53 protein-coding genes (1 of these 53 running past the window's edge) are annotated in these 54,778 nt (G+C 69.6%); 41 read left to right on the top strand and 12 right to left on the bottom strand.

Annotated elements, in window-relative coordinates:
• Positions 1–122: 122 nt before the first annotated feature.
• Both KRR26_RS27235 and KRR26_RS27230 read right to left on the bottom strand, forming a co-directional pair.
• Entirely contained in the window at positions 123–1,235 is a 1,113-nt protein-coding gene (locus KRR26_RS27235) for a hypothetical protein (protein ID WP_120202632.1), read from the bottom strand.
• Positions 1,232–2,161, bottom strand: coding sequence for a VanW family protein (locus tag KRR26_RS27230; protein ID WP_199723672.1), 930 nt, complete (start codon positions 2,159–2,161; stop codon positions 1,232–1,234). Before KRR26_RS27230 ends, KRR26_RS27235 begins: the two co-directional genes overlap by 4 nt.
• Before the next feature lie 502 nt (positions 2,162–2,663).
• Here KRR26_RS27230 and KRR26_RS27225 point away from each other — a divergent pair.
• From KRR26_RS27225 to KRR26_RS27215, 3 genes are read left to right on the top strand one after another with little or no spacing between them, the layout of a single operon-like run.
• The gene (locus tag KRR26_RS27225; RefSeq protein WP_120202631.1) at positions 2,664–3,029 is read left to right on the top strand and encodes a PilZ domain-containing protein; all 366 of its coding nucleotides are present in this window, start codon (positions 2,664–2,666) and stop codon (positions 3,027–3,029) included.
• A 19-nt stretch (positions 3,030–3,048) separates the two neighbouring features.
• Positions 3,049–3,453: a cytidine deaminase gene (locus tag KRR26_RS27220; protein ID WP_120202629.1), complete on the top strand. Its 405-nt coding sequence runs from the start codon at positions 3,049–3,051 to the stop codon at positions 3,451–3,453.
• 25 nt (positions 3,454–3,478) lie between these two features.
• On the top strand, positions 3,479–4,810 hold the full coding sequence (locus tag KRR26_RS27215; protein WP_120202626.1) for a 5'-deoxyadenosine deaminase: 1,332 nt from the start codon (positions 3,479–3,481) through the stop codon (positions 4,808–4,810).
• On the opposite strand, the gene KRR26_RS27210 is transcribed toward KRR26_RS27215, so the two are convergent.
• Positions 4,785–6,182, bottom strand: coding sequence for a sensor histidine kinase (locus tag KRR26_RS27210; protein ID WP_236069231.1), 1,398 nt, complete (start codon positions 6,180–6,182; stop codon positions 4,785–4,787). The two genes, KRR26_RS27215 and KRR26_RS27210, sit on opposite strands and share 26 nt — an antisense overlap.
• Positions 6,183–6,434: 252 nt before the next feature.
• Here KRR26_RS27210 and KRR26_RS27205 point away from each other — a divergent pair, with 252 nt between their 5' ends.
• The 9 genes from KRR26_RS27205 (at position 6,435) to KRR26_RS27165 (ending at position 18,294) form a co-directional block, all read left to right on the top strand.
• Positions 6,435–7,172, top strand: coding sequence for a PspA/IM30 family protein (locus KRR26_RS27205; RefSeq protein WP_120202624.1), 738 nt, complete (start codon positions 6,435–6,437; stop codon positions 7,170–7,172).
• A 33-nt stretch (positions 7,173–7,205) separates the two neighbouring features.
• Positions 7,206–8,393: an ABC transporter substrate-binding protein gene (locus KRR26_RS27200; RefSeq protein ID WP_120202622.1), complete on the top strand. Its 1,188-nt coding sequence runs from the start codon at positions 7,206–7,208 to the stop codon at positions 8,391–8,393.
• Between the two features lie 32 nt (positions 8,394–8,425).
• Positions 8,426–9,232 carry a hypothetical protein gene (locus tag KRR26_RS27195; protein ID WP_120202620.1) on the top strand — a complete coding sequence of 269 codons (807 nt, stop codon included), beginning with the start codon at positions 8,426–8,428 and terminating at the stop codon, positions 9,230–9,232.
• A 174-nt stretch (positions 9,233–9,406) separates the two neighbouring features.
• Positions 9,407–11,056, top strand: a complete 1,650-nt coding sequence (locus tag KRR26_RS27190) for a hypothetical protein (RefSeq protein ID WP_217081220.1) — start codon at positions 9,407–9,409, stop codon at positions 11,054–11,056.
• Positions 11,053–11,757: an ABC transporter ATP-binding protein gene (locus KRR26_RS27185; RefSeq protein WP_217081219.1), complete on the top strand. Its 705-nt coding sequence runs from the start codon at positions 11,053–11,055 to the stop codon at positions 11,755–11,757. Before KRR26_RS27190 ends, KRR26_RS27185 begins: the two co-directional genes overlap by 4 nt.
• Positions 11,754–13,034, top strand: a complete 1,281-nt coding sequence (locus tag KRR26_RS27180; RefSeq protein WP_120202614.1) for an ABC transporter permease — start codon at positions 11,754–11,756, stop codon at positions 13,032–13,034. The genes KRR26_RS27185 and KRR26_RS27180 overlap by 4 nt, the downstream gene beginning before the upstream one ends.
• Positions 13,031–13,822, top strand: coding sequence for a hypothetical protein (locus tag KRR26_RS27175; RefSeq protein WP_120202612.1), 792 nt, complete (start codon positions 13,031–13,033; stop codon positions 13,820–13,822). Before KRR26_RS27180 ends, KRR26_RS27175 begins: the two co-directional genes overlap by 4 nt.
• A 110-nt stretch (positions 13,823–13,932) precedes the next feature.
• Positions 13,933–16,449 carry a serine/threonine protein kinase gene (locus tag KRR26_RS27170; RefSeq protein WP_217081218.1) on the top strand — a complete coding sequence of 839 codons (2,517 nt, stop codon included), beginning with the start codon at positions 13,933–13,935 and terminating at the stop codon, positions 16,447–16,449.
• 87 nt (positions 16,450–16,536) lie between these two features.
• The gene (locus KRR26_RS27165; RefSeq protein WP_120203313.1) at positions 16,537–18,294 is read left to right on the top strand and encodes an ATP-binding protein; all 1,758 of its coding nucleotides are present in this window, start codon (positions 16,537–16,539) and stop codon (positions 18,292–18,294) included.
• Between the two features lie 5 nt (positions 18,295–18,299).
• Here the strand turns inward: KRR26_RS27165 and KRR26_RS37020 are convergent, their stop codons facing one another.
• From KRR26_RS37020 to KRR26_RS27145, 4 genes are all read right to left on the bottom strand, one after another.
• Positions 18,300–18,977 carry a L,D-transpeptidase family protein gene (locus tag KRR26_RS37020; RefSeq protein WP_328707222.1) on the bottom strand — a complete coding sequence of 226 codons (678 nt, stop codon included), beginning with the start codon at positions 18,975–18,977 and terminating at the stop codon, positions 18,300–18,302.
• Positions 18,978–19,497: 520 nt separating this feature from the next.
• Positions 19,498–21,426: a LysM peptidoglycan-binding domain-containing protein gene (locus tag KRR26_RS27155; RefSeq protein ID WP_120202609.1), complete on the bottom strand. Its 1,929-nt coding sequence runs from the start codon at positions 21,424–21,426 to the stop codon at positions 19,498–19,500.
• A gap of 122 nt (positions 21,427–21,548) precedes the next feature.
• Entirely contained in the window at positions 21,549–23,108 is a 1,560-nt protein-coding gene (locus KRR26_RS27150) for a multiheme c-type cytochrome (RefSeq protein ID WP_217081216.1), read from the bottom strand.
• On the bottom strand, positions 23,108–23,491 hold the full coding sequence (locus tag KRR26_RS27145) for a response regulator (RefSeq protein WP_120202605.1): 384 nt from the start codon (positions 23,489–23,491) through the stop codon (positions 23,108–23,110). Before KRR26_RS27145 ends, KRR26_RS27150 begins: the two co-directional genes overlap by 1 nt.
• A 139-nt stretch (positions 23,492–23,630) precedes the next feature.
• On the opposite strand from KRR26_RS27145, the gene KRR26_RS27140 reads away from it, so the two are divergent.
• The 9 genes from KRR26_RS27140 (at position 23,631) to KRR26_RS27100 (ending at position 33,066) form a co-directional block, all read left to right on the top strand.
• Positions 23,631–25,259 (top strand): mechanosensitive ion channel family protein, encoded by a 1,629-nt coding sequence (locus tag KRR26_RS27140; RefSeq protein ID WP_120202603.1) that lies wholly within the window; start codon positions 23,631–23,633, stop codon positions 25,257–25,259.
• A gap of 115 nt (positions 25,260–25,374) precedes the next feature.
• Positions 25,375–25,938 carry a hypothetical protein gene (locus KRR26_RS27135; RefSeq protein WP_120202601.1) on the top strand — a complete coding sequence of 188 codons (564 nt, stop codon included), beginning with the start codon at positions 25,375–25,377 and terminating at the stop codon, positions 25,936–25,938.
• Between the two features lie 4 nt (positions 25,939–25,942).
• Positions 25,943–26,773, top strand: coding sequence for a hypothetical protein (locus KRR26_RS27130; RefSeq protein ID WP_217081215.1), 831 nt, complete (start codon positions 25,943–25,945; stop codon positions 26,771–26,773).
• 13 nt (positions 26,774–26,786) lie between these two features.
• A complete protein-coding gene (gene lpoB / locus KRR26_RS27125) occupies positions 26,787–27,398 on the top strand; it encodes a penicillin-binding protein activator LpoB (RefSeq protein WP_120202598.1) in 612 nt (203 codons plus the stop codon).
• 17 nt (positions 27,399–27,415) lie between these two features.
• Positions 27,416–28,669 (top strand): COG3014 family protein, encoded by a 1,254-nt coding sequence (locus tag KRR26_RS27120; protein WP_217081214.1) that lies wholly within the window; start codon positions 27,416–27,418, stop codon positions 28,667–28,669.
• Positions 28,670–28,700: 31 nt separating this feature from the next.
• Positions 28,701–29,459 (top strand): ZIP family metal transporter, encoded by a 759-nt coding sequence (locus tag KRR26_RS27115; RefSeq protein WP_217081213.1) that lies wholly within the window; start codon positions 28,701–28,703, stop codon positions 29,457–29,459.
• A 132-nt stretch (positions 29,460–29,591) separates the two neighbouring features.
• Positions 29,592–30,029 (top strand): CBS domain-containing protein, encoded by a 438-nt coding sequence (locus KRR26_RS27110; RefSeq protein ID WP_233576654.1) that lies wholly within the window; start codon positions 29,592–29,594, stop codon positions 30,027–30,029.
• A gap of 103 nt (positions 30,030–30,132) precedes the next feature.
• The gene (locus KRR26_RS27105; protein ID WP_120203308.1) at positions 30,133–30,960 is read left to right on the top strand and encodes a methyltransferase domain-containing protein; all 828 of its coding nucleotides are present in this window, start codon (positions 30,133–30,135) and stop codon (positions 30,958–30,960) included.
• Between the two features lie 378 nt (positions 30,961–31,338).
• Positions 31,339–33,066: a sigma-54-dependent transcriptional regulator gene (locus KRR26_RS27100; RefSeq protein WP_120202592.1), complete on the top strand. Its 1,728-nt coding sequence runs from the start codon at positions 31,339–31,341 to the stop codon at positions 33,064–33,066.
• Between the two features lie 13 nt (positions 33,067–33,079).
• Here the strand turns inward: KRR26_RS27100 and KRR26_RS27095 are convergent, their stop codons facing one another.
• The 4 genes from KRR26_RS27095 to KRR26_RS27080 all read right to left on the bottom strand — a co-directional run bounded on the left by KRR26_RS27095 (position 33,080) and on the right by KRR26_RS27080 (position 36,769).
• Positions 33,080–33,574, bottom strand: coding sequence for a GDYXXLXY domain-containing protein (locus KRR26_RS27095; protein ID WP_217081212.1), 495 nt, complete (start codon positions 33,572–33,574; stop codon positions 33,080–33,082).
• Positions 33,574–34,692 (bottom strand): DUF4401 domain-containing protein, encoded by a 1,119-nt coding sequence (locus KRR26_RS27090; RefSeq protein ID WP_217081211.1) that lies wholly within the window; start codon positions 34,690–34,692, stop codon positions 33,574–33,576. Before KRR26_RS27090 ends, KRR26_RS27095 begins: the two co-directional genes overlap by 1 nt.
• Position 34,693: 1 nt before the next feature.
• Entirely contained in the window at positions 34,694–35,707 is a 1,014-nt protein-coding gene (locus KRR26_RS27085) for a DUF2157 domain-containing protein (protein WP_120202587.1), read from the bottom strand.
• 90 nt (positions 35,708–35,797) lie between these two features.
• Positions 35,798–36,769 carry an alpha/beta fold hydrolase gene (locus tag KRR26_RS27080; protein ID WP_217081210.1) on the bottom strand — a complete coding sequence of 324 codons (972 nt, stop codon included), beginning with the start codon at positions 36,767–36,769 and terminating at the stop codon, positions 35,798–35,800.
• A 114-nt stretch (positions 36,770–36,883) separates the two neighbouring features.
• On the opposite strand from KRR26_RS27080, the gene KRR26_RS27075 reads away from it, so the two are divergent.
• The 9 genes from KRR26_RS27075 to KRR26_RS27035 all read left to right on the top strand — a co-directional run bounded on the left by KRR26_RS27075 (position 36,884) and on the right by KRR26_RS27035 (position 46,009).
• Positions 36,884–37,873, top strand: a complete 990-nt coding sequence (locus KRR26_RS27075; RefSeq protein WP_120202584.1) for an AAA family ATPase — start codon at positions 36,884–36,886, stop codon at positions 37,871–37,873.
• Between the two features lie 38 nt (positions 37,874–37,911).
• Entirely contained in the window at positions 37,912–38,793 is an 882-nt protein-coding gene (locus tag KRR26_RS27070; protein WP_120202582.1) for a DUF58 domain-containing protein, read from the top strand.
• A complete protein-coding gene (locus tag KRR26_RS27065; protein ID WP_120202580.1) occupies positions 38,790–39,773 on the top strand; it encodes a BatD family protein in 984 nt (327 codons plus the stop codon). The genes KRR26_RS27070 and KRR26_RS27065 overlap by 4 nt, the downstream gene beginning before the upstream one ends.
• Positions 39,748–40,758: a vWA domain-containing protein gene (locus KRR26_RS27060; RefSeq protein ID WP_120202578.1), complete on the top strand. Its 1,011-nt coding sequence runs from the start codon at positions 39,748–39,750 to the stop codon at positions 40,756–40,758. Before KRR26_RS27065 ends, KRR26_RS27060 begins: the two co-directional genes overlap by 26 nt.
• Positions 40,755–41,810 (top strand): VWA domain-containing protein, encoded by a 1,056-nt coding sequence (locus tag KRR26_RS27055; RefSeq protein WP_217081209.1) that lies wholly within the window; start codon positions 40,755–40,757, stop codon positions 41,808–41,810. Before KRR26_RS27060 ends, KRR26_RS27055 begins: the two co-directional genes overlap by 4 nt.
• A gap of 11 nt (positions 41,811–41,821) precedes the next feature.
• Positions 41,822–42,772, top strand: a complete 951-nt coding sequence (locus tag KRR26_RS27050) for a tetratricopeptide repeat protein (protein ID WP_120202574.1) — start codon at positions 41,822–41,824, stop codon at positions 42,770–42,772.
• A complete protein-coding gene (locus KRR26_RS27045; RefSeq protein WP_120202572.1) occupies positions 42,756–44,621 on the top strand; it encodes a BatD family protein in 1,866 nt (621 codons plus the stop codon). The genes KRR26_RS27050 and KRR26_RS27045 overlap by 17 nt, the downstream gene beginning before the upstream one ends.
• Positions 44,618–45,343, top strand: a complete 726-nt coding sequence (locus tag KRR26_RS27040) for an SH3 domain-containing protein (protein WP_217081208.1) — start codon at positions 44,618–44,620, stop codon at positions 45,341–45,343. Before KRR26_RS27045 ends, KRR26_RS27040 begins: the two co-directional genes overlap by 4 nt.
• 264 nt (positions 45,344–45,607) lie before the next feature.
• On the top strand, positions 45,608–46,009 hold the full coding sequence (locus KRR26_RS27035; protein ID WP_120202568.1) for a response regulator: 402 nt from the start codon (positions 45,608–45,610) through the stop codon (positions 46,007–46,009).
• Between the two features lie 15 nt (positions 46,010–46,024).
• Here KRR26_RS27035 and KRR26_RS27030 read toward each other — a convergent pair whose 3' ends face one another.
• The gene (locus KRR26_RS27030; protein ID WP_120202566.1) at positions 46,025–46,348 is read right to left on the bottom strand and encodes a PilZ domain-containing protein; all 324 of its coding nucleotides are present in this window, start codon (positions 46,346–46,348) and stop codon (positions 46,025–46,027) included.
• 230 nt (positions 46,349–46,578) lie between these two features.
• Between KRR26_RS27030 and KRR26_RS27025 the strand changes: the two genes are divergently transcribed.
• The 11 genes from KRR26_RS27025 to KRR26_RS26975 all read left to right on the top strand — a co-directional run.
• Entirely contained in the window at positions 46,579–47,040 is a 462-nt protein-coding gene (locus KRR26_RS27025; protein WP_120202564.1) for a hypothetical protein, read from the top strand.
• 184 nt (positions 47,041–47,224) lie between these two features.
• On the top strand, positions 47,225–47,524 hold the full coding sequence (locus KRR26_RS37705) for a type III secretion apparatus protein (protein WP_321202745.1): 300 nt from the start codon (positions 47,225–47,227) through the stop codon (positions 47,522–47,524).
• Positions 47,525–47,536: 12 nt separating this feature from the next.
• On the top strand, positions 47,537–48,328 hold the full coding sequence (locus KRR26_RS27015; RefSeq protein WP_217081206.1) for a flagellar M-ring protein FliF: 792 nt from the start codon (positions 47,537–47,539) through the stop codon (positions 48,326–48,328).
• 136 nt (positions 48,329–48,464) lie between these two features.
• Positions 48,465–48,809, top strand: coding sequence for a hypothetical protein (locus KRR26_RS27010; RefSeq protein WP_328707221.1), 345 nt, complete (start codon positions 48,465–48,467; stop codon positions 48,807–48,809).
• Between the two features lie 186 nt (positions 48,810–48,995).
• Positions 48,996–50,081 (top strand): FliM/FliN family flagellar motor switch protein, encoded by a 1,086-nt coding sequence (locus KRR26_RS27005; RefSeq protein WP_236069229.1) that lies wholly within the window; start codon positions 48,996–48,998, stop codon positions 50,079–50,081.
• A 20-nt stretch (positions 50,082–50,101) separates the two neighbouring features.
• Positions 50,102–50,506, top strand: coding sequence for a hypothetical protein (locus KRR26_RS27000; RefSeq protein ID WP_217081203.1), 405 nt, complete (start codon positions 50,102–50,104; stop codon positions 50,504–50,506).
• The gene (gene sctR, locus KRR26_RS26995; protein WP_217081202.1) at positions 50,506–51,231 is read left to right on the top strand and encodes a type III secretion system export apparatus subunit SctR; all 726 of its coding nucleotides are present in this window, start codon (positions 50,506–50,508) and stop codon (positions 51,229–51,231) included. Before KRR26_RS27000 ends, sctR begins: the two co-directional genes overlap by 1 nt.
• Before the next feature lies 1 nt (position 51,232).
• The gene (locus KRR26_RS26990; protein ID WP_120202552.1) at positions 51,233–51,502 is read left to right on the top strand and encodes a flagellar biosynthetic protein FliQ; all 270 of its coding nucleotides are present in this window, start codon (positions 51,233–51,235) and stop codon (positions 51,500–51,502) included.
• An 8-nt stretch (positions 51,503–51,510) separates the two neighbouring features.
• Positions 51,511–52,293, top strand: coding sequence for an EscT/YscT/HrcT family type III secretion system export apparatus protein (locus tag KRR26_RS26985; RefSeq protein WP_217081201.1), 783 nt, complete (start codon positions 51,511–51,513; stop codon positions 52,291–52,293).
• The gene (locus KRR26_RS26980; RefSeq protein WP_217081200.1) at positions 52,290–53,339 is read left to right on the top strand and encodes an EscU/YscU/HrcU family type III secretion system export apparatus switch protein; all 1,050 of its coding nucleotides are present in this window, start codon (positions 52,290–52,292) and stop codon (positions 53,337–53,339) included. The genes KRR26_RS26985 and KRR26_RS26980 overlap by 4 nt, the downstream gene beginning before the upstream one ends.
• A protein-coding gene (locus KRR26_RS26975) for a flagellar biosynthesis protein FlhA (RefSeq protein ID WP_217081199.1) crosses the window boundary here: on the top strand, positions 53,336–54,778 show its 5' portion. 636 nt of this gene lie beyond the right edge of the window; the window shows 1,443 of its 2,079 coding nt (coding positions 1–1,443); it begins with the start codon at positions 53,336–53,338; its stop codon lies beyond the right edge, outside the window. Before KRR26_RS26980 ends, KRR26_RS26975 begins: the two co-directional genes overlap by 4 nt.

The following is a 54,778-nucleotide window of genomic DNA, read 5'->3' as shown; positions in this document are numbered from 1 at the left end:
CTTCCACGACCTCAAGCGATGCCGCGCCGTCGCCACCCGCTACGACAAGACGGCGACCTGCTACCTCGCCGTCCTCCACGTCGCGGCCATGGCTCTGTGGCTGCATTAATCAGGGACAGCCCCTAGCGCGGGTTCCGGTGCGGACCGCCCTGGGCGAGCGCGCCTCGGCGTGGGGGCGTGAGCGCATCCAGCTCCGCCACCAGCGCCGGGACGTTGCCTCGGGGCACGGTGCGGCAGGGCAGGAAGCCCGCCGCCCGGTCCGTCGCGATGACGGGGATGCCTCGGGTGATGGCCCGGGCCAGTTCGGGCGGGTGGCTCTCGCACCAAGCGGGGGCGAGCACCGCGTCCACTCCGTCCAGGGCCTGCTGCTGTTGGCGGGTCACCACTCGGACCCGGGGATGCTCCAGGCGCATCAGGTCGGAGTCCTCGGAGGGGCGGACCCAGAGGGTCCATTCCGGGCGTGCCTCCAGGGCGGCCAGCGCCTCGGGTGCGCCCATCCGCGCGAGCGCCGGGCCCGCCAGGAGCGCGACCCGGTGCAAGTGCGTCACGCGGTGCCCCGCGGGGCTGTCCTCTCGTGGCGAGTCGAACGCCTCCGCGCGAGGATGCAGCTCTCGAGTCCGCTCGGCTGGGAGCCCCGCTCGCAGGAGTTGCTCGCGCGCGAAGTCGCCTCGCACCCAGATTTCATCCGCGAGGAGTCGCTCCGCTTCCTGCCGTGCCACGTCGCGGGCGCTGGCGCGGTGGTTGCGCAGGAAGTGCTCCTCGGGGTGGCGCGCGAAGGCCTCGTCCAGGTCCGCGTGCAGCGCGCGCAGGTTGGGCAGGTCCTCCACCAGCACGCAGCGGGCGCCGCGTGCCCGCGCCGCCACGAACACCTCTCGCGCCGCGAGGGATGGCGCGACCACGCGGGTCAGCGAAGCGGGGGGCCGAAGCGCGGCCAGGCGCGAGATGCCCTGTCGCACCGCGAACCGGGCGCGGAGCCGAGCCTGGGGGGTGCTCCCCCACGCGCGCAGCCCTGCCTCGAGCGCCGTCCACCCCGGCACGGACACCACCTGGCTGAGTTGTGGGACCTCCGGCTGACGACGGCGCACCGCCGCGCGCAGGCTCGCGGGAACGAGCGACGACGGCAGGCCCGGAAGCGCCCACGGCGCCAGCACGCGCGCGGCTGCCCCTCCGCGGCCCAGCAGCTCCGGCAGGTGCGCCACCCACTCGCCCGGCTCCGGCAGGATGACCCACTTCATCGGCCACCTCCCGCGGCATGGATTCCCCAGGTCGGTTCCCGGTCCGAGCGCGGGACCTCCACGCGGGCGTGGCACTCGGTCTCGCCGCAGGACAAGCAGGTGCGCCGCCGCTCGTGGGCGTGCAGCAGGCGCCGGCGGTTCGTGGCGATGACGCGCTCGTCCAACTCCGCGCCGTCGCGCAGGTCCACCACGCGCCGGACGACCCGGTTCAGGCGGAAGCGCCCCTCGGCGGTCTCCTCGATGCGGTCATCTTCCGCGCGCAGCTCCGCGCGAGTCCGGGCAGGGCGGGTGGCGTGGATGGAGAGCCGCAGCATGTCCCCCACCACGCGGGCTCCCAGCCGCACCGGTCCCTCCCGAGGGGCGACCACCAGATCCACGTCCGGCCACGCCACGGTGGCGTCCATTCCCCAGAGGGTGTTGGGCTCGGGCGGGACGGCCTCCAGCGTGTGCCCGTGGCGCTCCAGGATGTGCCAGCCCTGACGCGCGGCCAGGGCGAACAGGGCATTGGCCAGCAGGCAGATGCCGCCGCCCACCGAGGGCGTCAGGCACCCTCCGCTCAGGGCCAGGCCGTGACGGTACCCGGCGCTCGGGGCGAGGCGGCCCACCGTGCGCCAGAAGGACAGGGGGCGCTCGGGTGTCACCAGCAGTCCGTCAAAGGATGGGGCGGCCAGCCTCACGTTGTGCCGCTTTCCCGCCTCCAGCACCGGGTCCGCGTCCGGGTCCGCCCGACCCACCGCCACGGACAGGGTGCCCAGGCACAGCTCGTTCCCCCCGAGCGGGGCGAGCCGGGGCTCTGGCCAGCGCTCGGGGCTGGCCACCCACGCCGCCAGCCGCCGCGCCTGATGCACCACCCGCTTGCTCCGGTGCCACCCGAGGGCGGCGAGGGACCTGTCGACGAGCCGGGGCGCGAGCGAGGTGGGGGCCATGGTGGTCGCGTGTTGATGCAACGCGCCTGCCAGCGACCTGGGGGTGGGGTGGGAGACCCTTTCGGGTCGAAATTTCGGGGCTGGGAGGCGAGAGCTGCCGGATATGATGGGCGAGCAATGGGGCATTTCGAACAGGTGACCGCGTCCACCGCCACCGCGCTTTCGCGCCGGCCGGGCGGGGCGTCGCGCGCTCCGGTCTCCAGGACACCCGTGTCGTGCCTTCCCGGTCGCCGCCTGCGGCCCGGGGGGGAGGGTCGGGGCGCTGGGGGGCAGGAATGGCGGGCGGCGGTCCAGTGCTGAGCGGTGCCCTCGATTCAACGGATGGGCGGACCCGGCCGGGTGTCCGCTACAGCACCCATCCGCATGACGGTATTGGAGAACATCCGCCCACTCGTGAGGAGGTGGCCGGGAAGGCAGGTCGGGAAGTGGCCGAGGGGGCCCGATTCCTGGCGCACCTCATTCCGGTGACGGCGCGGGCATGAGCGGTACGGAGGCAACGGCGATGGCCGAGCAGAACGAGACACAGGGCAGCAAGGCGGAGGACCGGCGCGACTCGCCCCGGGTTCCCATCCGTCTGAAGGTGCGTCGCGCGGACAGCGCGGAGGCCTTCGTGGAGCGGGACGGTGACCTGTCCCTGGGCGGAGTGGGCTGGACGGGCGAGGGGGGCGCGACGGAGGGGGTGGTGGAGATCCGCTTCAGCCTCCCGAGCGCGCCGAACGAGCTCGAGGTGCGGGGCGAGGTGCTCGACGCGCGACAGGGGCCACACGGCCCTGTCTCCCGCGTGCGCTTCGTGGACCTGCCCATGGACGTGGAGTTGGCCATCGCGCGCCACCTGGACGACGTGCGATTGGCGAGCGGCTCGCGGTAGCGACACGAAGGAGGGCGGAATGGCGGAGGACATTCCCTGGGAGCGCCTGTTCGAGGAGGCCACGCGCGTGCGTCAGCGCGCGCATGTGCCGTACTCGCGCTTCCCGGTGGGCGCCGCGGTGCTGTACGCGGATGGCTCGGTGGTCGCGGGATGCAACGTGGAGAACGCCACCTACGGCCTCACCGTGTGCGCCGAGCGGGGCGCCTTCGCCGCGGGCGTGGCCCAGGGCCGCGCCTCACCGGTGGCCGTGGCCATCGTGGTGGACACGCCCGAGCCCTGTCCTCCCTGTGGCATGTGCCGCCAGGTGATGGCCGAGTTCGCCAGGCCCGGCCTGCCCGTGCGCAGCCGGAACCTGAAGGGTGACGAGGCGCGGTATTCGCTCGCGGAGCTGCTGCCGCACGCCTTCACCCGCGACTTTCTGTAGTTCATTCATCTCTAGGACATACCCAGTGGATCTGCTTCTCACCGGCGGCACCGTGGTGACGATGAACCGTGAGCGCGCAGTACTCGCTCACGCCGATGTGCTCGTGCAGGACGGTCGCATCGCGAAGATTGGCAAGAACCTGAAGCCCAAGGGCGCGCGGCGCGTGCTCGACGTGACGGGCAAGGCGGTGTTGCCGGGCCTCATCCACGGCCACCTGCACGCCTGCCAGACGCTGTTCCGGGGCCGCGCGGACGGGCTCGAGCTGCTGGACTGGTTGAAGCAGTGCATCTGGCCGTCCGAGGCGGCGCACGACGCGGACTCGATGCGCGCCAGCGCGGACCTGACCTTCGCGGAGCTCATCCGCTCGGGCGCCACGGCTGCGCTCGACATGGGCAGCGTGCATCACTACGACGCCGTCTTCGAATCTGCCCGCGACAGCGGGTTCCGGCTGGTGGGCGGCAAGGCGATGATGGACGCGGGCGACGAGGTCCCCGCGGGACTGCGTGAGTCCACCGCCGAGTCCCTGGCGCACAGCCTGGCGCTGCTGGAGCGCTGGCACGGGACGGAGGGAGACCGGCTTCGCTACGCGTTCGCGCCGCGCTTCGTGCTGTCGTGCTCGCCGGAGCTGTTGCGGGAAGTGGCTCGGCTCTCGCGCGAGCTCAAGGTGCGCATCCACACGCACGCCAGTGAGAACTCGAAGGAGGTCGAGGCGGTGCGGCAGGTGACGGGCCAGGAGAACGTGGCCTACTTCCAGTCGCTCGGAATCACCGGGCCCCAGTCCACGCTGGCCCACTGCGTGTGGCTGTCCGCCGAGGAGCAGGCGGTGCTGCGGGAGACGCGCACGGTGGTGTGCCACTGCCCGGGCTCCAACCTCAAGCTGGCGTCGGGCATCGCGCGCGTGCCGGAGCTGCTGGAGGATGGCATCCCCGTGTCGCTCGGCTCGGATGGCGCGGCGTGCGACAACACGCTCGACATCTTCCACGAGATGCGGCTCGCGTCGGTGCTGCACAACCCGCGCGTGGGGCCGCGCGCCATGACGGCCATGCGGGTGATGGAGATGGCCACGCTGCACGGCGCGCGCGCGCTGGGCCTGGAGGATGAGGTGGGCTCGCTCGAACCGGGCAAGCGCGCGGACATCACCGTCGTGGACCTGAGCGGTCTGCACACGGCGCCCGAGCCCGAGAGCGTCCTGTCCTCCATCGTCTACGCCTCGCGCGCCAGCGACGTCTCGCACGTCGTCATCGACGGGAAGCTGGTGCTCAAGGACGGCGTGCTCACCACGCTGGATGCGCCCGCGGTGATTGCCAACGCGCGGGCGCAGTCGGCCCTGCTCACCGCGCGACTGCGGAAGCGCTGACGCCCTCGGCCTCGCGGGGCAGGCGGAGGACGAAGGACGTGGCCCACCCGGCCGTGTCCTCCACCGCCAGCCGCCCCCCGTGGGCCTCGGCGGCGAGCTTCGAGAAGTAGAGCCCCAGGCCGTAGCCCCGTCGGCCCTCCAACTCGCGGGTGCCCTGCACGTACTTGTCGAAGATGTGCTCGCGCACCTCGTGGGGGATGGGCGGGCCGTCGTTGCGCACCGCGAGCCACAGGCAGTCCGCCTCCACGCCGGCTTCCATCCGCACGCGGCCACCGGACGGCGCGTAGCGCAGCGCATTGGTGGCCAGGTTCTCCACCACGCGGACGAGCAGCCCCGCGTCGCCCACCAGCTCCAGTCCCGCGGGCGCGCGCACCTCCAGCTCCAGCTTCCTCAAGCGCGCGGCCCCCTCGAGGGAGCGGCGCACCTCGTCCAGCAGGGGCTCCGCGGGGAAGGGCGCCTTTCGCGGCTCCAGACGTCCCGCCTCCAGTCGCGGCACATCGAGGAGGTCGGAGATCATCCGGTCCAGGCGCGCGGTGACGGCCAGTCCGGTGCGCACCGAGTCCACCAGTGGCCCGCCGGCAGGCAGCTCCTGCTCCATCCACGAGAGCGAGAGGGTGACCGCGGACAGGGGCGAGCGCAGGTCGTGCACGAGGAACTGCATGAGCTGCTCCTGGTGCGCCTGGAGGGTCACCAGCTTCTCGTTGCTGGCCTGGGCCTCGCCGAGCATGTGCTCGATGGTGCTGCGGGCCTCCTCCACTTCGCGGTGACGGCGCGCCTCCAGGTGTCGATCCACCTCCGCACGGGTGAGGGCCATGGCCAACGTGCGCAGCCGCCCCGTGCCGTAGTGACTGACGGCCGCGGTCAGCACCAGCGTCACGGCCCCGAGCACCACCGCCCCCCAGCCCACGCCCGCCTCGCGCATGAGCACGGCCTGCGCGACGGCCGCCAGCCCGGCCGTGCCGTAGACGACCGCAGGCATGAGGGACAGGCCGCTCAAGGCCACCACGAGCCCGAACAGGCCCAGGCTGAAGCCGGCCACTCCCGCGGGGAAGGGGGAGATGGGCAGCGCCAGCGCCTGCAGCGCGAAGACGAGCGCCACGTCCACCGCCGGCTGGGTCAGCCCCAGCCACCGCGCCATGGCGCGCCGACGCAGCAGGAACATCGTCACGGCCACGCCCAGGTAGCCCAGCAGCAGCGGCGGATAGGGCGCCCAGTGCGTGCCACCACGTGTCCACAGCGCCGTGCACACGCCCAGGAACAGGGTCGCGGCCACCACGCGCACCGCCGCGCCCACCGCCATCACCCGCTGCCGCTGGCTGCTCACCGCGCGGGCCAGGTCGTCGTCGAAGGGAGTAGGGGGAGCAGGCATCATCGCGGAGGGAGCCGGTTTTCCCCGCTTCTCCCTCCCACTTCAAGTTCCCGGTCTGGAAGGGAGAGGTCCCCGGGCGGGTTGCTGGCTTTGCGCCCGGGCGTCCTGGCGTCGGGTTGTCGGGCGCCGGCAATCATCGGGGCGAGGTGCGCGTAGCAACATCAACGAACAGGAGGCGATTCGGGCGGGTGCTTGCGGTCCATGGGGATCGTGTAAGGTGCCCCTGAATTCGCACAGGTGGAGGTAGCCGGCGACATGTGGGAACGATTCAAAAGAGCGATGCGGAGCTTCGCGGGCTTCTTCGTCTCCTCCATCGAGGACCCTGAGCTCATCCTCGAGCAGAACGTGCGGGACCTGAACGACCAGGTTCCCAAGATGAACGAGTCCATCGCCATGGTTCGGGCGAACGTGACGCTGCTGGAGAAGGAGAACGCCAAGACCCAGCAGGACGTGCGCGAGCTGACCGCCAAGGTGAAGGCGGCCATCCAGGCGGGGCGCGACGACCTCGCGGCCCAGTACGCCTCGCGGCTGCAGATCGAGAAGGACTCGCTGGCGCGCAACGACGCCCAGCTGCAGACGGCCCGGGCGGCGTACGAGAAGTCGCTGAACGTCAAGAAGGCGTTCATGCGCGAGAAGGAGAAGAAGACCCAGGAGGCGATGACCGCCATTCGCGAGGCGCGCCGCGCCAAGTGGCAGGCCAAGGTCGCCGACACCATGGAGTCCTTCACCGTCGCGGGCATCGACTCGACGCACGACGAGATGCTGCGCAAGGTCCAGGAGAAGTCCGCCATCAACGAGGCGCGCATGCAGATGGCGCTCGAGTCGGTGGACCATCAGGCCGCTGCCATCGAGGAGGAGGCCGAGAAGATTCAGGCCAACGAACTCGTGAAGCAGATGAAGATGGAGATGGGGCTGCTGGACAGTCCCGCTCCGGTGTCCGACGTCGGCTCCAGCACGGAGAAGACCATCGGCAAGAAGGTGGAGATCAAGTAGTCCTGCCCTCGGACGAGGCCTGCACCGACTCGGATGAAGCTGCACCGCGGACCAGGCCTCTTCTTGTTCCTCTCGCTCTGCGTGCTGGGCGCTGCGTACGCGCTCGCCTCGCGCGCGGGGTACCTCGACCGGCTCCAGGCGCGGTTCTTCCCCTCCGTGCGCGAGACGGTGCGGCTGTCCCCCGGAGACTTCCCGGCGGGCGTGGCCGCTCCGGTGGCGGACGTCGCCTCGGTGCCGCTGCGGCCCGTGCTGGTGGGCTTCACGCCTCGCGGCTCGGCGGCGGCGCTGCTCGTCGCCACGGGGGGCGCCACCACGCTGGATTCTCCGGCCCCTCCCTCCGGTGCCGCGCAGGGCGTCTTGAAGACGGCGTATGCGCTGGATGCGCGCGCTGTCTTGTTCGCCCGGGAGGAGGAGCTGCGGCAGGCCTTCGCCATCGGCGCCGAGAACGGCGGCGTGGACATGGCCACCTTGTCGGTGGACCGGCTGGCGTCCTGGGCGCCGCTGCTCCGAGACGCCGCGCCCCGCACGGTGTTGCTGGTGGGCCGCAGCCGAGGCCAGGAGGCGATGGCCGCGGTGGGCGTTGCGGACCTGGCCAGCCTCCGGGGCAAGCGCGTGGGCGTGTATCCGTTCAGCTCCTCGCACTACTTCGCGCTGTGGGTGCTGTCCCGCGTGGGCCTGCGCACCGCGGACGTGCGGTGGGTGGATCTACCGTCCACGCTCGACGCGGGGCGCGCGCTGCGCGAGGGCCGCGCGGACGCGGTGGTGGGGCTGTGGGGCGACGTGGAGCTGGCGGCTCGAGACCGAGGCGGCGCGGTGCTGGCGACGACCGCGGACGCGCCGCACCTGGTGGCCACGGTGCTGGTGACGCGGGGAGACTTCGCGGCCCGCTACCCGGATGCCGTGCGGCGGGTGCTGCGGGGCCTGCTGGATGCGGGGCAGGGCGTCCTGAAGGACCCCTCGGCGGGGGCTCGCATGCTGGGAGAGGTGGCGCCCTACCTGGGAGACCCCATCGAGGCCATCCGCAGCGCCCCTCCCGCGACGTTGGCGGACAATCGGGCCTTCTTCGGTCTTTCCGGCGAGGCGCCCGTTACCTATGACGAGCTCTTCCAGAGCGCCGCGTCCCTCTTCCAGAAGCTCAAGCGCGGGCCGGCGGCGCCTCCCGCGGAGGACACGCGGGACCTGGGCGCGCTGAAGTACGTGTCGGAGGCGCGCGGCCCCTGAGGCCGGGCGCGGGCAGGCAAGGGGAGTGGAACGTGGCGAGCAACCCCAACTACATCAAGGCGGCCTTCCTGATGCCCGCCAACCTCGTGGGGCTGGGCACGGCGGCGATGTCCGCGGCGCTCACGCATGAGCCGCTCCCCATGCTGGTGGCGCTGGGGTTGGAGGGGCTCTACCTGGGCGTCGCGTCGTCCATGAAGCGCTTCCAACGGGCCGTGCGCGCCAACACGCCCGATGACCCGGAGGCCGCGCGACAGGCCGTGGACGCGCTCCAGGCGGACCTGGCTCCGTCGCAGCGCGAGCACTACCAGCAGCTCGTGGGCCTCAAGGAGCGCATCCTCGCGAACTACCGCAAGCTGCCTGGGGGCAAGGTTCTGGTGGCGGACAGCGAGCCTCGCCTGGACGCGCTGCTCACGTCCTTTCTCCGGCTCATCTCCACGCTCAACCAGTACCGCACCTACCTGAACAGCTCGGACCGGGAGCCGCTGTCCTCGGAAGTGCAGGCCCTGGAAGGCGAGCTGGCCCAGGAGTCCAACCCGCGCCTCAAGGACGTGAAGGGCAAGCGGGTGGAGATTCTGCGCAAGCGCCTGGCGCGCTTCGAGCAGGCAGGCGAGAGCCGCGAGGTGGTGAGCCACCAACTGGCGGGCATCGAGGACCTGATGCGCCTGACGCATGAGCAGTCCATCGCCATCCGGGACCCGGAGAGCGTGAACCGGCAGCTCGACGTGTTGAGCGCCGAGGCCGAGGCGACGGACGAGACGGTGCGCCAGATGGAGCAGTTCCTCGAGTTCACCGAGGAGACTCGGGGGCCGCTGCCGCACGGGGGCGCCCGGGTGCGCTGAGCCGCGGGCCCGCGCCGGGTTCGTCGCCGAGAGACCTCGGACCCGCCCCACCTGCCGCGTGGGCGGGCGCGAGCGTCACCTGCCGTTCAACCCGGTTCCCCAGCCGGGGGCCGGACATGCGCCCCTCGCACGAATAGATTGACTCTCTGCTTCAGCCGTCCTGTCCTCCCGCCCATGCACCGTCGCGCCTGGGCCCCGTTCCTGTTCGTGTTGGTCGTGATGGCTGGCTGTGCTCGCTGCGGCCGGGACGCCGCGAGTCCGGGAGGCGCCACCACGAGCGTGGCCCGACGACTTCCCCGAGACGCGCAGGCCGCCGTCGTCATCAATGACCTGGGCTCGCTGGGCGAGAAGCTCGCGCGATTCCAGAACCTGAAGGTCGCCTCCTTCCTCGCGCAGCTGCAGAACGCGTCCTCGGCGGAGGGCTATGTCTCCGCCGTGATGCGGCAGGTGGGCGTGGACCTGCGGAGCCAGCAGGCGATGGAGGCCGCCGGCATCGACCCGAAGCGCGGGGCGGGCGCGGCGTTCCTGGGCGAGAACAGCGTCGTCTCCGTGTTGGGCGTCAAGGAGCGCGAGGCGCTCCAGCGCACCTTCGGAGGCTTCGCGCGCTCGCGCCTGGGCGCCACCGAGGAGAAGGCGTCGAAGGTGGACGGCGGCACGCTCGTCACGTTTGGCCGGGCGGGGGCGCAGCCGCTGCTGGGCATCCTGTTCCTGGAGCGCGAGTCGCTGGCGCTGCTCGGGGCGGGGCCCTCCATCCAGCGCCTGCCGGAGCTGGCGGCGATGGCGGAGGACCGTTCGCTCGCGCACGAGCCGGTGCTGGCCGCCTCCCTCGCGCGACTGCCCGCCGAGCGGGACTTCCACGTGTGGTTGCCGGGCGGCGGAGGGCTCGTGCCGGTGGGCACCGTGCAAGGGGTGACGCTCACGGGCCGCATCGACGAGCGCGCGGTGACGGTGCGCGCGGACGCGCCGTGGCCGGACTCGGAGGCGGCGCTGACCGCGTTGGATCCGAAGGACACGCCGGGCCTCGTGGGCTTCCTGCCCGCGGACAGCTTCCTGGTGGCGCGCTTCCGGGGCGACCCGGCTCGGCTCGACGGGGTGTGGCCGTACCTGGTGGGCCCGCAGGTGACGCGCGCCGTGCAGCAGGCGGGCTTCGACATGAAGACCGAGCTCTTGGACAACCTGAAGCCGGGCATGGTGTTGGGCCTGTCCCTGGCGCCCAATGTGAATCTGGGCGCGGGCATGCCGGAGCTGGACCTGCGCCGCACCAACCCGTTCCGCTTCGTGCACCTGGTGGCGCTCAGCGAGGCGAAGGACGCGGAGCGCGCGAAGGCCACGCTCGACAAGGTGCCCGGCGTCGCGGGTGGCTTTGGCGCCAAGGTGGAGACCGCGGACGTGCAGGGGCAGCGGCTGTACCTCACGTCCTACCGCGCGGGGGAAGGGGCGCACTTCGCGCTCGGCCCGGCGGGGAAGTTGGTGCTGGCCGCGCCGCGCGCGCGCCTGGAGGGGACCCTGGCGTCGCTGGGCCATACCGGAGGCGAGGGTCCCGTGGCGGCGGACCTGCGAGACGCGGGCGCCAACGCGGCGCTGACCGTGGTGCTGGACCTGCGTCGGCTGTCCGAGGCGGTGAAGGCGCTGCCCTCCGAGGCCTGGGGCATTGGCGGCTTCGCCATCAAGGCGACCACCGTGCGCTGGCTGGACGCGACGGATGACCTGCGCGCGGTGACGCTGGCGCTGTCCCGCAAGGAGAAGGCCCTCCAGGCAGAGGTGTCCCTGCGACTGACGCCCGCGCCGACGGCGTCCACCACCACCGCTCCGGCCACCCCGTGATTCGCGCGCGCGATGTCGTGAAGGAATACGAGGACGGGGATGGCGCCCGGGTGCGCGTCCTCGATGACATGTCGCTGGACGTGGAGGACGGCGACTTCGTCGCGGTGGTGGGCCCATCCGGCAGCGGCAAGTCCACGCTGCTGCACCTGCTGGGCGGACTGGACATCCACTACCGAGGCGACGTGGAGGTCGGCGGCGTGAAGTTGTCCGGGCTGGGCGACCAGGCCCTGGCGCGCTTCCGCAACTCGCACGTGGGCTTTGTCTTCCAATCGTTCCACCTCATCCCCAACCTGTCCGCGCTGGAGAACGTGCTGTTGCCCTCGCACTTCGGCGCGGGAACGGGGGATGCGCGCAAGCGGGCCGAGGCGCTGTTGGAGCGCGTGGGGCTGAAGGAGAAGAAGGACCGTGCGCCCGTGAGATTGTCCGGAGGCGAGCGGCAGCGGGTGGCCATCGCCCGGGCGCTATTCGGCGGCCCACGCCTGTTGCTGTGCGACGAGCCCACGGGCAACCTGGACGCCGCCACGGGCGCGGGCGTCATCCGCCTGTTCCAAGAGCTGCACCAGGAGGGGCTGACCGTGCTGGCCGTCACGCACGAGGACCGGATGTCCGCGGCGGCGCGCCGGGTGCTGCGCCTCAAGGAGGGCCGACTCGTCGAGGAGTCCTCGCCCAGCGCTCCGGTCGCATCTCAGGGGGCGCCATGAGGTTGGAGGCGCTGTCCCGGTTGGTTCGGTTGAGCCTCGCGCGTGAGCGCAAGGGCGCGTTCTTCTCCGCGTTCGGCGTCGCGATGGGCGTGGGCGCGCTCGTCTTCTTCGTGGGCCTGGGGCTGGGCGTGGGGCGGGTGATTCGCGAGAAGATCTTCCCCACGGACTCGCGACTGGTGGACGTGGTGCCGCCCGCGGTGTCGCTGGGCTCGCTGCTGGGCGGGGGCAAGCTGGATGCAGCCGCCGTCGAGCGGCTGGCGGCCCTGCCGGGCGTGGAGGCCACGTACCGCAAGATGGGCATCCGCGTGCCGGCGGTGACGCGCTACGACGGCAGCTTCTTTGGCGCGCGGCTGCGCATGGGCATGGAGGTCCTCGCGGTGGGCGTGGATCCCGGGCTCGTGCGCTCGGACGTGGCGATGGGTGAGTTCAAGGACGCGGGCGACGGACAGCCCATCCCCGCGCTCGTGTCCACGCGGTTGCTGGAGCTGTACAACAAGACGTTCGCCCCGGCGCGCAAGCTGCCTCAGTTGTCGGCGAACATGCTCGTCGGCTTCGGCTTCCCGGTGGAGTTCAACCGCTCCTACGTGGCGGCCACCGCGCCGGGCCCCGTGACCGCGGCGCAGGCGCAGGTGGTGGGCGCCTCGGACCGCGCGATGTTCGCGGGCATCACCATCCCGCTCGAAACCGCGATACGCCTCAACCGCGCTTCGGGCGTGGACGCGGACACCTTCACGGGCGTCACGTTGGTGGCCAGCGACCCGGCGCGAGTGCCCGCCCTCATGGAGGCCGCGAAGGCCATGGGTTTTGAAATCGATGACCAGGAGCGTCGCCTCGCGGAGAACGCGGGCGCGGCCGTGGCGCTGACCACCTCGGCCCTGGCGCTGCTGTCCGTCCTCATCTGCCTGCTGGCGGCGGTGAACATCGCCCATGCCATGTCCGCGTCCGTGCGTGCGCGGGCTCGCGAGATTGGCGTGATGCAGGCGGTGGGCGCCTCGCGCTCGGATGTCCGCAACATCGTGCTGGCGGAGGCCGGCGTGGTGGGCGCGTTCGGCGGCGCGGTGGGCACCGCCGTGGCGCTGCTGCTGGCGCTGCTGGTGGACCGGTTCGCGTCCGGCTACCTGCCCAGCTTCCCGTTCAAACCCGAGAGCTTCTTCTCCTTCCCGTGGCCCGTGGTGGTGGGGGGCGTGGTACTCGGCCTCGTCGCCGCGCTCTGCGGCGCGTACTTCCCCAGCCGTCGCGCGGCGGCCACCGACCCCGCCAGGACACTCGCCGGATGACGTCTCCCTCTCGAAAGACGCTGCTTGGCAACGCGGCGAGCCTGGCCGCCATCGGCTGGATTTATGGCGGCGACCTCCTGGATGCCCTGCGCGCGCGAGGCGCGGAGGTGGCCGCGTTCGGCGAGCTGCCCTCCGCGTCCCGCCCCGCCGAGGTGCTCGTCCTCGCCGCGGGCACGGCGGCGGTCACCGTCTGGGGCCTGCTGCGCCGCAAACCCGAGGGCTTCAAGGGGTACCGGCTGCCGCCCATCCTCTTGGTGGGCGCGCTCTTCGTGGACCTCGTCTTCGCCGAGAGCCGCGTGCCCATCGCGTCCGCGGACATGGCCTCCATGTCCCTCCAGCGCTTCCAAGAGGCCGCGCAACAGCTCGCCACACCCCTGTCGGTCCCGGCCGACCCGCGCGTCCTCCAGTCCCTGCTGGCGGAGCTGGGGCGTCCGCCGTACCTGCAGCACGGGCAGCCAGTCGGCGAGTACACCCTCCAGGTGCGCGAGGACTGCCAGGGCCCCGTTCGCGAGGCCCCGGGCCTGCGCCCCGGCACGCTCCTGTACTGCGTCGCCCCCGAGCGGAAGGGTGCGTGGGTGACCCTGGTGGGGCTGCCTGTCGAGAAGCGCTTCGGCACGCCCGAGGTGCTCTCCGCGGGAGGCGAGCCGCGCTTCGTGCTGGTCCGGCCCCATGAGGCAGGGGATGATGCCCAGGATGGGGAGGGGGACGCGTTCCGCGACGGCTCCGGTTTGGGGCTGTCGGGTGTCCCGGATGGCGGGGGCCCTGGAGCAGCCTCCGTCCAGCCTTGACGGCGGGTCACAGCCTCCCCGGGCTTCTTGGTGCGATGAGACTGCCCGTACGGTTGACCCTCTGGATGTGCGATCGCTAGGCTCCCCACGAACCCACACCGCGCCCTCACGTGACGACCTCTCAACCGAAGCGTCAGCCCATCCCGTTCGGGAAGTATCTCCTCCTGGACCGAGTCAACATCGGCGGCATGGCGGAGGTGTGGCGTGGCAAGCAGTTCGGCGCGAGTGGCTTCGAGCGACTCGTTGCCATCAAGCGCATCCTCCCGAACATCGCCGAGGACGAAGAGTTCATCTCGATGTTCATCGATGAGGCGAAGATCAGCGTCCAGCTGACTCACGCCAACATCGCGCAGATCTACGAACTCGGGCAGATCGCCACCAGCTACTTCATTTCGATGGAGTACATCCCCGGCAAGGACATGCGGGCGATCTTCGACCGCTGTCGCAAGAAGGGCGAGCCCGCGCCGGTTCCGCTGGTGGCCTTCTGCGTGGCCAAGATGTGCGAGGGGCTCGACTACGCCCACCGCAAGAAGGACGGGATGGGGCGCGACCTCAACATCGTCCACCGCGACATCTCGCCACAGAACGTCCTCATCTCCTTCGAGGGTGAGGTCAAGGTCATCGACTTCGGTATCGCCAAGGCGGCCGGCAAAGCGACCAAGACGCAGGCCGGTATCCTCAAGGGCAAGTTCGGCTACATGAGCCCGGAGCAGATCCGCGGCCTGCCGTTGGATCGCCGCTCGGACGTCTTCGCCATCGGCGTGTGTCTCTACGAGATGCTCACCGGCGAGCGTCTCTTCGTGGGCGAGAGCGACTTCAGCGTGCTGGAGAAGGTGCGCAAGGCCGAGGTGGCCCCGCCCTCCACGTACAACCGGCGCATCCCCGAGGCGCTGGAGCGCATTGTCCTCAAGTCGCTCGCCAAGGACGTGGACGAGCGCTACCAGTACGCCAGCGAGCTGGGCGACGACCTCCAGCGCTTCCTCATCACCAGCGACTCCATCTTCAGCCGCAAGGACCTCATGCAGTACATGAAGTCCACGTTCGCCGAAGAGGTGGAGCGCGAGAAGCAGCGCCTCGCCGAGTACGCGGACATCCGGCCCCCGGATGGCATGCTGGCCGCCATCGAGGCGGGTTTCAGTGGACCTCCGCCTCCGTCCATGACGCAGAGCATGCCGGCGATGACCGCCGCGCCGGCCAGCCCGGTTCCGGTGGTGGACCCCGTGGCCTCGCCGCCTCGGTCGTCCAACCCCGCCGCGCCCACTGCGCCCCAGGCCGTGCGTCGCGCGCCCACGCTCACGGCCCTGCCCAAGCTGACGGCCGCCACCGCCGCGCCGCCGCCCAAGGCGGACGAGGATCTGGCCACCCAGATGGTGGACCGAGATCAAGTCTTCAGCGACACCCCGGAGCCCACCACGCAGCCGGGCGCCGCCGTGGGCCGCGCCATCACGCCGCTGGAGTCCGAGGCGACGCTCGCGGGCAATGGTGACGACGACGAGAACGAGGACAAGACGGGCAAGACCTCCGTCATTCCTCCGCCTGCTCCGCTGCCGCCTTCGCCGCCGCGGCTGACCCAAGCTCCACCCCGCTCGTCGCTGACCAACGTGCCAACGCTGGCTCCGGTCGATGCGCCGCCCCGCGCGGGTCGAGGCGGGGACGAGCTGCCGCGCATCGTTCGCCCCGAGTCGCCCTCCGAGGCGATCCGGATTCCGCCGCACATCGCCCGTCAGGCCGCGTCCCCGCCGCGATTCCCGCCGCCGCCTCGGATTGAGGAGGACGATCCTTCCGAGCGCACGACCGCTCAGGTGGACGCCATCCCGGGCTCGCCGCGGAAGTCGCTCGACAAGCGACTCGTCTTCGGTGGCGCGGCGTTGGGTGTCCTGCTCCTGCTGGTCGCGGTGGGCTTCGCGATGCGGCCCGGCGCGCCCGTGCAGGGCTACGTGATGGTCGAGCTGAAGACGACCGACGCGAAGGACAAGGCCCAGGTCTCCATCAACGCCCAGCCCGGCGAGAAGTTCCCCTCCAACGGCTTTGTCCTCAAGCAGGTGGCCGCGGGTCAGGCCCTCATCGTGGTCAGCGCGGATGGCTTCGATACGGTCACGCAGACCGTGCAGGTGGCGGAGGGGGCCAGCCCCACGCAGGTGAAGGTGTCGCTCACGCGCCAGTCGCGCTCGATGTCGCTCGTCGTCTCCACGGATCCGGCCGACGCCGAGGTGAAGATCGACGACAAGGTGGTCCGGGCTCAGGGCGCCCGCGACATGCTCATCAAGGACGTGCAGGTCCAGGGTGACACGTTGCTCGTGCAGGTGTCCGCGCCGAACCACAAGCCGTTCATCCGGCGCATCCCTGTCACGGGCGTCAGCCCCTTGGAGGTGTCGGCGAAGTTGGAGACGGATGGCTACAAGGTTCGTGTCGACTCCAAGCCCGCGGGCGCCACCATCGTCATTGGGGGCAAGGAGCTGACCACCATCACGCCGGCCATCATCCAGGTCCCGCCAGGAATGCGTCAGCTCACGCTCCGGCTCAAGTGCTTTGCTGACCTCGATGTGGACCTGATTCCGCCTGCCGCTGGAGAGAGTCAGGCGACGGCATCGGGTTCGCTCAAGCGACTGGCCGGCCGCTGCCACTAGGCTTGCTGGAGTAGGACGAGGAGGCCCGCCCCGGGCGGGGCGGGCGCGCAGACTCCCCTGGGGGGAGTTCATGGAAGGGGTGTGCCCGTGACGAAGGTGCGCAAGGTGAACAAGGCGGATCCGCTGGCGGACCTGCCCAGGTGGGCGCAGCAACTCGCTCGCAAGTACTACACGAAGACGGTCAGCACCTTCCTCCTCTACGGCGCGGTGCGAGACCTCCAGCCGCTGATGCTGGAGGACGGTAGCCGCGGCTTCGGTACGCTCAAGACGTTCCTCTCCGAGGAACTCTTCGGCGGGCGTGACCATGTCCTCTTCTACGACCGTTCGTCCGGCATCCGCTCTGCTTCGCCCGAGACGCAGAAGGACCTGCAGCGGGCCATGGCCGGCTACGACGCGATGTACGGCACGGACTTCTCCAAGGTGCTGCCGCGAGACCCAGGTCGCGCGCTGCAGATTCTGGAGAACTACCTGCGCATGCGGCTGAGCGAAGGCCGCTCGATGGCGCTCGTCATCGACTTCGCGGAGACGCTGGTCCCTGGTGGCGAGATGAGCCACCTGTCCGCGGAGGACCGCTTCGTGGTGGCCACGTTGGACAAGTGGGCGCACGACCCGCAGTTCCTCGCGGGAGACGTGTCCGTGGTGCTGCTGGCCGAGAACCTGGCGGACATGTCGCCGCGGATCAGCCGCAATCCGTACGTGGCGCCCATTGAGTTGCCGCTGCCCACCGAGGACGAGCGCCTGGACTACGTGCGCTCCAAGCTGGAGGGCAAGCGCCTCCAGTCGCTCTCGGATGTGCCGCTGGCCGGACTCGCGAAGATGACCGCGGGTCTGTCGCGCATCAATCTGGATCGCATCCTCACCGAGGCCCTCGAGCGTGAAGTGCGCATCACGCCCGAGCTGCTGAAGGAGAAGAAGAAGGAGATGATCCAGGCGGAGTGCCATGGCCTCCTGGAGTTCATCGAGCCGGCGCACACGCTCGACGCCGTGGCGGGCCATGGCCGGGCCAAGCAGATGCTTCGGCAGGCCGCCCAGGCCCTGAAGAAGGGGCGCCTGGAGGTGATGCCCATGGGCTATCTGCTCAGCGGCCCCGTGGGTACGGGCAAGACGTTCATGGTGAGCTGCTTCGCCGGAGAGATTGGTATCCCGGTGGTGAAGTTCCTGAACTTCCGAAGCCAGTGGCAGGGCGTCACCGAGGCCAACCTCGAGAAGATCTTCAACCTGCTCAAGGCGCTGTGGCCCGTGGCGGTGATGATCGACGAGGCGGACACCTTCCTCGGCAACCGCGACTCGGGGGGCGACTCGGGCACGAGCAGCCGTATCTTCGGCTCCATCGCGTCCTTCATGGGCAACACGCAGTACCGCGGGAAGATCGTCTGGTTCCTCATGACCGCGCGGCCGGACCTGCTTCCCATCGACCTCAAGCGCCAGGGTCGTGCCGAGGAGCACATCGCGCTCTTCTATCCGCAGACGGATGCCGAGCGAGACGACCTCTTCAAGGTGATGAGCAAGAAGACGGGCGTGTCGGTGGAGGGCATCGAGTCGTTCTCGTCCTTCATCCCCAAAGAGGTCCGGGCCTTCAGTGGCGCGGACATCGAGGCGGTGATGGTCCGCTCGAAGTTCCATGCGCTCGCGGACGGTCGCGAGCAGGTGACGCAGGACGACCTCAAGGCCGTGCTCGCGGACTTCGTGCCGCCCAGCTATCCGCTGGAGATCGAACTCCAGAATCTGGTGGCCGTGCAGGAGTGCACCAGCCGCGAGCTGCTCCCGGAGAACTTCCGAACCCTGGACCGGGACTTCATCAGTCGTCGCGTCCGTGAGCTGAAGATGCTCCTGGAGGAGCAGTAATCGCCTCACGACACGGACACCGGGACGCCGAGGTTCGGGTCGTCCACCGTCTCCACCACGGCCACGCGGTCGCCAACCGAGAGCGCGTCGTACAGCGCGACGATGTGCTCGTTCGCGTGGCGCACGCATCCATGTGACACGTCCCCACCCAGCAGGGCGGGGGCGCTCGTTCCATGCAGCTCCTCGCCCGAGTGGCGGCCATTGGCCCATGACAGGTCGAGGATGCGCACGCCAAACACATGGCGGTCGTTCCACAGGCGCGCGCCCGCGGCCTCTGCCGCCACTTGATCCAACTTCGCGCGCACGACCTTGAGGCCGCGGTGCGTGGGCGTGTTCACCGTCCCCGCGGCATTGGGGAAGATGTCGAGCAGCTTGCCCTCAGGGTCGAACAGGAACGTGCGGTGTTCGCGCAAGGCCACCACCACGCGCACGGGCTGCCCGTCATAGAGAGGGACGGGGACGTGTTGGGATTGGCCGCGCGTCCCTCGGGCTGGCGCGAGTGCATCCAACGCGCGCAGGGTGGTGGTGTCCAGCGCGCCCGTGGAGCGCAGGTCGGGGAACATGGAGCGCGCGTGGATCTGGAAGTTGCGCAGTGCGCGAGTCGTGTCCGCGCCATGGACGCCATCCGCGCCGTTCAGCAGCGCGAAGCCCATGTCCAGCAGTGCCGCCTGAACCGCGCGCACGCCCTCTCCGCGAGTCCCCGGACCCAACACCTGTCCCCCCGCCACGACGTCCGCGAGTTGCGGCAATCCCGTGAAGCGAGCGTGTTCGAGGGGGGCGGCGACAGGGGAGGGGAGTCCAGCCGCGGGTGGCGCATCGAGCGGTTCGCGAGCGGGCCAGGGCTGCGTCGTGATGCGTGGTGCGTCGAGTGTCGCGGTGCTGGGCGGAGGCTGCGAGGGGGGACGCCGTGCTGCGTGTGTCGTGGCGACAGCGTGGCGAGGGGTCCAACCGAGGGGCGCGGCGATGGTCTCCGCGCGAGACGCAGGGGGCTCGGATGTCTTCGTGTCGAGACGGGCATCCCGCGGACTGGAGTCTCTTCGAGACGGGATGTTGCCCGGAGCGGGCTCGGCCGGCGCGGCTGCGTCCGTGAAGCCCGTCGGAGACGGCGAACTGGTGCGAGAGAGCGAGGTGAGCATGCCCTCGCCCACTGCAAGGACGTGACCGGGCGTCAGCGCCGAGCCACGTCCTGTCTCACGCCACCGTCTACTCCGCGCTCAAGTGCAGCAGCTTCCCGGTGGGCACCGTGCGGTGGTCCTTGATGTGGTTCCACCGCATGATGTCCTCCACCGTCACGCCGTACCGCTGCGACACGGACCAGAGCGTCTCGCCCTCGGCCAGCGTGTGCACCTTCTTGTTGCCACCCTGCGGCGCCTGGCTGGCCACGTTGGACGCGACCACGACGGTGCCCGAGCTCGTGGCGGCCTTCGCCACGGTCGCGCCGCTGGGTGCTGCCTGCGGCGACCAGATGAAGAGCTGAGTGCCCACGGACAGCGTCCGATTGCGACGCGGCAGGTTGTTCCACTTCTTCAGGTCATCCACCGACACCTGGAAGCGATTGGCGATGAGCCAGAGGCTGTCGCCCTCCGCCACGCCGTACGTCACGCGAGACTTGCCGTTGATGGTCTCGGTCTTGGTGGGGCCCACCGCGACGGGGGCCTTGGGCGTGCCAGCGGGGACTTCGTCCTCGGGCCGCATCGCCACCACGCCGCTGCGCCGAGCCTGCGCCACCTTGCTGGCCAGCGCGCCGCCCGCGTCGCCACTGCCACCGCGGCCCGTGGGCACTGGAATCACCAGCTCCGTGTTGAGCTTCAGCGTGCGCATGCCCTTCAGCCGATTCATCTGCAGGATGGCCTCGGGCGCGCTGCCGTACTTCAAGGCAATCTGAGACAGCGTGTCGCCGCGCTTCACCTTGTGCACGCGATACGTCAGGCGATCGATGGGCGATAGCTTCTGGATGTTCTCCGCGAAGCGAGGCCCGCTGCCCTTGGGGAGTCGCAGCATGTAGGGCTGCCTGGTGCTCGTGGGCGGCGTGCACCAGCGGCGCAGCTCGGGGTTGAGGTCCTGCACGTCCTTCACGCTCACGCCCGCCGCGCGCGCCACCACGTCCAGGTCCGTGGCGTCCGGCAGCTTCACCTCATCGTACTCCAGCGCGGACTCGTACTCGAACTCCTCCTCGGAGAATCCGAACGCGGTGGGGTTCTTCGCGACGAGCGCCGCGGCGATGAGCTTGGGCACGTAGTGCTTCGTCTCCTTCGCGAGCCCCTTCTCCTCGGAGATGGCCCAGAAGTCGTTCGTGCCCAGGCGCTCCATCATCCGACGCACGCGCCCGGAGCCGGTGTTGTAGCCCGCCCACGCCAGGTACCAGTGGCCCAGCTCGCCGTAGAGGTCCTTCAGGTACTGCGCCGCCGCGCGCGTGGCCTTGACTGGATCCCTGCGCTCATCCACCCAGAAGTCCTGGCGCAGGCCGTACTGCTTGCCCGTGCTGGAGATGAACTGCCACGGCCCCGCCGCGTGCGCCCAGGAGTAGGCATTGGTCGAGAACCCACTCTCGATCATCGACAGGTATACGAGGTCCCGAGGCAGGCCCTCCTTCTCCAGGATGGGCTGCATCACCGGCAGGTAGCGCGTGGACCGCGACATCCACTTGCAGAACCAGCGCCGGCCCGGCCCCTGGAAGAACTCGATGTACTGCGCCACCAGTGGCTGCATCTCCACCGGGATGTCGTAGCGGTCCTTCACCTGCCCGACGTCGAAGCGCGAGAGGTCGGTGATGAGCGGCAGGTCTGGAGGCGTGTCGTCCTCGCGGAAGGTGGCCTCCTCCAGCGCGTCCAGCATCCGCATGCGCAGCGGGTTGGCCAGGCCCAGACGGCGCAGGGACTGCATCACCTCGGCGCTCGGGCGCGCGCCTGGATCCAGCGAGGCACCTTCCAACGCGCGCAGCTCCTCCATCTCCGCGGACTCTGACTCGACCTCTTCGCTCTCGCCCGAGGCTTCGGACTCCAGCTCCTCCGCCTGCGGCGCGGCCACCGCGGGCGGCTCCACCGCGTGCGTGCCCGGAGGCGATGACGGCGCTCCGGCCTCCAAGGGAGGAACCGAGGCCAGGGCGAGCAGGAGCAGGCAGAGAGGCGACATGAGAGCGCTGAGAATAAGGGCCTAGAAGCAGGCGAAGGCCGCAGTATTCGCGCTTTTTCTTGACAGTCAAACTACGAGTCGCCGGGTATGCCCGAGGTGCGGACGCTCCGTGTGCGCAGGCGTCAGGGCGTGGACGGGCGCTTCGCTGGCTGGCCGACGTCCAGCGGCTTCCCGTGCCCCGGGCCGAGGATGCGCGGCAGGTAGGTCGCGAAGTCGAAGTGAGGCGAGTTCTCGGGGTTGTGGCAGGTCAGGCACGCCTCGCGCCCCGGCGTGGCCACGATGGTGGTGGGCCCCGGATTCTCCACGTGCAGCGAGCCTGGGCCGTGGCAGCTCTCGCAGCCCACGTTCTCGCGGCCCATCACTTTGTCGAGCCGGCACACGCCGCCTGGACGCTGCCAGCCCGTGACGTGACAGCCCACGCAATTGAGGTGGTACTGCTTGCCCGCCTGCTCCAGCGTCCCCCACGCGTGGCTGTGGAGGGTCTTCTCCCAGACGGCGTACGCCTCGGCGTGGCACTCGCGGCACGTCTGGGTACCCACGAACGCGGCCTGACCCTGCTGCGGTGCGGGGCACTCCTCGCCGTGCTCCTTCGCCCAGGCCAGGTTCATCTTCCCCACGTCCGAGTCGTAGGACGTCACCAGCGCCTGCGCGGCTGGCGCGGTGGGAAGGCTGGGATCCAACGGGAGGAAGCGCAGCGTGAAGCCGTTGCCCTCGTTGGTGGGAATGGGAGGCGCGGTGAGCAGGGCTTGCTTGCGCTGAGCCAATTCATCGCGCTTGCCCTGCTTGAGTGCTTTCAAGCGCGGGTCCACGCCCGGCAGGTTGATGTCCTTGTCCAGGAGCGCCATGCGCTGCTCCAGCGCGGACACCTCGCGGTCCGTGTCGTCCTGTGCGCGCAGGGGGGAGAAGGGCCCGCGCGTGGGCGAATACGTGAGGTCGATGCGCAGCAACGAGCGGCCCTTGCTCTGGAGCGCCACGACGGGCACGGCGGCGCGCACGCGCTTGTTCTCCTCGCCGCTGAACTCCGAGGCGGTGTGCGTGGCCACGACCACGTTCGCCGCGAGTCCGGGCAGCTCCGCCGCGGCCTGGGCGACCTCCACGGTCGTGTGCAGCAGGCCCACCACGAAGTCCGCCCCCTCGCCACGGGCGCGCGTGCTCAAAGCGACCAATTGCTCACCGGAGGTCGCGGACACCACGCCGACCTTGCGAGCCCCCGCGTCGAGCAACTTCACCTGTCCGGCCGGCAGCTCGGGCAGGTGCAGCGACTGACGGAAGGCCGCGCCGCGCGCGTCATCCAGCTCGCCCACCGCGCGCACGGACAGGCCCATCAGCTTCATGGCCTCCGCCAGCGCGCGGGCCTTGCGCTCTTCCTGGGGCACCTGGCCCGGCGGGAACGTGGACTCGCCGAAGAGGCTGTCGCCGCCGTCCACGTAGAGGACCGGGAGGGAGCCCGCGCGCGCATCCAGAATCTGCTGGGCCGCGCGACCGATACCGCCGCGCATGTTCTCACTGCATCCGCAGGGACCCAGATAGCCCCGCATGTCCGCGGACAGGAACAGGATGGCCCCGGTCGAGTCGTGGGCGGGAGCGGCGGTCTTGGGTTCGGTCTCGGCGGGCCTCGGCTCCTTGCGCATGCAGGCCGGGAGGACCGCGAGCAGCAGCGCCGCGAGGACCGAGGCGCGCATCACCAGAGGATGCTCTGCACCAACTCGTCGATCTTCTCGCCCATCGCCTCCAGGCCGTTCACCTTGGAGAGCGAGCCATCCGCGCCGACCTGCTCGGCCAGCTTGGACAGCTCATCATCGGGGAGGCTGGAGAACAGGACGATGGGGATGTCCTGCGTGCCGTATTCGTTCTTGAGGGTGCGGCAGATGTCCGTGCCCTTGGCCTCGGGCATGTGGATGTCCGTGAGGATGAGGTCCGGGCGCCAGCTCTGCAGCGTCTTCTCGAACTCCATCAGGGTCGACGTGGCGACGACCTCGTAGCCCCGCGCCTCGAGGACGGCCTTCTCCATCGCGAGGGTGATCTCGCTGTCGTCAATCAGGAGGATTCTTCGCTTCTCGGACACGGCACCCTTCCTTGCCCTCGGGTTCTAGCCTACCGAAACCCGGTGCACCAATGTCTTTCCCGTCCGCCCGTCCGCCCCTGGTGGGAGCAGCGCCATCTTTGACAGGCAAGACAGGTGAAAAGGAGTAAGGAAGTTCGTCATGACGCACCGTTCCCGCAGGGGCCTGGCGGCCCTCCTTGTCGCGTGGACCTTGGCGTGGGCCTGGCCCGCTGGGGCGCTCGATGCCGGCCTGGGGGCCGTGCCCATCGGCGTCGAGCGGCAGAACCCGCATGACGCCGTGCGAGGCTTCCTGGAGGCCGCGCACCGGGGCGACTACGCCCGGGCCGCCTTCTACCTGGACCTCGACTACCTGCCTCGGGCCGAGCAATCCACGCGCGGCTTCCAACTCGCCCGCCGTCTGAAGTTCGTCCTGGACCGCAAGCTGCCGGTGGACCTGTCCAACCTGTCCAAGGCGCCGGAAGGGGACCCCGCGGACCCCCGCTTCGATTCGCTGGGGGCGCTCCCGTTGAAGGGCGCCACCGTTCCCATCCGCCTGCAGCGCGTTGCGTCGGATGCCGGGCCCGTCTGGGTGTTCAGTGAATCCACGATGAAGACCGTGGACGAGCTGTTCGATGAATACGGCCCGCTGTTCGCCGAGACCTTGCCGCCGCTGTTCTTCGAGGGCACGTGGCTGGGGCTCGAGCCCTGGCAGTGGTTGGGGTTGGTGGTGACGGTGCTGGGTGGCCTGGCCCTGTCGCTGGTGCTGGAGCGCTTGATGCTCGCGCTCGGGCTGCGGGTGGCGCGCTGGACGCGCATCGAATGGGACGACGAACTGGTGGCCGCGGGCCAAGGGCCGCTGCGACTGCCGTTCTTCGCGGGCCTGCTGGCGGCGGGCTCGTCCTTCCTCTTGCTCCCGCGCCCGGTCCAACTGCTGTGCGACCGGGTGAGCTACTCGCTCGTCATCATCGCGGTCGCGTGGTTCATCCTGCGCTTCCTGCGCGTGTCCGAGGCCTTCGTCCAGGGCCGCGTGACGTCGGAGACGGGCGACGTGGGGCGGGCCCGCTCGCTGCGCACGCAACTGGCCGTGCTGCGCCGGGTCTTCGAGGTCGCCACCTACGTGGTCGGCGCGGCGCTCTTGCTGATGCAGTTCGAGGTGGTGCGAAACGTCGGCGTGTCCCTCCTGGCCTCCGCCGGAATCGCCGGCCTCGTCATCGGTCTGGCGGCGCAGAAGTCCATCTCCACGCTGCTGGCCGGCATCCAGCTGTCCATCACCCAGCCCATCCGCATCGGGGACCAGGTCGTCATCGAGGGAGAGTTCGGCACGGTGGAGGAAATCACGCTGACCTACGTCGTGCTCCGCATCTGGGACCAACGGCGCATGGTCATCCCCATCACCCAGTTCCTCGACAAGCCCTTCCAGAACTGGAGCAAGTCGACCCCCGAGTTGCTGGGCGTCGTCACGCTCCAGGTGGATTATTTCGCGGACATTGATGCGCTGCGGGTGGAGCTGCGGCGCATCCTGGAGAACGAGGCGCGGCATGCGTGGGACGGCCGCGTGCAGACGCTCGTGGTGCTGGACGTGCAGGACAAGACGCTGACCCTCCGGGCGCTGGTGAGCGCGGCCAACCCGGACCGGGTGAGCGAGCTGCGCTTCCTGGTCCGCGAGCGGCTGGTGGTCTTCCTGCGCGCGCGGCCCCAGTGGCTGCCTACCCTCCGTACCGAGACCCGGCCCGCCCCGTCGCTTCCCGACCCGGCGCCAGTTCCCCCATTGGCGGGACCTCGGGACTGACGGGGCGCGCGCACGCGCCGCTTGCGCCCTTGTTCGCGGCGCGTTGAATATCCCGCCGTGCCGCGCCGTCCACGCGCGCCGTGAAGTCGCACCCACTGCTTCGGGAGTCCAAGAGATGAAGCGTCATGCCAGGTTGTGCGGAGCCCTCGCGCTGCTGGCCGCCGCCGTGCCACTGACCGCCGGGGCCCAGTCCCGCGGCCGGACTGACGGGCCCGAGGAGTCCGAGTACGGCAAGGGCGGATACGGTGACAACCGCCGGGGCCTGTCCCTCCAACTGGACTGGGGCGCGGCCATCAACTCGGTGAAGCCCCCCCGTGGCGCTCCCGAGGGGCCGCCGCTCTTCGTCGGCGCCACCCTGTCGCTCTGGGGCGATGACTGGTACCAGCTCGATGCGAGCGCGGCCTATGTCTTCGACGGCGGTCGCTTCATCGGGATGATCGGCCCCACCTTCCGCACCTGGGGGTGGCCGCTGACCTTCACGGCGGGCCTCAAGGCGGGCGCCATCGTGAGCCCCAAGGGAGACGGCCTGCGCTTCGGCATCTCTCCCCAGGTGGGCGCCGAGTTCCTCCTCGGAGACTCGGAACGCATCGTGCTCGGGTTGCACTACTCCCCGGACATCCCCATCGGCGGCGACGGAGTGACCCACCGGCTGTACATGAACGTCGGATACCGGTTCTAACGCCATGATCGCCCACCTCCTCGCCGCCACCCTCGCGCTGGCCGCCGGTCAGGCTCCCCGTGCCACTCCCGCCGCGCGGGGAGGCCCGCAGCCGGCCCTGCCATTCCCCACCGGGGATGTGCAGACCTACAACATCATCCAGTGGGACCCGAACCAGCTCCCGCGCCTCTATGAGCGCTCGGAACAGCTGCCCCTCTCGGACGAGGAGCTGACGAAGCTGTCCCAGGCGGGCTTCGAGCCTGCCCAGCTCGTGAAGATGATTGAAGAGCGCCGCTGCGCCTGCGACGCGAGCGCGGACGGCCTCATCCGCTTGAAGAAGGCGGGCGTGGACAAGAACGTGCTGGCCGCGGTGTCGCTGCACTCGCTGCCGCCCAACCGGGCGCTCGATCTGCTGGTCACCCTCGACTTCACCGGCGAGGGGCGCACCGCGCGCGAGGCGTTCCTCTACTTCTTCGTGGATGACGGGGACCTCACCCGCGTGTTCACCGCCAACCTTCCGGAGCTGCTTCAGCGGCAGAACTCGCACGAGACGATGGTGGACCGCAGCGACATCCTCATCGCGCACACCGTGCGCCGCATCCAGCTCGCGGGCAACGTGCCGCTCAAGACGTATGGTCCGCACCGGGTGATGGTGGCCGCCAGCGCCAATCCCACGCTCACCCATCCGTCCCAGCTCACCCCGGCCGAGCGCGCGAAGTCCCAGACGTACACCTTCGACTATCCGCGGGGCTCGTTGCAGAGCCTCTGCCGGCTGACGGCCGGCTACCGCCGCGACGCGGTGCTCTCGTTCAAGTGGAACTTCGAGGGCAGCCGTTTCGAATGCGAATGGAACTAGGAGTCATGTGCCCATGAACACCCGCCTGCTGTTGTCCGCCCTCGTCGCCGCCTCGCTGACTGGCTGCTATGCCGGCCCGCGCGCCTTCACGCGTGGAACCTACGAGGACCCCAACACCATCGAGATGCTGTCGGATCGCTTCAACGAGAACGACCTGCAGCTCATCGCGAAGAAGATGGCCGAGTCCCTGGCCAACTCGCCGCGCTTCGTCCAGCCGCCCGCCCCCGGTCAGGTGCTCCCCATCGTGCTGGTGGGCAAGCTGAAGAACAGCACCAGCGAGCACATCGACATGCGGTCGCTGGGCGACAAGATCCAGACGGCGCTGGCGCAGACGGGGCGCTTCGCCATCGTGGATCAGCAGGCCCGCCAGGACATCGCCGAGGAGTACGAGTACCAGCAGTCCGGCTATGTCGACCCGAACGCGGCGAAGGGCCCGGGCCATCAGGCGTCCGTGGACTTCCTGATGACGGGCGACCTGGCCTCCATCGTCCAGGAGGTCGGCCGTGACAAGCTCGTCTATTACAAGATGACGGCGAAGCTGAACGACGTGCACACCGGCACCCTCGCCTGGACGGACGAGAAGCAGATCCGCAAGAAGTTCGAGAAGCGGGGGGTGAGCTGGTAGTCCCGGCCACCACGTCGATGGACTCACTGTCCTGGAGTCGCCGGCGCCCGCTGGGGCGGGGGGCGCTCGTGTTCGCGAGCCTCCTGCTCCTGAGCGGCTGTGCCACGGACTACGTCGCGCGCACGCAGGTCTCGCGGGTGGCGTACCAGTCCGAGGACTATGCCCGGGCGCTCACCGCGCTGGAGACCGAGGCGCAGCAAGCACCGCCGCAGGACCGCCTGCTGCTCCTGCTCGACAAGGGCATGGTGCAGCACGCGTCCGGACGGTGGGCGGACAGCATCGCCACGCTGACGGAGGCGGACCGGCTGAGCGGTGAGCTGGATGCGGTGTCCGTGCGCGAGGAGGCCATGACGCTCGTGAGCAACGAGCGTCAGCGCGCCTACTCCGGTGAGGACTTCGAGAAGCTGATGATCTCCGTCCTCCAGGCCCTGAACTACGCGGAGCTGGGCCGGGATGAGGACGCGCTCGTGGAGGTGCGGCGGGTCAACGAGCGCCTGGAGAAGATGATTGTCGATGAGAAGAAGCCCTACGAGCAGCTCGCCATCGCGCGCTACCTCGGCGGCGTGCTCTGGGAGGACCAGCACGACTGGGACGCGGCTTACATCGACTACGCCAAGGCGCTCGAGTTGCAGCCCCGGCTGGACACGCTCGTGGAGCCGCTGCTTCGGCTGGCGAAGAAGACCGGGCGCGATGACGCCTACGCGGAGCTGACCGCGAAGTACCCCAACGTCGTCCATCCCCCCATGGCGCCGGGCGAGGCCCAGGTGGTGGTGGTGGTGGAAGCGGGGCTGGCCCCGGAGAAGACCTCCACGTCACGCGACTACGGTACCTCGGGCGACCTCATCGAGGTCCCCGTGTACCGGGACCGAGGGCGGGCGCCGCGCATCCAGGTCCGACTGGCGGAGCAGTCCGCGCGGGCCGTGGCGGTGACGTCCCTGGCGGATGTGGCCAAGGTGCACCTCAATGACCGCATTGGCCGGATGCTGGCGAAGCAGCTGGCCGGGGCCATGGTGAAGGCGGGGCTGGCCGCGGGGGTCGGGGCGCTGACCAAGAGCAAGGAAGTGGGGATCCTGGCGTTCCTCCTGCTCAACGCGGGCAACGCGCCGGACCTGCGCTCCTGGTTGTCCCTCCCGGCCGAGTTCCAGGTGGCGCGCTTCCGAGTCCCCGCTGGCAAGCACACGGTCGAGGTCTCCTCCGGAGGGCGGGTGACCACCCACGAGGTGGAGGTCAGCCCGGGCCGCGTGGGGTTGGTGGTCGTGCGCCGCTACTGAGTCCGGGATTTTGGAGTAGGGTGCGCGCCCCATGTCGTCGGTCGTTGCCGTGGTGGTCCTCTATTCCTGCATCATCGTGTGCGGCTCGCTTGCCGGCGCGACGGTGGTCATCTTCAACGAGCGGCCCACCCGGCTGGTGACGTTCCTGGCCTTCGCGGCGGGCGTCATGTTCGGGGCCGCCTTCTTCCACATGCTCCCGGAGGCGTACCACGGGGGCGGTTGGTGGGCCTTCGCCATGGTGCCGGCGGGGTTCGTCTTCGTGCTCGTGTTGGAGCGCTACCTCGTGGCGCACGCCTGCGAGGAGCCGCCCGACTGCACCGAGCATGTCCACGGTCATGCCCTGGGCCTCACCGCGTTCCTCGGGCTCTCCACGCACACGCTGTTCGACGGCATCGCGCTGGGCTCGGCGGTGAAGGAGGGCGTGGGGATGATGGCGCTCATCGCCATCACCGCGCACAAGATTCCCTCGTCGCTGTCGCTCGCTTCCATCCTCCAGTCGGAGGGCAAGAAGCGCGGCCCCATCCTCCTGTACGCGGTGATGTACGGGCTCATGGTGCCGGTGGGCGCGGCCGTGTACTTCGGCTTCGACGCGGTCCTGAAGTTCCAGTCACTCGCGCCGCGCGCGCTCGCGTTCTCCGCGGGCACGTTCCTCTACATCGCGGTGTCGGACCTGCTGCCGCATGTCAACCGCCATGGCCGCGACAAGCCTGGACGCAACCTGGTTGCATTGGCAGCGGGGTTGCTGGTGATGCTTGCCCTCGCGCAGGTGACGGGCGGCATCGAGCACTGACGCTGTGGTCCAGGGGGCGTGCCGAGCGCCCGTCCGCCCGGCTGGCTTTGGCTGCGCCAGCGCTCCCCACGACGCACCATCCCGCATGCGGGCCTGTGCCATGGCGCAGGGCCCGAACTGGGAGGCCGCACCATGCTGCTCACCGTGGGGGACTTGATGTCCCGTGACGTCGTCACGCTGGATGAGTCGGATGGCCTGCTGCGCGGGGATGACCTGCTCAAGCTCAATCACATCCGGCATCTGCCCGTGGTGAGGGATGGGCAATTGGTGGGGCTCGTCAGCCATCGGGACCTCATTCGTGCGCTCGCGCGCCGCGCGGCGAACCCCACGGGGCCCATCCTGGGCGTCGCGGACATCATGACGCGCGAGTTGGACACCGTGCGCGAGGACCTCCCCGTGCGCGACGCCATCCACCACCTGTTGGACGAACGCTTCGGCTGTCTGTTGGTGGTGGATGAGTCGGGGCAGTTGGTGGGCATCGTCACCGAGTCCGACTTCATGCGGCTGGCGGCGCGGCTGCTGGACCGGGAGGCCCATTCGAGCGCGGGGGCTTCGCCGCCCATGCACTGAGGCGTGGCCGCCCTGCGTGGTGGAAGGGCGCCGCGCGACGGCAAAGTCCTTGGGGATTCGCCGCGGGTGCCGGAGGATGCGCGCGCCCTCGCGGCGCCCGCCCATGGAACGACGCAACGACTGGTATGAGCATCCGGAATACTACGAAGCCATCTTCGGCACGGACACCGAGCGCGAAGTGGACTTCCTCCTCGCGCTCAGCGCCAAGCACGGCACGGGCGGCAAGCAGTGGCTGGAGCCCGCCTGCGGCGCGGGCCGTCTCGTGGCCGCCGCCGCGGCGCGAGGACTCAAGGTCGCGGGCTATGACATCTCGGAGACGATGCTCGCCCACGCGCGCGAGCGGCTCACGCCCGCGCAGCGCCGCCGCGTGAAGCTGCGCGCCTCGCGCATGGAGTCCTTCGCCGAGCCGTCGTTGGAGGGACGCGTGGACCTGGCGCACAACCTCGTCTCCACCTTCCGCTACCTCGACAGCGAGGCCGCCGCGGTCGAGCACCTCTCCGGCACGCGCAAGCTGCTGCGGCCCGAGGGCATCTACGTGCTGGGCTTCCACCTGTCCGAGTACGAGCGAACCACCCCGGAGCATGAGCGCTGGGTGGGGCGTGTGGGCCGCGACTCGGTGGTCTGCAACACGCACGAGGGATTGCCGGACCGGCGCCTGCGTCGCTCGCCCATGCGCAACCGCCTGCGCGTCACGGGACCGGGCAAGGACTGGCTCATCGAGACGACGTGGTTCTTCCGCACCTACGACGGCGCCCAGGCCCAGCGCCTGTTCCGCGCCTCGGGCATGCGCGTGCTGGCCACCTACGACTTCGACTACCGCATCGACGAGCCCCTGGGCCGAGGCAGCCCCCGACTCGATCGCGTGTTCGTCCTCCAGCCGGCGCCTGACGCGGCGCTTCCTCGTCGCCCGTCACGCCGCGCGAAGCGCTGACCCGCATTCCACGCGGGTCTTGTTTCACCGATGGTCCCTGTTTTGCTCGGTGCGAGCGGGCAGGGCGTGTCAGGGGCCCCGGGCGGGGTGAGGTGGCGTGGATGCGTGCGGCGCGGACGCGGCGGCGTTCGGCTGGAACGCAGGACGCCCGTTCATTCCGTCCTGGCGCCTGGAATCTCGCGTGAATGCACGCTGGCACAAAGGCCGCATGGTGGAGCCGTGCACGCCGTGGTTGGGCGTGAACGCAGTCCTGAAGAAGCCTGAGCGCGGAAGGAGGGGCCGCTCCTTCCGCGCTCTTCATCTCCGCTACACTGCCCGGCCGGATCGGACCTGCCCCCTGAAGAGGCGTGGCACGGCGTCCGGACGGAGGTGAGTGGGATGCGAGACGAGATGGCCCAGTTGATGGCCGCGCTCAGGGATGCCAGGGACTTCGAGACGGCTGCGACCGCCACGCTGCGTCGCATGCTGGAGGTGGCCGAGGACGCCGTCGCCACCAGCCGTTACGCGGGGCGCGCGCGCGTGCTTCGAGGCATTGTCCACCTGCGGCAAGGGGAAGTGTATCGGCGCCTCGCGGCGCTGGATGTGGGCGCGTCGGAGATTGCGGACGCGGGGGTGGGCACACCGTTCTTCACCTCGGCGACGGCATGGCGTGCGGTCATGGAGCACCGCAGCGCGGTGTCCATTGACGTCAACGTGGGGACGGTTCAACCCCATGCGCCGGACGCGCCGGTGACGGGCGACCCAGGGCTGGTGGGCTTCCACAGCACGGAGAGCCGGCAGCGCTTCCTCGGGCGCCACGCGTCGCACGTGTGTGTGCTGCCGCTGCGCACGCCTGGCGGCATGGCGGGGATGATTTCCCTGGAGGCGGATTGCCTGGCCGCGATGGGCCAGGAGTTCGTCTGGCGCGGCATCGGTGAGCGCTTGCAGTTGCTCGGCGACGTGGCGGCGCCGTACCTCACGGGCCTGCCGCAGCGCCCGGTGGCCACGCCCCAGGTGGACGAGTTCCTGCCCGTGGTGGGCCGCTCCATGGCGGAGCTGTTGCCCATCCTTCGCGTCTTCGCGCTCCAGGACGAGACCATCCTCATCAGCGGCGCCACGGGCGCGGGCAAGTCGCGGCTGGCGCGCTGGTGCCATGAGCGCTCCAGTCGTCGAGGCAAGCCCTTCGAGACGTTGGACCTGGTGACCGTGCCGGAAGACCTTCAGATGGCCGAGCTGTTCGGTTGGAAGAAGGGGGCCTTCACGGGCGCGGTGCGCGATGCCCCGGGCAGCGTGGCGCGCTCAGAGGGCGGCACGCTGTTCATCGATGAAATCGACAAGCTGTCGCTCAAGGCGCAGGCGGGTCTGCTGCACCTCTTGGAGTCGCGCAGCTATCGGCCGCTGGGGGAGGGCACGGGCGAGCGGCTCGCGGACGTGCGCTTCATCATCGGCACGAACGCGGACCTGCACGCGGAGGTGCGCGCGGGCCGCTTCCGCGAGGACCTCTACTACCGCGTCAACGTGTTGCCGGTGCGCATGCCCGCGCTCCAGGAGCGCCAGGACGAGATTCCCATGTGGGCGCGCTACATGGTCAACCGGCGCCACCGGGAGCGCCAGCCCGAGGGCCATGCGCGGCTGACTCCGGAGACCGAGCGGCTCCTCGTGGCGAGCTCATGGCCCGGCAACCTGCGGCAGCTCGACAACATCGTGCGGCGCGCCTACACGCTCGCGATGGTGGAGCACGCGGGCGCGTCGGGTGAGCTGGTGCTGGAGGAGCGGCATGTGGCGAGGGCGCTCGACTACGAGCAGGCGCCCGCGGGCCGGCCCATTCCCGAGGCCCTCCGCGCCGCCGCGCAGGCCTTCGTCTCCGAGGCGCGGCGCCGCAACGCCCCACTCGACCTGGACCTCGCGGACGCCTTCCGAGGGCTCGTACTGGCCATGGCCATCCGACAGGTGGGGCGCGATGAAGCGTTCCGCCTGTTGGGGCGCGAGAGCCTGGTGAAGAACCGCAACCACCACAAGGCGCTCAAGCGCGAGCTGGAGAAGGTGGACGCGCTCTACAAGGCGCTCGGTGAGGACTCCTCGCCCTTCCTGGACTTGCTCAACTCGGAGGGCGAGGAAGCCGCCTGACGCCTTCGGTGCGTCAGTGCACCGCGTCTCCCAGGGGCTTGCGGTCCTCATCCCGCAAGCCCACCAGCACGCTGGTGCCGCTCTCCGCCACGCGCAGCTCGCCGTACTTCGCGTGCTCGTAGCGGTCGGCATGTCCCTCCTGGAAGAAGAAGGCCTCGGCGCCCAGCCGCACCCGGTTGTCTCGGATGCGGTAGCGCAGGCGGAACTCTCCGGGGGCCAACGGCACGTCCGCCGAATCGAAGCGGACGAACTGGCCCACGCCATCCGAGTCCAGGCGCAAGACGAGGTTGCCGTCGCGCGGGCGGCCCTCGTTGTCCCAGCCTTGGTCCGCGCTGATGGCGTAGTTGAGCTGCATGTAGTCGCCCTGCATCAGCGAGCGCGGATCCACGGGCGCGAGCCGCAGCAACACGGGCTGACCACTCGCGACCACGGCCTCCTTCTGCGCCACCAACACGAGCGCGGAGCCGAGCACCAGCGCCAACCCACCCAGGATGAACGGTCCACGCATCACTGCACCTCGGTCGTCAGGGTGGGGGCGCGCCGGAGCAGCAACTGCCGGGCGCCGAGCAACACGAAGCCGCTGCCCAACAGCGCGAGTGACTTGGCGAGCAGGCTCAACTCGAGGTCGTAGTAGTAGGCCGAGCCGAAGCAGAGCAGGAACACCACCGCCAGCCCGAGCGTCGCGGTGTCGCGCCGGTGGAAGCCCAGCAGCAGGATGCCCACGGCGGTGATGATGCCGGGCGTGTGGAGCGTCATCCCGGCGAGCAGGACGAGGGTCCCCGTGAAGAGCCAGGCCGCGGGGCTCAACGGGTTCATGTCCTGGTCCTTCAGGATGCACCAGCCCGCCGCGCACACCATCGCGGTCATGCCCACCGTGACGAGCACGGCCTCCTTGGGGCCCCACGGCATCTCGCCGAACTGCTTCTCCACGTGCACGAAGCCCCAGCAGAAGAGCAGGTACCCCACCACGGTGCACACGAGCCCGAGCGACACGGGGCGGAGCCACGGCGCCCAAAGCCCGCGCGCGAGCGCCGGTTGAAAGATGAACATCGCGAACATCATCCCCGCACAGGCGAGCATCCCCAGCGCCACTCCCCACGAGCCGAAGGCCTCGTAGGCCAGCACGGCCGCGGCGCTCGTGATGCCGAGCGTGGCCATGAAGCGCATGATCATGTCCGGGTAGAGCCAGAGCAGTCCGCCGCAGATCGCGACCTGCACCATCGCGACGGTGACGTGGACCTTCGCGCTCTCAATTCCGAGCAACTCCGCGCAGCCCGCCTCCATGCTGATTGCGCCCGTGAGGCACAGCGCGAGCGCGAGCTGTTCCAGGAACGGACCGGAGCCCGTGCGCCGCAGGAGGATGGTGCTCACCACGAGCAGGAACCCCACGCCGCAGAGGGCCTCGTCGTTCTTGGCGAGGCCCACGCACACGAAGAAGCTGATCATGAACAGCGCGGCCAGCCACGCGCCCGCGCCCATCATGGCCCTGATGAACCAGGGCGTCGCGACGTTCGCCTTCTGATACGTGGCCATGACCTGTCGCGACCGCTGCGCGACGTCGTCATCCACCCGCCCCTCCGCGCCGAGCCGCGTGAGGACTTCGTTCAGGGTCATTCGCAGCGCCATATCAGCCTTCCTCCGTGGCGCCCGTGGCCTGGGCCTCGTGGCGCAACCACAAGACCGTCAGTCCCAACTCGAGGATGATCAGCAAGGGCATGATGAAGAGGGCCACCGCATCCGAGGTGTGCCACTGCTTGTCGAGCACGTAGCCCGCTCCGGTCGTCACCAAGGTCATGGCGCACACCGAGGCCACGGTGAGCATGAACAGCTCCCCGCGCAGCTTGCGGTGCAGCGCGTAGGCCGCCGCCATGCACGCGAGCACGAAGAGCAGGGACAGTCCGTTGTTCCAGCCTCGATGCGAGGTGTCGATGATGAAGGCCACCGCGGCGCCCAAGGGCGCGGCCACGGTCATCACCGCGAGGAGCCTCGGCATCCATCGCCCCTGGAGCCAGCTCACGCCCGCGTGGGCGAAGTGCTCATGCGTGGCGCACGCCAGTCCGTTGAGCAGCCCGAGCCCCAGCGCCAGCCAGCCGAAGGTGTGATCATACGAGTCCATCCGCTGCTCCCAGAAGAGCACCGTGCCCGTGTTCACCAGCGCGAGCAGCAGCAGCCAGAGCGGCGCGAAGCGCGAGAGCGCGACCCACGGGAGGATGAGCACGCTCCATCCGATGAACAGCTCATAGGGGTCCGCGCCCGTCTGATAGATCTGGCCGTAGACGGCGAGCAGCGGACCCACCAGCACCGCCGAGGCGAGCAGCGCCATCTGTCCGGGCAGCCGCGTCCCCAGCTTCCAGGCGCCCAGCGACGTGCCCGCGATGGCCGCGCTGATCAACCCGAGCTTCGCGAAGCGATGCAGGGCCGCCCAGTTGTAAGCGAAGAAGTAGATGACCCCGGCGAGCACGAGCAGCGCGCCCAGCGACAGCAACGCGCGCGCGAGGAACGTCTGCCACGCGTCGCGCGGCGGAGAGGTCAGGGTCAGGTCCAGCGCGCGCTCACGCGCCGACGCGGAGAGCACTCCCGCATCGGCCAGGGCGCTCAGTCGCTCGGGGGTGGCTTGTAACTCAAGCAAGTCGTTGGGCACGGACGGCAATGTACCGGAAGTCGTGCGGGCGCCTCAGGCGTCCGGCTCGCCTGACTGCTGACACTGTCTGCGGCGTCCCCGTGCGCGGGTTCAGGACTCGGGCGGGGCCGCGCCCGCGAGGAAGGCCTTCAGCTCGGGGAGCAGCAGCTCGGGACGCTCCAAATGCGGACTGTGTCCGGCGTCCAGCTTCAGCAGGCGCACCTGGGGCAGGCGCCGCGCCGCCTCCTCGGCCAGGGGAGGGGGCAGCGTCTCATCCCGCTCGCCCCAGGCGAGGAGCACGGGCGCGGTCACCTCGGCGAGTCGCTCGCGCCGATGGAAGACGGGGCCGGTCAGCGGCACCAACGTGCCGAAGGCCTTCGCGGCCTCGGGTCTGCCCGCGCGCGGAGCGAGCAACTCGTAGCCGAGCGCACCCAGGCGCTGGCCCAGGGGCGTTGGTGGGGGCGGCAGCATCCGGTCCAGGGCCCACGGGCCCAGGTTGCGCGCGAGTCGTTCTGGCCCCGCCCGGAAGAACCAACGCGAGGCGCGGCCCATCTCGGGACCCAGGCCCATGGCGTCCACGAGCGCCAGGCGGGACACCGCCAGCCGGCCTCGCAGGGCGAGTTCCAGCGCCACCAGCCCCCCCAGCGAGTGGCCCACCAGCGCCATGGGACCCTCGACGAGGGTGGCCAGGCCTTCTTCCACGGGCTCGGTGAAGAAGCGCACGCCGTCCTCGGGCGTGCGGGGCGTGGCCTCCGGGGGCGGGGACTGGCCAAAGCCGGGCAGGTCCACGGCGAGGACCCGGTGCCCTCGGGCCAGGGCCGTCAGGAAGGTGAACCACATCGTCGCCGCGTGCCCTCTCCCGTGCAGGAGCACCACCGGCGGCCCCTCGCCACCCTCCAGGACGCGCAGGGCGCCCCCCCCGGGCAACCAGTGGACGCGAGGGGTGAGCGCGGGCGCGAACTGGGCCAGGAGGCCGGCCTCGACGGGGCCCACGGGCGGCGTTCGGCCCTCGGCGCCTTGCTTCCAGGCGGGCTCCCAGCGCGGCGGAAGCGACGTCGAGCGGGGGGAGGGGGGACGGGACATGGCGCGTTCCGGGGGGACTGCCTCGCACCTTACTGGAATGTCAGGCCCTCAGCGGTGTTGAGCCCGACGCCCGGGACACCCTAGGCTGCCCGCCGCCCAGCCCTTAGAGGGGACATGAACACGGACATCCGCGCGCTCACGGAACGCGTGCAGCAGGAAAGCAGCTTCGTCGAAGTCCTCAACCAGGAGACCGGGAAGGTCATCGTCGGGCAGCGGTACATGCTCGAGCGCATCCTCATCGGCCTGCTGTGCAACGGCCACGTGCTGTTGGAGGGCGTGCCGGGCCTCGCGAAGACGCTCACCGTTCGCACGGTGGCTGACTCGCTCAGCGCCACCTTCATGCGTGTCCAGTTCACCCCGGATCTGCTGCCCGCGGACCTGGTGGGCACGATGATCTACAACCAGCAGACGGCCGCGTTCACCGTCCGCAAGGGGCCCATCTTCGCGAACATCGTCCTGGCGGACGAAATCAACCGCGCGCCCGCCAAGGTGCAGTCCGCGCTGCTGGAGGCCATGGCCGAGCGCCAGGTCACCATCGGCGACCAGACCTTCGGGCTGCCCTCGCCCTTCCTCGTCCTGGCCACCCAGAACCCCATCGAGCAGGAGGGCACCTATCCTCTGCCCGAGGCGCAGGTCGACCGCTTCATGCTGAAGGTGAAGGTCGGCTACCCCACGCGCGACGAGGAGAAGGTCATCATGGACCGCATGTCCGGGGGCGCATCGCCTCGGGCGCAGCGGGTCATCTCGCTGGAGCACCTGGTCCGCGCGCGCGAGCTCGTCCACGCCATCTACATGGACGAGAAGGTCAAGGACTACATCCTCAACGTGGTGTTCGCCACGCGCGAGCCCAACCGCTACGGCCTCAAGGACCTGGCGGACTACATCCAGTTCGGTGCGTCGCCTCGCGCCACCATCGCGCTGGCCCAGGCCGCGCGCGCGCACGCGTTCCTGCGCCACCGTGGCTTCGTGACGCCCGAGGACGTGAAGGCCATCGCGTTCGACGTGCTCCGCCACCGCGTCGCGCTGACGTACGAAGCCGAGGCCGAGGAGCTCACTCCCGAGAAGATCATCCAGCGCGTGTTCGACCGTGTCGAAGTTCCGTGACGCCCTGACCCGCCGGCCGCACCTTCCCCGAGCGCCCCGTGCTTCCCAAGGACCTCATCCGCCGCATCCGCAAGCTGGAGCTTCGCACCCGCAAGGTGGTGTCGGACATGCTCGCGGGTCAGTACCACTCGGTCTTCAAGGGCCGGGGCATGGCCTTCTCCGAGGTGCGGCAGTACCAGCCCGGCGATGAGATCCGCGTCATCGACTGGAACGTCACCGCGAGGATGAACGAGGCCTACGTCAAGGTCTTCACCGAGGAGCGCGAGCTGACGGTGATGCTCTTGGTGGACGTGTCGGCCTCGAATGAGTTCGGCTCGAAGGACCGCACCAAGGCGGAGGTCACCGCGGAGGTGGCCGCGCAGATCGCCTTCAGCGCCATCGCGAACAACGACCGGGTGGGGCTCATCCTCTTCTCGGACCGGGTGGAGAAGGTCGTGCCGCCGCGCAAGGGCCGCACGCACGTGCTGCGGTTGGTGAGCGACATCCTCACGTTCCGCCCCGAGGGCAAGGGCACGGACCTGTCGGCGGGGCTGTCGTACCTGCGGCGCGTGGCGAAGCGAAAGGCCGTCACCTTCCTCGTGTCCGACTTCCTGGCCAAGGGCTACGAGAAGCCGCTGCGCCTCGTGGGCCGCAAGCACGACCTCGTCCCCGTCGTCATCGAGGACCCGCTGGAGCAGGCCTTTCCGCGCCGAGGCCTCGTGGAGATGGAGGACCCCGAGTCGGGTGAGCGCTTCGTCGTGGATACCTCGGATCCGGGCGTGCGGGGTCGCTTCGCGCGCGCCATGCAGGCCGCTCGCGACGAGCGCCGGCAGCTGTTCAAGAAGCTGGAGCTGGACCACGTGGAGCTGAAGGCAGGAGACGACCACGGCAAGGCGCTCGTGCAGTTCTTCCGCGCGAGGGCACGAAGGATGGCGGCATGACCCGGCTCTTCCTCGTCCTCGCGCTGTTGCTCGTCACCGCGCCTGTCGCGCGTGCCGCGCCCGCGGGTGCGCCCACGGTGGAGGCCGTCGAACCCTCGGGCATGTCGTTGAAGCTGGAGCCCGAGGAGGTGCGCATCGGCGAGCCGTTCACGTACACCGTGACGCTCACACACCCGCGCGATCACCGCTATGAACTGGTGGCGCCGCAAGGTGACAGTCCCTTCGAGGTGCTCGGGCAGATGCGCGAGCGCCAGGACGGCTCGGCATCGGCGACCACCACGTTCAGCCTGAAGATGTCCGCCTTCGAGCTGGGCTCGCAGAAGCTGCCGGACCTGTCCTTCGAGGTGGCCACGCCCGAGGGGCCGCGCACCTTCGCGGCGCCCGGCAAGATGATCCAGGTCACCGCCACGCTGCCGCCGGATGCGAACCAGCAAGGCTCCAACCTGTTCGACTTCAAGCCGCCCACCGAGGTGCCCATCCGCTCGTGGACGCTCCTGTTCGTGCTGGCGGGGCTCGTGGCCGCGGGACTCCTGGGCTGGGCGCTGGTGCGCTGGTGGCGCAACCGTCCGAAGCGCGTGACGCAGGCCCCTCCGCAGCCGCTGGACGTGCGCGTGCGCCGCTCCCTGGACCTGCTGCGCGGCGAGGGCCTGCCCGAGCGCGGCCAGGTGAAGGAGTTCTACTTCCGCTTGTCGGAGATCCTCCGCGGCTACCTGGGTGAGCGCTACGGGTTCGAGGCGCTGGAGTGCACGTCCTCGGAGCTGATGGCCTCGCTGCGCCGCAAGTCCACCCCGGGCCTGCCGGAGGACGCGCTGATGCGCTTCATCTCCGAGTCCGACCTGGTGAAGTACGCGCGAGCGGAGGCCACGCCGGACACCTGCCGTGGCGCGCTCGCGTTCGGCTACGAGCTGCTGGACAAGACGTACGTTCCACCCCCGCCCCCCTCCCAGACCGCCGATGCTGCCGGACCTCGCGTTCAATAACCCGGAGGTACTCCCGGCCCTGCTGCTGGTGCCGCTGCTGCTGCTCGCGGCGCTCTGGGAGCGCCGCCGCCGCGCCACGCTGCGCTTCTCCGCCGCGCATGTCTTCGCGCGCGGGGGCAAGGGCCTGCGCACGTACCTGTTGCCGCTGCTGCCCGTGCTGCGCGTGGCGGCGGTGGCCGCGGCCGTGCTCGCCATCGCCCGGCCTCAATCGCGCGACTCGCGCGTGCGCGACCTGAGCGTGGAGGGCATCGACATCGTCGTTGCGTTGGACTTGTCCACGTCCATGGAGGCCGGCGACTTCCGTCCGCAGAACCGCCTGCACGTCGCGAAGGAGGTGCTCGGCGAGTTCATCTCCAGCCGCGTGAATGACCGCATGGGCCTGGTGGTGTTCGCGGGCGCGGCCTACACGCAGGCGCCGCTCACGCTGGACTACGGCGTGCTGAAGGAAGTGCTCAAGCAGCTGCGCACGCGCGTGCTGGAGGACGGCACCGCCATCGGTGACGCCATCGCGACGTCGCTCAACCGCCTGCGAGACTCCGAAGCGAAGAGCCGCGTGGTGGTGCTCATCACCGACGGTGACAACAACGCGGGGAAGATTTCGCCCCTGGACGCGGCGGCCATGGCCAAGTCGCTCCACGTGCCCATCTACACCATCCTCGTGGGCAAGGGCGGCAAGGTGCCGTTCCCTGGCGGCACGGACCTCTTCGGCAACACGGTGTGGCGCGAGACGGAGATCCCCATCAACCCCGAGCTGCTCCAGGACATCTCGGACCGCACGGGCGGCGAGTACTACCGCGCCACCGACCCCGAGGGCCTCAAGCGCGGACTCCAGCAGGTGCTCGATTCGCTGGAGCGCTCGAAGCTGATGGAGGGGGGCGCGAGCGCGACGTACCGCGAGGACTTCCATCCGTTCTTGTTGCTCGCGTTCGGGCTCGCCGCGCTGGAGCTGCTGTTGCGCTCCACCTTCCTGAAGGTGTTCCCGTGACCCCCGTTGGACCCTGGCACTTCACGTTGCTTGGCTATCAGGCGGGGCTGGCGCAGCCGCTCTTCCTCGGCCTGTGTCTGGTGGGCCTGCTGTTGGGCGCGCTCGCGCTCGTCGCGGCGCTGCGGCGGCGCTCGCGCCTGGGAGTCCTCATCAACGAGCGGCACGCGGAGCGACTCGCGCCGGGCGTCTCGGTGTGGCGTCCCGCGGCGCAGGGCGGGTTGTACGGCCTGGGGCTGATGCTGTTCGGCCTCGCGCTCGCGCAACCGCAGTGCGGCTCGAAGAGCGAGCTGACCAAGCGCCGCGGCATCGACGTGGTGGTGGCGCTGGATGCCTCCAAGTCCATGCTCGCGCGCGACGTGCAGCCGAGCCGCCTGGACCGGGCGCGCCTGGAGCTGAGCACGCTGTTGGATGAGCTGAAGGGCGACCGCGTGGGGCTGGTGGTGTTCGCCGGCGATGCCTTCATCCAGTCGCCGCTGACGTCGGACTACTCGGCGGTGAAGCTGTTCCTGCGCGCGGTGGACCCGGAGATGATGCCCCAGGGCGGCACCAACGTGGGCGCGGCGCTGAAGCTGTGCAAGCAGGTGCTCGACAACGCGGACCGTGGCGCCAAGGAGCGCGTCGTGGTGCTGCTGTCGGACGGCGAGGACCTGATGGGCGAGGTCGCCGAGGCCACCGAGGCCCTGAAGGAATCCAACGTGCAGGTGCTGGCCGTGGGCGTGGGCTCTGAGTCCGGAGAGCCCATCCCCGTCTATGACCGGCGGGGCGAGTTCGTGGACTACAAGAAGGACTCCAACGGCGAGACGGTCATCACGCGGTTGGACCGCGCGGGTCTGACGGCCATCGCCGAGGCGTCCGGTGGCGCCTTCTTCTATCAACCTCGCGGCGTGGCGATGGGGCAGGTGGTGGAGCGCATCGACCAGATGCAGAAGAGCGAGCTGGAGAGCCGGGTGACCGTTCGTTACGACGAGCGCTTTCAGACCTTCGCCATCCCGGGGCTCGTGCTGCTGGTGATGGGCATGCTGCTCATTCCGTCGCGCCGGAGGGCCTCGTGAGCGACCGGCGGATGCGCAAGGGGCCCGCGCGCGCCTGGGCCTGGACCGTGGCGGGACTCCTGGGCTTGCCGGGGCACGCCTGGGCCGCGGGACCGCTGGAGAAGGACCACCCGCTGGTGCGGCGCGGACGCGAGGCCTACGACGCCGGGCGCTACGAGGACGCCCTGCGCGACTTCGAGTCCGCGCGGCAGGAGCGCCCCAATGACCCGGCGGTCGAGTTCAATCGCGCGGACGCGCTGGCCAAGCTGGGCCGCGTGGCCGAGGCGAAGGAGGCCTTCACGCAGGTGGCGCAGTCGGCCAAGCGCCCCGACCTGGCGGAGCAGAGCTGGTACAACCTGGGCAACCTCGCGGCCTCGACGGGAGACCGGAAGGAAGCGCTGCGTGCGTATCGCCGCGCGCTGACCTTGGATCCGCAGGACCAGCAGGCTCGGCACAACTACGAGGTGGTGCTGCGCAACCTTCCGCCCCCGCAGTCGCAGCAGCCAGATGGGGGTGTTGATGGTGGACAGGACGGCGGGCAGGACGGCGGCCGTCCGGATGCGGGCGAGGATGGGGGCGTGAAGGGCGATGGTGGTGCGCCCGTGGATGGTGGTACCGACGGCGGACCGGACGGGGGCGCGGACGGCGGCGATGGCGGCAGCGATGGGGGCCAGGGAGACGGCGGCGCGGATGGGGGTCAGCAGGGCCCGGGGAACGGTGATGGCGGCTCGGATGGTGGATCCGACGGAGGCCAAGGGGATGGCGAGGGCGACTCGCGCGATGGCGGCGCGGATGGCGGCAGCCCTCAGGAGCAGGATGAGGCGGAGGACTCGCACCGGGATGGCGGGACACCCGCCTCGGATGTCGACCGGCAAGAGGCCGAGCGCTTGCTGGATGCGATGAAGCAGAACGAGAAGAATCTCCAGCTCTGGCGTTTCCAGCAGAAGAAGAAGCCGAGGAAGCCCAATGAGAAGGACTGGTAGCGGCCGCGCGGCGTGGTTCGCCGTGCTTGCCCTGCTCGCCACGGCGCCAGCATGGGCGGATGACATCGAGTTCTACCAGACGGCGGACCGCACCGAGGTCGGCACCGAGGACGCCTTCCACCTCACGGTGGTGGTGGTGAACGCCCCGGCCAACGCGCAGGTGCGACTGCCGCAGTCGGAAGACTTCGAGGTGTTGTCCAACTCACGCAGCAGCCAGCGCTCCATCTCACTGTCGGGAGGTGGCCCCGCCGTCATCCAGGATGTGACGCGCCACATGCTCGTCCTGCGCCCGAACCGCGCGGGCTCGCTCACCATCCCGCCCGCCATCCTGAACGTGGGCGGGCGACAGATGAAGACCGAACCGGTGCGCGTCACCGTGAAGGAGGGCCACGCTTCCCAGGGCTCCGCACAGGGGAGCGCGCGTCCCGCGCTGCCGGACCCCTTCCGGAACATGCCGTCCACCGCGAACGACACGTTGGGGGAGGACGAGGAGGCGGACGAGCCCGTCATCCCGCGGGGCGATTCGGACCTGTTCCTGCGCTCCACGTTGGACCGGGACGACGTGTACGTGGGGGAGCAGGTGACGCTGTCGCTCTACGTCTACTCGCGTGTGGACCTGTCCTCAGTGGACTCCGTCACCATGCCCAAGCTGGAGGGCTTCTGGTCCGAGGCGGTGGAGAACCCCACGCAGTTGTCGAGCGACCAGAAGATTGTCGACGGCATTCCGTACCGTACCTATCTGCTGCGTCGCTCCGCGCTGTTCCCGGTGAAGCCGGGCGCGCTGACCATCTCGGCGGCGGAGGCGGACATCACCACGGGCTTCCTCTTCGCGGGCCATCGCGTGCACCGCATCGCCAACGCGTTGAAGGTGAAGGTGCGGCCACTCCCCGCGGGCGCTCCTCCGGGGATGTCCAACGCGAACGTGGGCAACTGGCGGCTGTCGCTGGACGTGTCCAACACGCGCGTGGAACTGGGCCAGCCTGTCACCGTGAAGGTGGTCCTGGAGGGGACGGGCAACGTCAAGAACATCACCCCGCCCAAGCTGACGGGCCCGGCCTCGTTGAAGGTCTATGACCCGACGACGACCGACAAGCTCACGCCCAGCCGCAACCGCATCCAGGGCCGCCGCGTCGTCGAGTACCTGGTGATGCCGCAACGCACGGGCGCCTTCACCTTGCCCGCGCTCGAGTTCCCGTACTTCGACCCGAGCACGCGCCGCTACGAGGTCGCGCGCACGGAGCCGGTGACGCTCAACGTGGAGGCGGGGGCCGGGGGCTCCACCTCGCTGGGCACGCAGACGCCGCGGCTGAATGACTCGGCCAGCGAGCAGAAGAACGTGCTCACCTCGGGCGGCATCCGGCCCGTGCGTTATCAAGCGCGCTTCGAGGCGCCCGCGACGCCGGTGTGGCAGCGTCCCTTCTTCGCGACCGCGGTGCTCGCGCCCCTGGGGTTGCTCGCCGGTGTGGCGCTCATGGGGGGCGTGCGGGGACGGCTGGCCACGCGCACCGAGGCAGGGAAGGGCAAGCAGCAGGCGCGCGCCGCACGCAAGCGTCTGGCCGCGGCGGAGAAGCTGCGAGCGGGCAAGGACGCGGGCGCCTTCTACGTGGAAGTGGAGAAGGGACTGCTGGGCTTCCTGGACGCGCAAGTGGGCGCGCCGTTGGGTGGGCTGACGCGCGACGCGCTCGGTGAGCGACTGGCCGCGGCGGGCGTGGACGCCGAGCGGCGCGCGCGTGTGCAGTTCGTGCTGGAGGCCTGCGACATGGGCCGCTACGGCGGCGGCGTGGAGCCGGCGGAGCGCCAGAAGGTTCTGGAGGCCGCCGCCGCGGTCATGGAGGGCTGGGGGCGATGAGCACCGAGACGACCCAGGGCTACTACTCGCCCGACGAGGCACAGGCGCTCTTCCAGCAGGCCAACGAGGCCTATGCCCGCGAGGACTACACGGCCGCGCGGGAGGGCTACGACAAGCTGCTGGCGCATGGTTTCGGCGGCCCGGACGTCCTCTACAACCTGGGCACCACGCATCTGGCGCACGGCGACCTGGGCCGCGCGGTGCTGTCGCTGGAGCGCGCGAGGAAGCAGGGAGGAAAGGCGCCGGACCTCGAGTCGAACCTCGCGCTGGCCCGTGCGCGTCAGGTGGACAAGGTGGTGGGCGCCACGGCGGATGAGCCCTTCCTGTCTCGCGTGACGGCCGCGACTGACGGCGCGATGGTGTCGTGGGTCTTCCTGGGCGCGTGGCTGGTGGGGTTCGCGCTGGTGCTCGCGCGGCGCGCGTGGCCCTGGGCGCGTGGCACGGTCACCGCGGTGCTGGCGGGCCTGTGCCTGACCGCGGCGGTGCCCGCCGGTGCGCTGCTTGCCGCGCATGTCTGGGTCCACCAGAACGTGCACGAAGCCGTGATTGTGTCACCCACGGTCGCCGCGCGAGAGCTGCCGCGTGATGGTGCGCGCTCGCTGTTCGAGGTCCATGCGGGCCTCAAGGTGCAGACGTTGGACGAGTCCGGACGCTTCGTGCGCATCCGCCTTCCCAACGGCCTGGAGGGCTGGGCCGAGCGCGACGGCGTGGCGGATATCTGACCCACTCCCGCGCGCCTCCGCGTGCCGCGACGTACGGGCGTGTGTGAGAAACAGGAGGGTGTCTGGCGACACCCCTGCGTGAGACACCGCCGCGCGCGGAATCTCCGCGGGGTGTCGTGAGTACTTCGCTACAGAACGGGCGGGGGTTGCTGGTGCGAGTGGTGCTGGCGGGGCTATACCCCGCCCCCGCGCGCAAATCGGCGCCACAGAGCCTGGCGAGGCTCCCGCATTCGAGTGAGGCCCGAGGGTCGATTCCGAGGAACGATGGCCGTCAACGCTCAGGCACCTTTCCACATCCTGCTCGTCGAGGACGAACCCGTCATCCGCGAGCTCGTCCGCTCCATGTTGAGCGATGGCGCCGTGGACGTGGTGTGCGCTGCGAATGGGTTGGAGGGCTTGAAGCTCGCGAAGAGTCAGCCCTTCCACCTCATCTTGATGGACGTGGTGCTACCGCAACTCGATGGCGTTTCGGTCTGCCGCATCCTGAAGAGCGATCCGTCCACGGCGGGCGTGCCGCTCTACATGCTGACCGCGAAGGCGAAGAAGTCGGATGTGGAGAGCGCCACGGCCGCGGGCGCGGATGGCTACATCCACAAGCCCTTCCGAGGCGCGGAGTTGATGGCGCTGGTGGAGCGGCTGCGCACGCGGATGGCTGCGTCGAGCTGACCGCTCGCGTTCCGCTCAGGGCAGGCGCGGGTGAAGGAAGCGCGCCAGGGCGATGAGGTCGTCCCAGTCCAGGGGACCGAACTCCAGGGCCACGCCATCCACCTCGCGCCGGCGAATCTCGCACGTGGTGACGAGCTCTCGGTCACCCGGCAGGGGCAAGGCGATGGTGAGCGTGTGCTGCGTCTCCGCCGCGTGGGCGAGCAGGAACAGGCCGGCCATGGACACGTCACGCGCCTGAGCCGACACGGTGCGCCCGGAGAGGAGCACCTTGACGGGGAGATTGGCCTCGACGCGAGGGTGGAAGCGTTCGGCCGTGCTGGGTGCACCAGGGGAGGTCATCACCGGGTCTCTCTCCTTCGCGAGCGACAGGGTGCGACAACTCTGGAGCAGCTCGGGCGGGAGGCAAGTTTTCGAGCAGTCCTTGCTCCGTCCACGTGGGCGGACGCCTTCTCCGAGGTGAGAGCGGCGCGTCTCGTCGCCGCAGGTGGTTCCGCCTGTCATTCCCACGGCTTGGCGGCTGGCATGCCCATTGGATTGAGCCCGCGGCGACCCATCGCCGGAGACATCCCTTGGACTCAACCCATGCACTTCCCTCGCTGACCATCACCCAGACCGTTGCTCGGCAGACGCCGCGAAGTGAGTTCGGTCCCACCCTCGCGCGAGCCGCGCGCGAAGTCGTCCGCACGGGGGCGGGGCTCGTGGGCGGGATGATTCCGGGGGGCCCCATCACGAGCGCGGCCATCTCCAGTGTGAGTTCGGTCGTGGCCTCAGGTGTCGCCTCGTCCGTGGGGTCGACGACGGTGCCGGTGAAGGGCGGCGCGAGTGTGGGGGGCAGCGGCGCGGGACAGGGCGATGCGTGGGACCTGATGGAGGCCCAGAAGCTCATGAACGCGGAGGGCCAGAAGTTCAACATGGCCTACCTCCAGCTCCAGAACGAGATGCAGCAGGAGAGCCGCGAGCACAACGCCATCTCCAACATCATGAAGGTCCGCCACGACTCCGCGAAGGCGGCCATCAACAACATCCGCTGAGGCACCCATGGGCATCGACAAGCTGGGGCCCGCGGGAACTGGGGCCGCGGGAGTCTCGCCGAGAGCGTCGTTTCGGGACGCGCTGGACGGTGCGCGGGAGGTGCCGAGGAGCCCGGGACCCTCACGCGCCTCGGGACCGCGAGAGGGCGCGGTCGCCGCGGAGCCCGCGCGGAGTCCGTCACGCGTGGAAGACACGCGCAAGGCATGCGCCGTGGTGGAGGGCGCGAAGTCCAACACAGGAGTGGACTCGGTTCAGTCCGCGCGAGCACAGCATGTGGCTCAGGTGTTGGACGGCGTCGATCAGGCGCGCAAGCAATTGGACCACGTCCTGAGGCTGGCCGAGTCCGGCCGCACCTTCACCGCCACCGAGTTGCTGGGACTTCAAGCGCGAGTCTACCGCGCGAGTCAGGAACTCGATCTCGCGGGCAAGGTTGTCGAGAAGGCCACGAGCGGCGTCAAGCAAGTCCTCCAGACCCAGATTTGAGGAACTCCTCGCATGCGTTTCCTGTGTCGAGCCGCGCTGCTCCTGTTCTGTCTTCAGGGCATCTCGGCCTGTCGTGAGCAGATTCAACATGGTCTGGATGAGCGGCAGGCCAACTTGCTTCAGACGGTGCTCATCGAGCGAGGGCTCGATGCGCGCAAGGTCGCGGAAGGGGGCAAGAAGCCCTCCTGGTCCGTGGAGGTCGAGGACGAGCATGCCTCCGACGCCGTTCGCATCCTGGCCGAGCTGGGATTGCCGCGCCCGCCCGAGGAGTCGGGCTGTGACGTGTTCGGGGGCAGTGGACTGGTGCGCACGCCCACGGAGGAGCAGGTCTGTCGAACGCGGGTGATGGAGCGTGAGTTGGAGAAGACGCTGCAAACCGTGGACGGTGTCCTGCTGGCGCGAGTGCATCTGGTGTTGCCTGCGCCACCTCGCTCGGGTCAACCGGTGTCCGCGTCGAAGGCCGCGGCCATGCTGCGGGCCGAGCCTGGTCGCGCCGCGCATTTGCGCCAGTCCACCGAGTCCCTCAAGACGCTCCTCGCAGGTGGTGTGGAGGGCCTCTCGCCGGATGGGGTGTCCCTGCTCGTGGATGAAGTGACGACCCGAGTGATGCCGGTGGCGCATCCGCGAGCCTCTCCGGTGGCGCGCCTGCGGATTCTGCTCGCAATTCTTGGCGTGGTCCTCACCGTGTTGGCCGTGGCCTTGGTGCTGGTGACGCTGAAGTTGAGGCACCATCGGATGCGGAGCGAGCCAACCGCCTCCCCGCGCCCGGTGCTGACGCCGGTCACACCGCGCAAGGCCACATGAGGGCCTCCGCATGGATGTGACGCGAGCGGGTCGGGCCTCACGGCCCGTGAGGAAGACAGTGGCTGCTCCGGCTTCGGGGCAGGCGGAGCCGAAGACTGCTGACCCGTTGTTCCTCCCATTGGAGCGTTGCGTCCTGGTGATTCACGTGCTGGGGCGGGAACGCGCCTGGGAGTTACTGGACGGATTGGTCGCGGCGGAGGCCGAGCGGGCCAGGGGCTTGTTGACGGAGGTCGCCCAACTGCCTTCGGCGCGCCGTCAAGCGAGGCTCTCCCTGGCGTTCGGTGAGCGAGAAGACGCGGCGGACCGCCTGCGCGCGGTGATGGCCTCCGCCAGCGGCTGTCTACGGAAGGCGCTCTACCGGGCCCTGCCGCCGTATCACCGCAGCCTCTTTCCAGGTCAGGCGCTCGAGGCGTCATCCCCGGGCGACGCACCGGGAATGGAGGCGCTCGCGGCGCGACTCATTCGCGAGGCGACGCGCTGACCCGCGGAGCGTCCGACTCCGCGTACTCGGCATCCGTCTCGCGGATGCCTCTCTCTCGAAACCGCCTGATTCCACTCGCGACCGTGTTGGCCGTGCCCGTGCATTGCCGTGGCGCCCAAGTCCATGACGAATCCGCTTCGTGCCTCCTCTGCATCCCAGCGCAACGCGCGTCCGAGTTGGCTGGCCATGCGCAAGCTCACCCGCGCGCATCAAATCCTGTCTCAGCGCCCCGATGTGGCTGCATTCGGGGATGCCGCATTGCGTGTCGCGTGTGAGGCGCTGACGCGAGAGCTGGACGTCGAGGTCACCGCGGAGGCACGGGTGTTGGAATCGGCGCTCGTCCCAGCCACGGGGCTTGGGACCGGGAATGTCTTCGCGGTGCTGGAGCTGTCCGCGGTGGGCGGAGTGGCGGTGTTGGAGCTGGAGCCCGCGCTGGTGTTCTCCGCGCTGGGGAGGTTGGCGGGAGCGGGTCGTCGAGCTGTGCCGTTGGACTCCCTCACCCGCCTGGAGGAGTCCACGCTGGTGTTCCTCTTGCTCGCGGTTCTTTCGGCGACGCGAGCGCAGGGCTCGCTCCATGACTTGCTGGGGCCTCGGCTGCTGGCGGTGTCGACGCGCGGAGAGGCCGTGGTGGCGCGGATGGAATCGCGTCGGCGTCACGTAGGCATCGCGCTGCGTGTCCGGCTGGGAGACGTCGTGGGCGGTGCGCGCTTCGTGTTGCCGGCGCACTCGCTTCAGGTCGCGCTTCAAACCCTGCCACAGGGGCCTGGGCGGGAGCCTCTGCCGCAGTGGCTGTCGTTGGCGGTGCCCGCGCGATGCCGCGCGGGTCGGAGCCGGCTCTCCCCGGGCGCACTGGAGACCCTGCGAAGTGGTGACGTCATCGTCTTCGAAGGTGTGCACCGCGAGGCGGGCCACCTCCGAGGTCCCGGACGCCTCCTCACGTCGGGGTTCTTCCTGAGCGGTTCGTTCCAGTCGGATGGTTTCTCGTTGAACCGCGCTCATTCGGGCGCGTCACCCCAGGAGTTGGACATGGCCGCAGTCAGTGAGTCGAGCGAGGGAATGCCCCCGCTCCCCGTGGATGTGGAGATTGAGCTGGCCCGCGTGATGTTGCCGCTGACGGAGTTGATGGGGATGCGGCCGGGGGTCCTGGTTCCGCTGCACATCAACGCGAGTGACCCGGTGTTGCTGCGCGTGGGGGAGCGCGCGGTGGCGCGAGCGGAGTTGGTTGATATCGAGGGCGAGGTCGGTGCCCGCATCCTCGCGCTGCTGCCATGAGGTGGGACGTGCGTGAATGGATGGCATCGCTTCCAATTCGGACGCGGATGATGTGGGCGGTCGCGCTCATGCTGGGTCTGCTGGCTGCCGCACCCTTGGGTGGAGGCGTGTCAGCGGTGACGCTGGCGCGAGGGCTTCTGGGGGGCTCGCTGGTGGGGGCGCTGGGTTGGTGGTGGTGGCGGCGGCGCGCGATGGTGGGGCCTGGCGTGGTGCCCCCATCACGCATGACGGTGGTGTCGAGGGCAGGGTTGTCTCAGCGCTGTGGTCTGGCCTTGGTGGAGGTGGATGGGCGTGGCTATCTGGTGGTGCACGGGGAGTCCTTCGCGGAGATTCGCGAGACGAAGAAGCCGCGCCCCTTCACGCGGTCGCTGCCCCTCCTGTGGCGCTCGCGATACCGCCGTGGTTTCCCCAAGGTGGTGGCGTGATGGGGCGGTTGCTGACCGGACTGGCGCTGCTGTTGCCCACGGCCTCATTCGGGGCAGGCGCGTCACTGTCGCAGATGTCCTACGCGGGAAACCCCGTGGCGATGATGGGGTTGCTCGCGCTCATGTCGTTGCTGCCCTTCGCGGTCTTGATGCTGACGAGCTTCTCGAAGATCGCGGTGGTGTTGTCCCTGGCGCGCTCGGCGATGGGAACGCAGCAGGCACCGCCTACCTTGGTCCTGACAGGGCTGGCCGCGGTCCTGACAGGGCACATCATGGCGCCCGTTGCGGAGCGCATGTACGACGTGGGGCGGGCCGCTTATCGCGACGTGGACTCTGGCACTGAGGTCTTGGACACGGCGGCTCGGGTCACCGAGCCCCTGAGGGCCTTTCTGCTGAAGCATGGCAGCGCGGAGGAGCGTGCCCGCTTCGCGGACCTCGCGCGCGAGCTGCGGCCTCCCGAGGAGGCCTCTCACGTGAAGGAAGAAGACGCGTTCGTCATCATTCCAGCCTTCGTCATCACGGAGCTGAAGGAAGCCTTTGAGATTGGCTTCATTGTCTTCCTCCCCTTCCTTGTCTTGGACATGGTCATTGCCAATGTGCTCCTCGCCTTGGGGATGCAGACCCTGTCCCCCAGTCAGGTGAGTCTGCCCTTCAAGATTCTGCTTTTCGTCGCGGTGGACGGCTGGGCGTTGCTCTCGCGTGGACTCATCTTGGGGTATCGGTGACATGACCCAAGACATGCTCCTCACCCTGGGACGCGAGGCATTGCTGTTGATGGTGCTGGCCTCGTTGCCTCCGATTGGCGCGAGCTTGGTGGTGGGATTCGCGGCGAGCCTTTTTCAGGCCACGACGCAGATCCAGGAGAGCACGCTCTCGGTGGTTCCCAAACTGGGCGCGGCCGTGGTGGCGCTGGTCCTCGCGGGTCCGTGGATCGCGGCGCAGCTCGTTCGCTTCACCCAGCAGCTCCTGATGCTCATCGCGGAGGTGTCGCTGTGAGCCCCTCGATGTGGGACGAATCTCTGACGGAGCTGGCGCCACACCTCGTCGCGGTGGCGCTGTGTGCGTCACGGCTCATTCCCATCTCCTTTCTATGTCCACTGCTCGGAGGTCAGGCCGCCCCCACGTCCGTGAAGCTGGCCCTGGTGCTGGCGCTCTCGTTGTTCCTGCATGTCGAAGCAGGGGTGCGCTTGCCGCAGGTCGTTGAGACACCCTTCGAGTTGGGCGCGCTCGTGGTGCGGGAGTTCGTCATGGGCTCGGTGATGGGGTTGGTGGCCGCATTGCCGTTCGACTCTGCTCGGATGGCGGGGCGCATGGTCGATCTCGTCCGGGGAACATCCGCGGAAGCGAGCCTGCCTGTGGCGGGAAGTCGCGAGGCAGCCTCGGGAGAGGGGCTCTACAACCTGCTGCTTGCGCTCGTGGTGTCTGGGAGTGCCTTCCCGCTCGTGCTCTCCGGATTGATCCGAGGCTTTGGCGTCGTGCGGTTGGGCGCCTTCGTGCCGACGGAGGTGGTCGCCGTGCGGGTTGCGACCTGGGTCGGGGCGGCCATGACGACGGGGCTGGCGGTAGGTGCACCGGTTGCCGCTGCGGTGTTGGCGGTGGACTGTTTTCTCGGGATGGCCTCGCGCGTCGCGGCTCAGGTGGACTTGAAGGAGCTGGGGGCTCCGCTTCGAATCCTGGGCGGGGGAGCGGTTCTCTGGCTTGGTGTGGGCGTCATGTGCGAGCGGTTGCTTTCGGGCGTCATGGCGAGTGGAGCGGCACTGGCCTGGCTAGGGGAGAAGGCTCAGTGAGCGGGGAGAAGACGGAGCAGCCGACACCCCGACGACTGCGAGAAGCACGCCGCAAGGGGCAGGTCCCCCGCAGTCGGATGTTGTCCGCCACTGCGGTGACACTGGGTGGGCTCCTGGGTTTTCTGTCTCAGGCTCGCGATGGGGGCGCGGAGTTGATGTCTTGGACCGCTCGGCTCCTGTTGGAGCAGCGGGCAACGGATGTCGGGATGGAAGCCGTGAGGCTCGTCGTGAGCCTGAGCGGCCCCGCGCTAGGGGGCGCGCTGCTGGCCGCTCTCGGGGTCTCCGTGGCGACGGTGGGGTTCGAGGTGAATCCGGCGCATGTGCTCCCCACGCTGGAGCGAGTCCATCCCATCGCGGGATTCAAGCGGCTGTTCAGCGGGCGCACGGTGTTGGAAGTGGGCAAGGCATTGGGCGCAGCGGCCCTGGTCGCCTTCGTGGTCTGGCGTGAAGTCGCCTCGAGCGGGGCCGATGCGCTGCGGACCATCTGGAGTGACGGATTGGGGAGCGCGAGGTTCTTGGGAGAGTGTCTGTCGAGGCTGTGTCTCCGCCTGGCATGGATGCTGTTGGGATTGGGCTTACTCGACTACTTCCTGGCGCGATGGCGGCATCGTCGGGAGTTGATGATGTCGCGAGAGGAAGTGCGCCGGGAGCACAAGGAGAGTGAGGGAGATCCTCGCAACAAAGGGCAGCGCAGAGCCCTCCACCGTCAGCTTGCGCAGGGCGGCGCGGCACGTGGAGTGCAGAAGGCCACTGCCATGGTTATCAATCCCACGCATATCGCGGTCGCATTGCGCTACGACGCCGCGGAGTGTGACGCCCCATATCTCGTCGCGAAGGGCCGTGAATCCGAAGCCCTGGCCTTGCGCGCGGAAGCGCTTGAGTTGGGCATCCCCATCATCCGAGACGTTCCGCTGGCCCGGAGCCTGGTTCATTTCGACGTGGGGGAACCCATTCCCGAGGAGCTGTATCAGGCCGCCGCCGTGGTGCTTCGGACTGCGCTGGAGGTGAAGGACTCGGACACGCATCCGGCGAGGTGGACGCCATGATTCATCGCCTCGAGAGAGTGTGGGCGAGAACATCGCCGGACGCGCTGCTGGCGCTGGCCATGGCCGCGGTCTTGGGCGCACTCATCATTCCATTGCCGGCGTGGCTCTTGGATGTGGGGCTCGCGCTCAACCTCGCGGTGTCGGTGGCGCTGCTCGTTGCATCACTGTACGCGCGCGATGCCTTGAAGGTGACTGCCTTCCCCACGCTGCTGCTCTTCACCACATTGTTCCGCTTGTCCTTGAACGTGTCGTCCACGCGATTGGCGCTCGCGGAGGGACATGCGGGGGCCGTCATCCAGGCCTTTGGTGAGTTCGTGGTGCGCGGCGACTACGTCGTGGGCGCGGTGGTGTTCGCCATCTTGACGCTGGTGCAGTTGCTGGTGGTGACCAAGGGCGCGGAGCGTGTGGCGGAGGTCTCGGCTCGATTCACGCTGGACGCGATGCCAGGAAAGCAGATGTCCATCGATGCGGACCTGCGAGCAGGGGCCATCGACCAGGCCGCGGCGCGACGGAGGCGACGCGACCTGGAGCGCGAGTCGCAGATGTTCGGGGCCATGGATGGCGCCATGAAGTTCGTGAAGGGCGACGTCATCGCGGGGTTGGTCATCGTCGCAGTGAATCTCCTGGGGGGCACGCTCATCGGCATGTTCCAGGGAGGACTGTCCTTGGCGGACGCAGCCTCCACGTTCGCGCTCATCGCGATGGGCGACGGGCTTGTGTCCCAGATTCCCTCGTTGTGCATCGCGGTGGCGGCAGGCCTCGTCGTCACGCGTGTGGCTTCGGAGAATGAATCGGACTCGCTCGGAGCGGAGATTGGCTCGCAGTTCTTCGGACAGGCGAAGACGCTCTGGGTCGTAGCGGGGCTGTGCGGTGCGCTGGCCTGCATTCCTGGCATGCCCCATGGGACGTTCCTGTTCCTCGGTGGCGCGCTGGGCGCGCTGGGCCATGTGTTGCGGAAGCGCCAGGGCTCGAAGTCGAGCGAGGTCGAACGGTCCTCCGCGGGCAAGGCCCCGGGTGTGACAGCTCCGACGGGGGCAGAGACACCGACGACCGAGCGCGGTGGTGCGCCCGTGGGAGTCGCGCCGCTCACGTTGGACCTCGCTCCAGACCTGACACCCTTGGCCGAGGCGGATGGGGGGGCCTTCGTGCACCGGACGCTCAATGCCGTGCGCGATGCACTGTTCTTCGAACTGGGGGTTCGTGTCCCCGGCATTCGGGTGAGGACCCAGGCGTCCTATCTGGGGCCTGGGGAGTACCGCGTGTTGCTGGACGAAGTTCCCGCGGGCGCGGGCCAGGTCGCGGTGGGGGCGCTGTATGCCCTGGCTCAACCCGGCGAGGTGGCCTTCCTCGAGGTGAAGGCGGAGCCTGCTCAGGAGCCCGCCACCGGGCGAACCATTTGCAGGGTGTCGGAGGCGGCGCGCGCTCGGCTGGAGATGGCG

Source organism: Citreicoccus inhibens (genome assembly GCF_019039035.1).
In the GTDB taxonomy this organism is placed as follows: domain Bacteria; phylum Myxococcota; class Myxococcia; order Myxococcales; family Myxococcaceae; genus Citreicoccus; species Citreicoccus inhibens.
Note: the sequence above shows the minus strand (reverse complement) of the source record. Positions and strands in the feature narration are given on the sequence as shown.

Excerpts from the sequence above, each read along its gene's own strand:
- KRR26_RS27235 (WP_120202632.1), bottom strand. The coding sequence starts at position 1,235 with ATGAAGTGGGTCATCCTGCCGGAGCCGGGCGAGTGGGTGGCGCACCTG.
- KRR26_RS27230 (WP_199723672.1), bottom strand. The coding sequence starts at position 2,161 with ATGGCCCCCACCTCGCTCGCGCCCCGGCTCGTCGACAGGTCCCTCGCC.
- KRR26_RS27225 (WP_120202631.1), top strand. The coding sequence starts at position 2,664 with ATGGCCGAGCAGAACGAGACACAGGGCAGCAAGGCGGAGGACCGGCGC.
- KRR26_RS27220 (WP_120202629.1), top strand. The coding sequence starts at position 3,049 with ATGGCGGAGGACATTCCCTGGGAGCGCCTGTTCGAGGAGGCCACGCGC.
- KRR26_RS27210 (WP_236069231.1), bottom strand. The coding sequence starts at position 6,182 with ATGATGCCTGCTCCCCCTACTCCCTTCGACGACGACCTGGCCCGCGCG.
- KRR26_RS27205 (WP_120202624.1), top strand. The coding sequence starts at position 6,435 with ATGTGGGAACGATTCAAAAGAGCGATGCGGAGCTTCGCGGGCTTCTTC.
- KRR26_RS27200 (WP_120202622.1), top strand. The coding sequence starts at position 7,206 with ATGAAGCTGCACCGCGGACCAGGCCTCTTCTTGTTCCTCTCGCTCTGC.
- KRR26_RS27190 (WP_217081220.1), top strand. The coding sequence starts at position 9,407 with ATGCACCGTCGCGCCTGGGCCCCGTTCCTGTTCGTGTTGGTCGTGATG.
- KRR26_RS27180 (WP_120202614.1), top strand. The coding sequence starts at position 11,754 with ATGAGGTTGGAGGCGCTGTCCCGGTTGGTTCGGTTGAGCCTCGCGCGT.
- KRR26_RS27175 (WP_120202612.1), top strand. The coding sequence starts at position 13,031 with ATGACGTCTCCCTCTCGAAAGACGCTGCTTGGCAACGCGGCGAGCCTG.
- KRR26_RS27155 (WP_120202609.1), bottom strand. The coding sequence starts at position 21,426 with ATGTCGCCTCTCTGCCTGCTCCTGCTCGCCCTGGCCTCGGTTCCTCCC.
- KRR26_RS27150 (WP_217081216.1), bottom strand. The coding sequence starts at position 23,108 with ATGCGCGCCTCGGTCCTCGCGGCGCTGCTGCTCGCGGTCCTCCCGGCC.
- KRR26_RS27140 (WP_120202603.1), top strand. The coding sequence starts at position 23,631 with ATGACGCACCGTTCCCGCAGGGGCCTGGCGGCCCTCCTTGTCGCGTGG.
- KRR26_RS27135 (WP_120202601.1), top strand. The coding sequence starts at position 25,375 with ATGAAGCGTCATGCCAGGTTGTGCGGAGCCCTCGCGCTGCTGGCCGCC.
- KRR26_RS27130 (WP_217081215.1), top strand. The coding sequence starts at position 25,943 with ATGATCGCCCACCTCCTCGCCGCCACCCTCGCGCTGGCCGCCGGTCAG.
- lpoB (WP_120202598.1), top strand. The coding sequence starts at position 26,787 with ATGAACACCCGCCTGCTGTTGTCCGCCCTCGTCGCCGCCTCGCTGACT.
- KRR26_RS27120 (WP_217081214.1), top strand. The coding sequence starts at position 27,416 with ATGGACTCACTGTCCTGGAGTCGCCGGCGCCCGCTGGGGCGGGGGGCG.
- KRR26_RS27115 (WP_217081213.1), top strand. The coding sequence starts at position 28,701 with ATGTCGTCGGTCGTTGCCGTGGTGGTCCTCTATTCCTGCATCATCGTG.
- KRR26_RS27110 (WP_233576654.1), top strand. The coding sequence starts at position 29,592 with ATGCTGCTCACCGTGGGGGACTTGATGTCCCGTGACGTCGTCACGCTG.
- KRR26_RS27105 (WP_120203308.1), top strand. The coding sequence starts at position 30,133 with ATGGAACGACGCAACGACTGGTATGAGCATCCGGAATACTACGAAGCC.
- KRR26_RS27100 (WP_120202592.1), top strand. The coding sequence starts at position 31,339 with ATGCGAGACGAGATGGCCCAGTTGATGGCCGCGCTCAGGGATGCCAGG.
- KRR26_RS27095 (WP_217081212.1), bottom strand. The coding sequence starts at position 33,574 with ATGCGTGGACCGTTCATCCTGGGTGGGTTGGCGCTGGTGCTCGGCTCC.
- KRR26_RS27090 (WP_217081211.1), bottom strand. The coding sequence starts at position 34,692 with ATGGCGCTGCGAATGACCCTGAACGAAGTCCTCACGCGGCTCGGCGCG.
- KRR26_RS27080 (WP_217081210.1), bottom strand. The coding sequence starts at position 36,769 with ATGTCCCGTCCCCCCTCCCCCCGCTCGACGTCGCTTCCGCCGCGCTGG.
- KRR26_RS27075 (WP_120202584.1), top strand. The coding sequence starts at position 36,884 with ATGAACACGGACATCCGCGCGCTCACGGAACGCGTGCAGCAGGAAAGC.
- KRR26_RS27065 (WP_120202580.1), top strand. The coding sequence starts at position 38,790 with ATGACCCGGCTCTTCCTCGTCCTCGCGCTGTTGCTCGTCACCGCGCCT.
- KRR26_RS27060 (WP_120202578.1), top strand. The coding sequence starts at position 39,748 with ATGCTGCCGGACCTCGCGTTCAATAACCCGGAGGTACTCCCGGCCCTG.
- KRR26_RS27050 (WP_120202574.1), top strand. The coding sequence starts at position 41,822 with ATGCGCAAGGGGCCCGCGCGCGCCTGGGCCTGGACCGTGGCGGGACTC.
- KRR26_RS27045 (WP_120202572.1), top strand. The coding sequence starts at position 42,756 with ATGAGAAGGACTGGTAGCGGCCGCGCGGCGTGGTTCGCCGTGCTTGCC.
- KRR26_RS27040 (WP_217081208.1), top strand. The coding sequence starts at position 44,618 with ATGAGCACCGAGACGACCCAGGGCTACTACTCGCCCGACGAGGCACAG.
- KRR26_RS27035 (WP_120202568.1), top strand. The coding sequence starts at position 45,608 with ATGGCCGTCAACGCTCAGGCACCTTTCCACATCCTGCTCGTCGAGGAC.
- KRR26_RS27030 (WP_120202566.1), bottom strand. The coding sequence starts at position 46,348 with ATGACCTCCCCTGGTGCACCCAGCACGGCCGAACGCTTCCACCCTCGC.
- KRR26_RS27015 (WP_217081206.1), top strand. The coding sequence starts at position 47,537 with ATGCGTTTCCTGTGTCGAGCCGCGCTGCTCCTGTTCTGTCTTCAGGGC.
- KRR26_RS27005 (WP_236069229.1), top strand. The coding sequence starts at position 48,996 with ATGCGCAAGCTCACCCGCGCGCATCAAATCCTGTCTCAGCGCCCCGAT.
- KRR26_RS27000 (WP_217081203.1), top strand. The coding sequence starts at position 50,102 with ATGGCATCGCTTCCAATTCGGACGCGGATGATGTGGGCGGTCGCGCTC.
- sctR (WP_217081202.1), top strand. The coding sequence starts at position 50,506 with ATGGGGCGGTTGCTGACCGGACTGGCGCTGCTGTTGCCCACGGCCTCA.
- KRR26_RS26990 (WP_120202552.1), top strand. The coding sequence starts at position 51,233 with ATGACCCAAGACATGCTCCTCACCCTGGGACGCGAGGCATTGCTGTTG.
- KRR26_RS26985 (WP_217081201.1), top strand. The coding sequence starts at position 51,511 with ATGTGGGACGAATCTCTGACGGAGCTGGCGCCACACCTCGTCGCGGTG.